Genomic DNA, 57671 nt, shown 5'->3' with positions numbered 1-57671 from the left:
CTGACCTCCCCGACCCGGCCGTGGTCAGCCACCCGCAAGCGCCTCGAGAGTGGCCCGCGCGCCGTTCTCGTGCAGGCTGGCGAGGAAGCGCCGGTAGGGCCCGGTGAAGCGCTCGTCCTCGGCCAACGCGCCGAAGAAGTCCCGGTCGCGCAGGAAGGCGAGGTCGTCCTGCGCCTGGGCACGGGCCGCGGCCATCACCTTGTCCTTGTGGCGGTCGACGACCTCGATCGGCTGGCCCTGCTCGTCGACGCCCTCGGCGTAGCGCGCCCACGCGGCGACGACGAGCGCCGACCGCTCGATCTGACCACCGTCGGCGAGGTTCTGGTCGATGACCGGGACCAGCCACTTCGGGATCCGGTCGGAACTCTCCGCGCACAGCCGGGCGAGGGTGTCGCGCACCTGCGGGTTGGCGAAGCGCTCGATGAGCTGGTGGCGGTAGGCATCCAGGTCGACCCCGGGCACCTCGGGCAACGTCGGGCTGCCCTCATCCTCCATATAGCCGAGCAGGAAGCGCACGAACAGCGGGTCCTGGCAGACCTCGTGCGCATAGCGATAGCCGCTCAGATAGCCGAGATAGCACAGCGCCTGGTGGGAGGCGTTGAGCAGCCGCAGCTTCATCAGCTCATACGGCCCGACATCGTCGACGATCTGGACACCGACGTCCTCGTATGCCGGCCGCCCGCTGGCGAAGTGATTCTCCAGCACCCACTGGGTGTAGGGCTCGCAGACCACCGGCCAGGCATCGGCAACGGCGAACCGCTCGGCGAGATCGGCGATGTCGACCTGTTGGGTCACCGGCGTGATCCGGTCGACCATGCAATTCGGGAACGGGATGTGCTCGCGCATGTAGGCCGCGAGCTCGGGGTCCTGCAGCTTCGCGAAGGCGAGGATCATCGTGCCGGCGACGTGGCCGTTGCCGGGCAGGTTGTCGCAGGACATCACGGTGAACGGTGGCGTGCCCGCGTCGCGGCGCATCCGGGCGACCGCGGTGATGAACCCGAAGACGCTGCGCGGCAAGCCATCCCCGGCCAGGTCCGCCTCCACATCGGCGCCGTGGGGATCGAACTCCCCGGTCACCTGGTTGACGTGGTAGCCGCCCTCCGTCACCGTCATCGACACGATCCGGGTGCCCGGGTCGGCCAGGCGATCCAGCACCGCCTGCGGGTCGTCGGGCGCAAACAGGTAATCGACGAGTGACCCGATGACTCGGGCCTCGCGCGAGCCGTCCGGGTGCTTCAAGACCAGCGTATAGAGGCAGTCCTGCGCGTGCAGGGCATCGCGCATCCGGACATCGCCGGGCATCGTGCCGACCCCGACGATCCCCCAGTCCAGCGCCGAACCCTGGTTCATCAGCTGGTCGAGATACATCGCCTGGTGGGCGCGGAAGAACCCACCGACACCGAAGTGGACCATGCCGGCAGTGACCCGGCCACGGTCGTATGCCGGCACGGCCACCTCGGCGGGCAGGTCGCCGAGGGTGGCCGTGCTCAACGTCAGGGGGGCTTGCGCCATCAGCGAACCGCACCCATCGACAGACCCTGCACGAGCTTGTCCTGCGCCGCGAAACCGGCGATGAGCACCGGCAGGGACACGATGAACGAGGCGGCGCACACCTTGGCGAGGAAGAGGCCCTGGCTGGTCACGAAGCCGGTGAGGAAGACCGGCGCCGTTCCCGCCTTGGTGCCGGTGAGCACGCGGGCGAGCAGCAGTTCGTTCCAGCTGAAGATGAAGCAGATCAACGCCGCCGAGGCGATCCCGGGCATGACGACCGGGGCAATGACCTTGCGCAGCGTCGTCGACAGGTTCGCCCCGTCGACCTGCGCGGCCTCGAGCATCTCGACCGGGACCTCGGCGAGGAAGCTGCGCAGCATCCATACGGCAATCGGCAGGTTCATCGAGGTGTAGAGGATGACCAGCAGCCAGATGTTGTCCAGCAGCTTGGTCTTTTGGGCGAACATATAGATCGGCAGGATGCCGGCGACGATCGGCAGCATCTTGGTCGACAGGAAGAAGAACAGCACGTCGGTCCACTTGCGCACGGGCCGGATCGACAGTGCGTATGCCGCGGGGAAGGCGAGCACCAACACCAACAGCGTGGACACCACGCTCGCGGTCAGGCTGTTGAGCAGCGGCGGCCACGGCCCGGCGTCGAAGAAGGTGCGGTAGCCGTCGAGGCTGAGCGGGGCGAAGAAGCTCGGCGGATTAGTCGCGGCGTCGGCCTCGCTGTGGAAGGAGGTCAGCACCATCCACACCACCGGGAAGGCGAACAGGATGCCGACCACCCAGGCCAGGACGCTGAGGACGACCCCCGATCGCGGAGGCTTTTGGTGGCGGATCTCGATCTGACCGCCGTGGGCGCTGGGTACGGTGCTCACTTGTTCTCCTCCTTGAACAGGCTGAAGGCGGTCCGCAACGCCAAGGTCGCGATGATCATCGTTCCGATGACCACGACGACGCCCGCGGCGGAGGCGCGACCGTAGTCCTGAGCGGTGTAGAAGGTCTGGTAGATGAAGTAGGGCAGGTTGGCCGTGCCCAGCCCGCCGGAGGTGATCGTGAACACGTGGTCGAAGTTCTGGACCACATAGATCGCTCCGAGCAGCCCGGATAGCTCGATGTACTGGCGCAGGTGCGGCAGCGTCATGTGGGTGAAGATCTGCCAACTGCTGGCGCCGTCGATCTTGGCCGCCTCGACGACGTCCATCGGCCGGCTGGTCAGCCCGGCGAGCAGGATAAGCATCATGAACGGCGTCCACTGCCACACCAGGGCGACGATGATCGCGATCAGCGGGTTGTTGCTGATCCAGTCCGGTTGCGGGGCGTTGTCCCCGAAGATCGCGGTGAGCATGCCGTTCAGCAGCCCGTATTCCGGGTTGTAGAGCGCGTGCTTCCACAGCAACGCCGCGGCGACCGGGACGACGAGGAAGGGGGTGATCATCAGCGTGCGGACGATCCCGCGGCCGCGGAACTTGCGGTCGAGCAGCAGGGCGATGAGCAGGCCAAGGACCAGGCTGATCAGCACGACCGACACCGTCAAAATGATCGTGACCAGAACCGCCTTGCGGGCGTTGACGTTGCTGAACACGCGAACGAAGTTGTCGACGCCGGCGAAGCCACGCTCGTCGGGGTAGTAGGCGTTCCAGTTCATGAACGAGACGATGATCGTCATCACGAACGGCAGCTGGGTCAAGGCGATCGTGAAGATCAGCGCGGGCAGCAGCGGGAGTCGGCGCGCCCAGTCCCCCGCCCCTTGGAGCCGTTGCGAGGGGGCGGGTGCCGCCTTGCCGGATGCGGCGAGCGCGGTGTTGGTTGCCATCACTTCTCCTCTCGCGCCTGGTAGCGCTCGGCGATGTCCTCGGCCAGCTGCTGGCCCTTGTCCAGTGCCTCATCGACCGTGGTCTGCCCCGCGATCGCCGCGCTGACGTCCTGGCTGACCTGGGTGCCGAGGTCGGGGAACTCGGGGATGTCGATGAATTGCACCCCGATCGCCGGCCGTTTCTGCACGCCCGCGTTCGCCGGGTCGGCCGAGGAGATCGCATCGAGCGTCGGCTTGGCGAAGGCGCTGGCGACCTGGAGGTAGTCGGCGTTCTCGTAGGTGGAGGCGCGTTTGCCGGCGGGCACTCGGGCCCAGCCGAGTTCCTTGCCGACCAGTTCCTCGTATTCCTTGGAGGAGGCCCAAGAGATGAACTTCCAGGCGTTCTCCTGCTTTGTGCTCGCCGCCTGAATACTCCAGGACCAGGCATACAGCCAGCCGGAGGACTTGGTCTCCTTCACCGGCGCGGCGACATAGGCCATCTTGCCCTTGACCTTCGAGCCGTCCGCCTCCAACGACCCGGCGGCAGAGGTGGCGTCATACCACATGGCGGTGTTGCCCTGCATGACGTTGTTGAGGCACTCGGTGAACCCGGCCTGGGGCGCGCCATTTTCGCCGTGGGCGCGCACGAGGTCGACATAGAAGTTCACCGCCGCCTTGAACTCCGGGGCGTTGACTCCCGGCGTCCAGTCCTGATTGAACCAAGTGCCGCCGAAGGTGTTGACGACCGTGGTGAGCGGGGCGAAGATCTGGCCCCAGCCCGGCTGGCCGCGCAGGCAGATGCCCCGCATGCCCGGCTCGGCGCCATCGGCGTCGGCCGCGATCTTGGCGACCTCGTCCCACGTCGGGTTGCTCGGCATCGTGATGCCCTTGGCGTCCAGGACGTCCTTGCGGTACATGAGGAACGACGACTCGCCATAGAAGGGCTGACCGTAGATCTTGCCGTCGGAGGAAAGCGAGACGGTCATCGGCTTCAGGATGTCGTCCTGATCGAAGGCGGCATCCTTGGCGATGAAGTCGTCCATCGGGGCGATCCACTTCGCCTTGGCATAGATCGGGATCTCGAAATTGGACAGCGAGGCGACGTCATACTGCCCGGCCTGGCTGGTGAACTCCTGGCTGATCTTGTCGCGGACGTCGTTCTCGGGCAGGACCGTGAAGTTGACCTTGATTCCGGTCTTGGCGGTGAAGTTGTCCGCGGTCAGCTGTTGCAGATCGACCATCTGCGGGTTGTTGACCATCAGGACGTTGATGCTGTCCGCGCCGCCTCCCCCAACCCCGCCGCCGCCCCAGCCGGCGCAGCCGGCGAGGGTGACCACGGTGACGACGGCGAACGCACCCGATCTCGGGCACCGTCTCGGCATCCTTGCCTCCAGTGATTGTCGGAATTCTCGATCGCGGACGTCAGCGCTCATCTGAGCGCAACAGCCGCGCAGATGAGTAAAGTGGTCACCGGCAGGTCTTGTCAACTGGTCAGGACACTCGATGGGACGGCGATCGTGACCCCGGAACTCGGCCCGAGCGAGCTGGTGATGATGGCCGCAGTCGCCCGGCGCCACTACCTGCGCGGTCAGTCCAAGGTCGAGATCGCGTCCGCACTCGGCATCAGCCGCTTCAAGGTCGCCCGGCTGCTCGACCTCGCGCGAGAAAGTGGGTTGGTGCGCATCGAGATTGCGCCGGTTGGCCGCATCGACGCCGACCTGGCGGGACGCTTGCAGGAGCGCTATGGGTTGGCCCATTGCGCGGTTGTCGTGACCGACGGGACTCCGGAGACCCGGGCTGAGGTTGGCGCCGTGGCCGGTCGGCTTCTTGGTGAAATCGTTATGGACGATGACGTCCTCGGTCTGCCCTGGGCCCGCTCCATCGCCGACATGCTCGCGACGATGACCCGCCTGCCGCCGGTGCCGATCGTCCAGCTCAGCGGCGCGCTGGTCATCCCCGGCGAGACGTCGAGCCCCGTCGACCTGGTCAGCCGGGCCGCCCGGCTGGCCGGGGGCGAGTCGCATCTGTTCTATGCGCCGATGCTCCTCGATGACGCCCACTCGGCCCGGGCGCTGCGGCGACAGCCCACCGTCGCCGACGCGCTGCGCCAGGTCCACCGGGTCACCAAGGCCGTCGTCGGGATCGGCGCCTGGACCGAGGGATCGTCGACGATCTACCGGGTCATCGGCGATGCCGATCGCCGGGCCGTTGCCGCCGCAGGCGTGATCGGCGAGGCCGCCGGGGTGTGTTTCGACCGCGGCGGCAACCCGGTGCCCACGATCCTCGACGACCGGCTGGTCACCGTGCGCGCCGACCAACTACGCGCCATCCCCGAAGTGATCGGCATCGCCTCCGGAGCAACCAAGGCGCCGGCCGTGCGTGCGAGCATCCTGGCCGGGCTGGTCAACTCCGTCGTCGTTGACACCGAGATCGCGATCGTGATGGCGGACGGCTAATTGATAACTTCGACGGTCATCGGGTCCACGACGCCGACGAGGTCGGCGCTCGGGGCCGGATCGAGCAGGTGGGGGCCGTTGTTGCGGTTGGAGCTGACCGCCCGCGAGACGGGATAGGCGACGAACCGGCCGGGATCGGCATACGCGAGCAGGTCGGCGACCGCCGTGGGGTCGGTGAGTTCAGGGTCGAGCCAGCGCGCCCAATCCGGACGCTCGAGCACGAGCGGCTGGCGGTCGTGGATGCGATCCAGGCCGGGCTCGGCGCTCGTCGTGAGGATCGTGAACGTCACCAGCCAGGCCTGCTGGTCCTCGGAATCGGCGATCGCCTTGTCCCGCCAGAACTCATAGAGCCCCGCCATCGCCAGGTCGGCGCCGTCGGCGCGGTGAATGAAGAACGGTTGCTTGCGCGGCTTGCCCTTGGCATCGGTCGCCGTCGGGGAGGCCTGCCACTCATACCACCCCTGGGCCGGGATCAGCGCGCGGCGGGCCGCCAGCGCCTTGCTGAAGGCCGGCTTGGTGGCGACCGTGTCGGCGCGCGCGTTGATCATCCGGGCACCGGCACCGGGCCCCTTTGCCCACGAGGGGACCAGGCCCCAGGAGAGCAGCCGCAGCTGCCGGGTGATCTCTGCGGTGTCGCGTTCGCGCCGGGACAGCACGACGGGGGCGGCCTTGGTCGGGGCCATATTCCAGTCCGGCGTGCCCGCTGGGGGGTGCTGCGGGGTCTTCAGCAGCGAGCGCGCCGGCTCCTCGTGCAGGTCGACGTCGACGTCGAACTCCTCGACCAGCTCGCTCAGGTCCGCGCTCGCGGCATATCGTCCGCACATCCTGCCGCCTTGTTGGTCGAGGTTGGGCGGCCTCTCGGGTGGGAAGGCCGCCGGGTTGCGTCTACCGTAGGTCATCGAATCGCTGTAAATCGAAGGAGTTGAACCCACCATGAGTGTCGTCCGCAAGATCGCCCGGCCGCTGCTGGCCGGCATCTTCGTCGTCGCCGGACTGGACACCCTGCGCCACCCGGGCACGCGTGCGGCCAAGGCCGAGCCGGTCGTGCGTGCCCTCGCGAGGCCGCTGGGGCTGCCCGATGACACCGAGCTGATGGTGCGCGCCAATGGGGCCACCATGGTCGCCGCCGGTGGGCTGCTCGCCGCCGGGCGCTTCCCCCGGCTGGCGTCACTGGCCCTGGCCACCTCGCTGGTCCCGACGACCGCGGCCGGGCACGCGTTCTGGAATGAGACCGACCCGAGCGCCCGCTCCCGCGAACGAGTGCAGTTCCTCAAGAACGTGGGCCTGTTGGGCGGGTTGCTGCTGGCCAGCGTCGACACCGAGGGCAAGCCCGGGCTGGCCTACCGCGCCAAGCTGCTCGGAGACAGCGCCCAACGCACGGCGGCGAGCGCCCGCAAGGACGCCCGGCACGCCGCGCGAGCCGCCAAACGCGAAGCGCGGCTGAAGGTGGCTGAAGCCCACAGTGCCATCCGCTGATCCCCCTGATCTGTGGTCCCCTCCCGGTGCCAAACGACCGATCAACGCGGTCGTCACGCTGCCGGGCAGCAAGTCGCTGACCAACCGCTACCTCGTGCTCGCGGCGCTGGCCGACGACACCTCCCGGCTGCGCGCGCCACTGCGCTCACGCGACACCGTCTTGATGGCCAAGGCCCTGCGGCGGCTCGGTGCGGACATCACCGACGGCCCCGACGGCGAGGGCGACTGGATCATCGATCCCGGGCCGATCCGCGGCGGCCGGACGATCGACTGCGGCCTGGCGGGCACCGTCATGCGGTTCGTCCCGGCCGTGGCAGCGCTGGCCGACTCACCGGTCGAATTCGACGGTGATGCCCAGGCGCGCACGCGGCCGATGGGACCCATTCTCCACGCGCTCGCCGCCCTCGGCGCACGCGTCGACGACGGCGGTCGTGGGGGCCTGCCCTTCCGGGTCGGAGGCGGCGCTTCGGTGACCGGGGGCCGGGTGGAGATGGACGCCTCGGCGTCCTCGCAGTTCATTTCCAGCCTGCTGCTCGCCGGATCGGCATACGACGACGGCGTGACGGTCGTGCACACGGGCAAGCCGGTCCCCAGCGAGCCGCACATCGCGATGACCGTCGAGACCATCCGCGACGCCGGCGGCATCGTCGACGACGGCGAGCCCAACACCTGGAGCGTCGAGCCCGGTCCGCTGTCCGGTCTCGATGTGGTCATCGAGCCCGACCTGTCCAATGCCGCGCCCTTCCTCGCCGCCGCGGTGGTCACCGGTGGGCGGGTGCGCGTGCCCGGCTGGCCGCAATACACGACCCAGGCCGGCGACGCGCTGCGCGACATCCTCGACATCATGGGCGCCGACGTCCGCCTCGACCGGGATGGCCTGACGGTCACCGGTGGCGCGGGGATCTCCGGTCTCGACATCGACCTGCACGACGCCAGCGAGCTCACGCCGGTCGTCGCCGCCTTGGCCGCGCTGGCTGACGGGCCGAGCATCATCCGCGGGGTGGCGCACATCCGCGGCCACGAAACCGACCGGATCACGGCCTTGGCCACCGAACTGAATCGCGTGGGAATCGGTGTCGAAGAGCGCGAGGACGGGCTGCGGATCACGCCCGCTCGGCCACGCGCGGCCCGGTGGCGCACCTATGCCGACCATCGGATGGTCATGGCCGGCGCGGTGATCGGGTTGGTCACCCGAGGGCTGGAGATCGCCGACCCGGGAACCGTCGCCAAAACCCTGCCCGAGTTCACGACACTCTGGGCGGACATGGCGGCCAAACGGTGAGCCCGGGGCGGCGCCGATACGACGAGGAGGACGTGCGGGTTCGCCCCAATCCCCGCGGCTCCCGGCCACGCTCGAAGGAACGGCCCCGCCACGAGGACGCCGTGCTCGGGCGCGTGACCGCGGTCGACCGGGGTCGCTACACCACACTCGTCCGAGCCGGTGACCAGCCGCGGACCGTCCTGGCGATGAAGGCTCGCGAGCTGGCCCGCAAGGGCGTCGTCGTCGGCGACCAGGTCGCGCTCGTGGGCGATACCAGTGGCGCGGTCGACACCCTGGCTCGGATCGTGCGCATCGAGGAGCGCGAGAGCGTGCTGCGCCGCACCGCCGACGACACCGACCCGGTCGAGCGGGTCATCGTCGCCAACGCCGACCAGTTGGTGGTCGTCACGGCGCTGATCAATCCGCAGCCGCGGCCCCGGTTGATCGACCGATGCCTGGTGGCGGCCTACGACGCCGGCCTGGACCCCCTGCTCGTGCTGACCAAGTCCGATCTGGCCGACCCCGAGGATTTCCTACGGGATTACACGCCGCTCGAAGTCCCCTATGTCGTGACGTCGAGCAAAACCCCGGGGGGCTTCACCGGCTTAGACCAGGTCCGCGCGCGCCTGCACGACCGGGTCAGCGTGTTCGTCGGTCACTCGGGAGTCGGCAAATCGACCCTGGTCAACGCCTTGGTCCCCTCGGCCGACCGTGCGACCGGGCAGGTCAACGACGTGACCGGGCGGGGGCGGCATACGTCGACGTCGGCGGTCGCGCTGGCGTTGCCCGATGGCGGTTGGGTGGTCGACACACCGGGGATCCGCTCCTTCGGCCTGGCCCACGTCGACCTGGCCCGGATCATCACCCACTTCCCCGACTTGGAGCCCGGCACCGCCGACTGCCCGCGCGGCTGCACCCACGACGAGGAGGAGTGCGCCCTCGATGCCTGGGTTGCCGCGGGGCGTGCCGGACCCGCCGGCGCCTCCCGCCTGGACAGCCTGCGCCGCCTGCTGCGCGCCCGGGGCCAACAGAGCGAAGACTAAACTTGGGGCGCGTCTGGCAATTGCCGTGGCCCGCGCAAAGTATCGGAGCGACTGGGTCCCCACGCTCTGCGCGGGCAGGAGCGGAGAACTTTGTGGGGTCTAAGACCGCTCAGCCGCGCCGGATGTCGCGGATCTGCGGGTCCTGGGACTCCTCGGGGTGCTCAAACGTGGGGTCGGGGGCCCGGTCGGCGCGCACATCCTCGGCGTCCAGCGATGCGTCCGGGAGCACCTGGTCGTGCGTTTCGTCCGCGACGAGGTCATCAACGAGCACGCCGTGGTCCTGAATCCCGGAGTCGAACAGCAGCCCCTCGTTGTCGGCGATCGAGGTGTCCACGATCACCCGCACCTCGGCGAAATGACACGCCGACAAGTGGCCCTCGTCGCCGTCGGGGCGCATCTCCAGGGCCGGAACCTCGCTCTTGCAGCGGTCCTGCACCTTCCAGCAGCGGGTATGGAAGCGGCACCCGGACGGCGGGTTCGCCGGGGAGGGGACATCGCCGGTCAGCACGATCTGCTCGCGGGTGCCGCGAGTGCTCGGGTCGGGCACCGGGACCGCGGACAGCAGCGCCTGAGTGTAGGGGTGGGTCGGCCGGTCGTAGACGTCGTCCTCCTCCCCCAGCTCGGCGATCTTGCCGAGATACATGACCGCGACCCGATCGGAGATGTGCCGCACCACCGACAGGTCGTGGGCGATGAAGACATACGACAGCCCGAGCTCGTTCTGCAGCTTCTCCATCAGGTTGATGACCTGCGCCTGCACCGAGACGTCCAGGGCCGAGACCGGCTCGTCGCAGATGAGCACCTTGGGGTTGAGCGCGATCCCGCGGGCGATGCCGATGCGCTGGCGCTGGCCGCCGGAGAACTGGTGCGGGAAGCGGTTGATGTGCTCGGGGTTGAGACCGACCTTCTCCAACAGCTCCTGGACGGCCTTGCGCCGGCCGGCCTTGGGAACGACGTCGGGGTGGATCTCGAACGGCTCGCCGATGATGTCGCCGACCGTCTTGCGGGGGTTGAGCGAGGTGTAGGGATCCTGGAAGACGATCTGGATGTCGCGGCGCAGCTTGCGCATATTGCTGCCGGACTGGGCGTGCATGTTGACGCCCTCGAACTCGACATTGCCCGAGGTCGGCTCCTCCAGGCGCATGAGCAGCCGGCCGAGCGTCGACTTGCCGCAGCCGGACTCACCGACGACGCCAAGGGTCTCGCCCTGCAGCAGCTCGAAGCTGACGCCGTCGACCGCTTTGACCCACCCGGTCGTGCGGCGCATGACGCCGGTCTTGATCGGATAATGCTTGACCAGATCGGTCGCCTTGAGGATGACCTCAGCCACCGAGCACCTCCTGGGAGAAGTGGCATGCCGACTTCCGGCGCGGACCGACCTCGAGAAGCGGCGGCAGGTCGCGGCGGCACACATCCTGCGCCATTCGGCACCGCGGGTTGAACGCACACCCGGGCGGGATCTTCATCAGGTTGGGCGGCAGGCCGCCGATCGCAGCCAGCTCCTTGCCCTTGAGGTCCAATCTCGGGATCGACTCGAGCAGGCCCTTGGTGTAGGGATGCGCGGGCCGGGTATAGATGTCCCCCACATCGGCCTCCTCGACGATCCGCCCGGCATACATGACGGCGATCCGGTCGGCGACATCGGCGACGACGCCGAGGTCGTGGGTGATCAGGATCAGGCCCATCTGCCGCTCCTGCTGCAACTCCTGCAGCAGCGACATGATCTGGGCTTGCACGGTGACATCGAGCGCGGTCGTCGGTTCGTCGGCGATGAGGATCGCCGGGTCGAGCGCGATCGCCATCGCGATCATGATGCGCTGGCGCATCCCGCCGGAGAACTGGTGCGGGTAGGCCTTGACCCGCTGCTTGGCCCCCGGGATGGAGACGCGCTCCATCAGCTTGACCGCCTGGGCATAGGCGTCGGACTTGTTCATCCCGCGGTGGGTGCGGAACATCTCGCCGATCTGCCAGCCGACCGGGAAGGTCGGGTTCAGCGCGCTGAGGGCATCCTGGAAGATCATCGAGATCTCCGGGCCACGGGTCTTGCGGCGCTGCTCCTCGGGCATCGTCAACAGGTCGTGCCCGCAATAGCTGACCCGGCCCTTGGGGATGCTGGCCGGCGGCATGTCGAGGATGCCGAGGACCGCCTGCGCCGTCACCGACTTCCCGGAACCGGACTCCCCGAGAATCGCCAGGCACTCGCCCTGGTCGAGGTGGAAGTCGACGCCGTTGATCGCCTTGGCCACGCCATAGCGGGTGTGAAACTCGACGTGCAGATCCTCGACATCGAGCAGACGCCCGTCCTGCGCATGATAGGGCGAGCTGCCGCCCTTGGTCTCGGCGATCGTCGCCGCGGTTGCACCAGCCATCGGTCACCGGCCTTTCGGGTCGAAGGCGTCGCGGACGGCGTCGCCGAGCATGATGAAGGCGAGCACCGCGAGGCTGAGGAAGATGCTGGGGAAGGCCAGCACCCACACCGCCTGGCGGATGATCACGAGGGAATCCGAGATCGCCACCCCCCAGGAGATGGCGGGGGCGACCAGGCCGATGCCGAGGAAGCTCAGCGAGGCCTCGGCCGAGATATAGGCGCCCAGGTTGATCATCGAGACCACGATCACCGGCGCCATCGCATTGGGCAGGATGTGCGATCGCACGATCCGCCACGGGCTGGCGCCGAGGGCGCGCGCCGCTTGGACGTAGTCGTTGGGTTTGACCTGCAAGACGGCGCTACGCATGAGTCGCGCGATGCCCGGCCAGCCGAGGATTGCCAGCGCGAGCACGACCTTGCCGACGACTGAGAAATAGCTGGAGTTGACGGTGTTGGGGAAGGTGGACATGAACAAGATGCCACCGAGCAGGAACGGGATGGCAAAGAAGATGTCGGTGATGCGCATGACGAGGGCGTCGAGGAAGCCCCCGTAGTAGCCGGCGAGCGTCCCGATCACCACGCCGAGGATGCCGGTCGCGATCGTCGCGAAGACACCGACGAGGATCGAGGCGCGGGCGCCATAAATCGTGCGCGCATAGACGTCGTAGCCCTGCAGGTCGCGGCCGAACCACGCCTTGCTCGACGGCGGCGCCAGACTCTCCCGGAGCACGGCGACCGTTGGGTCGGTTCGGGTGAACAGCTGCGGAAAGACCGCCATGATTACGAAGAACACGATCAACACGAGCGAGATCCAAAACAGCGGGTTGCGGCGCAGCTCGGCCCAGGCCTCGGCGGTCAGCGACTGGGCCTGGCCGACGGTCTCGGCCTCCTGCGCGGCGGTGCCCTCGAGCGCGAAGGCGGTCTGGTCAGTCATGGCTGATCCTCGGGTCGAGAACGCCGTAGAGCAAGTCGACGATCAGGTTCATCAGGAGATAGACGATGACGAGCACGGTGACCGCCCCGACGACGGCGACCCCGTCCTTGACGACGATGCTGCGGGCGATATAGCCACCGACGCCGCGGATATTGAAGATCCGCTCGGTGATGATTGCCCCGCCCAGCAGGCCGCCGAAGTCGGCGCCGATGAACGTGACCACCGGAATCAACGAGTTGCGCAGCGTGTGGACGCCGATCGTCCGGCCCCGGCTCAACCCCTTGGCAACCGCCGTGCGGACGTAGTCGGCGCGCAGGTTCTCGACGAGGTTGGTTCGGGTCAACCGCGCCACATAGGCCAGCGACAGCGAGCCGAGCACAATGCCGGGTAGCAGCAACTCAAACCACGTCCCTCGCGGCGAGACCGTCACCGGGAAGAGGCCCAATTTAAGGCCGAAGAAGGTCTGGGCGACCGAGCCGAGGACGAAGGTCGGGATGGCGATGACCACCAGCGTCGTCACCAGGACGAGATTGTCCATGAATCTGCCCTTGCGTATGCCCGCCAATACGCCGGCAATGATCCCGAGGACCATCTCAAAACAGATCGCGATCACCGCCAATCGAATGGTGATCGGATAACGTTTCTGCAACTCGGTCCGCACGTTCAGGCCCTGGAAGGTGGTGCCGAAATCACCCTGGGCGAGCTTGCCCATGTATTTGGCGTACTGGACGGGCAGCGGGTCATCGAGGTTGTGCTCCGCCCGGAACTTCGCGGCATACGCCGGCGAACAGGGGCGCTCGCCGCAGCGACCGGCCAGGGGGTCCCCGGGGAGTGCGAAGACCAGGGCGAAGATCAAAAACGTCGCCCCGATGATGACGGGGATCATTTGGAGCAGCCGCCGGATGATGTATTTGGTCATCGACCCTCACTGGCTTAGGAGACGAGGCTCACTCGGACGTGCCGACCCTACCCGGCAGAACGCGCTGCGGCGAGGTGATCGGTCAACAAAAAAAGGGGAAAGGTGCTGTCCGCGAGAGTTCTTGCCGGACGCAGCCGTGGCCCGCCGACGAATCGGCGGGCCACGACCGAGCTTCACTGATCCGAGCGGTGCCCGGAGAGGTGATCAGGACTTGACGGTGACGCTGGGCAGGTCGATGGTCCCAAAAGCGGTGACCTTGACGTTGTCCACGCGCTCGCCCCAGCCGGCGATGGTCTTGCCGTACCACATCGGGATGGCCGGCATGTCGTCCACGAGGGCCGCCTCGGCCTCCTGGTACTTCGCGTTGGCCGCCTTGACGGTGTCGGCCGCCGCGGCCTCCTTGAGCAGGTTGTCGAAGGTCGGGTTGGAGTAGAGGCCGTCATTCGAACCGGCGCCGGTGGCATACAGCGGGCCGAGGAAGTTCTCGATCGACGGGTAGTCCATCTGCCAGCCGGTGCGGATCAGGCCCTTCATCTTGTGCTCGGTGATCTGGGTCCGGAAGGCACCGAAGGTCGGGACGGCGACCGCCTTGCAGTCGACGCCGAGGGCTTCCTTGATCGTGTTGCAAGCCGCCTCGGTCCAGGCCTTGTGGTCACCATCGGCGTTGTAGGACAGCGTGATCGTGCCCTTGTAGCCGCCGGCCTTGTCGAGGTATTCCTTGGCCTTGGTCGGGTCGTACTTGCAGAACTCACCGCACACGTCGGGCTTGTAGCCGTCGACGACCGGGGAGACCCAGCCGGTGGCCGGCGTGCGGGTGTTGGCGAGGATCGTCTTGATGATCAGATCGCGGTCGATCGCCATCGAGATCGCCTTGCGCAGGTCGGGGCTCTTGTAGCTCGGGTCGGTCTTCTCCGGCGGGAAGGTGATCGTCGCGATCGTGCCGACGGCCTTCTCGACCCAGCGGTCGGGCAGATCCTGCTTGTACTTCTCACCCTGGTAGGAGCTGACCGGAAGCGCGTCGAGGATGTCGAGCTGGCCGGCCTGGACGTCCTTGTAGGCCGCCTCGGTGTCTTCGTAGATCTTGAAGGTGATCTTGTCGGCCTTGCCGCCGAAGGCACCCTTGTAGTCGGCGTTCTTGCTCAGCACCGCGCCGGTGGCCGGGTCCCAGGAGTCCATCTTGTAGGGGCCGGCGCCGATCGGCTTGGTCTCGAAGCTCTTGCCGTTGTCGGCGAAGAAGCTGTCGGGCAACGGCGAGAAGGCCGTGTAGCCCAGGCGGACCGGGAGGTTGGAGACCTTCTCGGTGGTCTTGATGGTGAAGGTGTGGTCGTCGACGACCTTCAGGCCGGTCATCGTGTCGGCCTTGGCCGGCTTCTTCTCGCAGTCCGGGACCTCTTCGTCCTCGCCGGTCTCCTTGTTCTTCTGCGTCACCAGGCCGCAGTCCATGTCGAGGGCGCCCTCGATCACGTCGAAGAAGTAGGCGTTCAGCTGGGCGTTCTTTCCGGCCCGGCTCCAGTTCCACGCGTCGACGAAGTTCTTGGCCTTGACCTCGGTGCCGTCGGAGAACATCATCCCCGGCTTGAGCTTGACCGTGAAGGTCTGGTTGTCGTCGGAATCGATCGCCTCGGCGAGATCCATCTCAGGGGCCGCGGTGTCGGCGTTGTAGTGGACGAGCTTTGCCAAGACCGCATCGAGGATGTTGCCGCCGCAGGTCTCGTTGGTGTTGGACGGGATGAAGGGGTTCTGCGGGGTGCAGCCGTGGATCGTGAGCTCGCCGCCCGTCGCGCCTTGGCCGGCGGAGCCGGTGCTCGAGCTCGGTTCGTCGCTGCCGCCGCTGCAGGCCGCTGTCAACAGCGCCAGGGCTGAGACACCCGCCAGGGCGGCAGTGCGAGTGGTTCCTCGCATGGATTTCCTCCTACATGGATAGTCGCCGGCCCCCGTGGGACGGCGCGGTCCGAAACCCTCCCCCGGTCGAGAGTGCGGCTTCGTACGGGGCCGCAGTTGGCGCGGCCACGGCAGTCACCTTATGTCCGACGGGCCCGCGGTTGGCGACCTTCCCGGGCGCTCGCAACGAAAATGTGACCCAAACGCGGCCATCCAGCAACCGATTACTCCGAGAACCGCCTCACGACTTGACAATTGTGGCGCTGTGCCCAACCTCCCCGCTCGGGCCGCCGACCGACGATACGTTGGGGCCATGCCCGGCTACGACGACGACCTCCGGTTGGCCCATGTCCTTGCAGATGCCGTCGAGCGGGTGACGATGACGCGCTTTCGCGCCGAGGACCTGCACGTCGAGACCAAGCCCGACCTGACCTGGGTCAGCGACGCCGACCGGGCCGCCGAGGAACTCATCCGCACTCAGCTCGGGCGCACCCGGCCCCGGGACGCCGTGCACGGCGAGGAGTTCCCCGACACCGGGCACGGCCCGCGCCGGTGGGTGATCGACCCGATCGACGGCACCAACAACTACGTGCGCGGTGTCCCGGTGTGGGCGACCTTGATCGGGCTGCTCGACGGCCCGGACGTCGTCATGGGCCTGGTCGCCGCCCCGGCCCTGGGCCGCCGCTGGTGGGCCGCCAAGGGCACCGGGGCGTGGACCGGCCGAGCGCTGACCTCGGCCCGGCCGATCAAGGTCTCGGGGATCGAGCGGCTGGCCGATGCCTCGATCTCGATCTCCGATGTCATCTCCTGGCGCGCCAGTGACCGGCTCGAGGCGATGCTCGGCCTGCTCGACTCCTGTTGGCGCAATCGGGCCTACGGCGACTTCTGGTCCTACATGCTGCTGGCCGAGGGGGCCCTCGACATCGCCGCCGAGCCGGAGCTGGCGTTGCACGACATGGCGGCGCTGGCGCCGATCGTCACCGAGGCCGGCGGCCGGTTCACCTCGCTGGATGGCCGCGACGGGCCCTTCGGCGCCAGCGCGGTAGCCACCAACGGGGCGCTGCACGACCGCGTGCTCCGCACCCTTACACCCGAGCCGTGAGCAGGTCCGTCCCGGCCGCGAGGAACTTCTGCTAGCAGCAGTTAGTCGAGGTCCCCATACCTTGCAACCTATTGGGGGGCAAGGAACTTCTGCTAGCAGAGGTTCCTCGCCGCTCAGTTCGCGACGACGTGGACTTCGCCGCGGCCGAGGGAACGCAACTGCTCGGCATACGTGCTGGCGTCACCGACGATCACAATCGTCCAGGTGCCGTCCACGAACCGGGTGTAGGCATCCCGCAGTGCCTCCGGGGTGACGGCGGCCATCGCGTCGAGGTTGTCCGTCGTGAAGCTCAGCGGCAGGCCCTCGAGGGCGATCGACGTCGCCTCGTCGGCGACCGCGTCGGCCGTCGCGAACCGCCCGGGCGCGGTGTTGCGCAAGAACTCCACGCCGGCGGCGCACTCGGTCGCGGTGAACCCATCCCGGGCGTCATCGAGGATCCCCAACAGCAGGGTGAGCGCCTCGACGGTCACCTCGGTGCGAACTGAGCCGGTGGTGAGGAACAACCCCCCGACTCGCCGCGGCCGGAAGGAGGAGCGCATGCCATAAGTGAACCCCTTCTCCTCGCGCAGCACCTGGTCGACGCGGGCGGTCGGCGACCCGCCGAGGACGAACGATAACACCGGGTATGCCGCCCACGCCGGTTGCACCCGGCGGTCGGGACCGGACCAGCCGACGGCCAGCTCACTTTGCACCGACCCGGGCCGATCGACCAGGACGATCCGCGCCGCGTCGCTCGCCCTGCTGGCCGGCGCGCCGGGGTCGGGTGTGGCCACCGGACCGGGACGCCACCGTCCCATGCTGGCCTCGACGAGGTCGCTGGCCGCAACCGCCGACAGGTCGCCCGCGAGGATGAGCGATGCGGCGTTGGGCACGACATGGGTGGCGTGGAAGGCCGTCACGTGCTCTCGGGTCAACCCGCGAACCGTCTCGGGCGAGCCGGCGGTCGGCCGGCTGGAGCGCTCGGTCGGCGCGAAGTAGGTCGCCTGGAATTCCCGGATCGCCCGGTGGGGCGCCGAGGCTCGCTCCTGCTCGATCTCGGCCAGCCGGGTCCGCACCAGCCGAGTGACCTCGCGCTCGGGGAAGGCGGGCCGGGAGACGGCGTCCAGCAGCAGCTCGAGCGCGGTGGCCAGCCGGCTGCCGGCGACCTCGAGGTGCACGGTCATCCCGGCCTCGGTCAAGGTGGCTCCGAAGTCGATGCCATTGCGCTCGAGCAGCTCGGTGAACTCCTCGCTGGAATGCTCCTCGGTGCCCTCGTCCAGCAATCGGCTCATCAGCGCGGCGACGCCCTCCGCCTCTCGCGGCTCGGCGCGCGTGGAGACGGGCACGACCAGGCGGATGCTGACGACATACTGGCCCGGGATATCGTAGGCGTGGACGGTCAGCCCGTTGTCGAGCCGCCGGGTCTGCGGCAGCGGGAACTCCCACCGCCCGGGCGGGGTGACCTCGGGCCGAGTTGCCGGCTGCGCGCTCACGCCGCCTCCTCCGCACCGGTCAGATAGGACACGACCGCGCGCGAGCCGGGCGCCAACCACTGCGCCGCAGCGGCTTGCACCTCGGCCGCGTCGATGGCGCCCAGCTCGTCGAGGAAGCGGTTGACATAGTCGGGGTCGTGATAAAGCAGGGCGTGATGGCTCAGGGCGTCGGCGCGCTCGTCCTGGCCGGCCAGATCACCCAGCCAACTACGTTCCGCCCCGGCGTGGGCGGCCTCCATCTCGGCTTCGGTGGGCCCCTGCTCGATGAAGCCGCGCAGTTCTTCCAGCAGGCTCTCCTCGACGGCGTTGGGGTCGGCGTCCTCGGCGACGTCGACGGCGATCAGCCCGAGCGAGACCCCGTCCACGAAGCCCATCGGGTGACCCTGGACGCTGGTGGCCACCTGCTCGGTGCGCACCAGCCGCCGCACGGCTCGGCTCATCGACAGCCCGGCGACCGCCTCGATCGCCAGGGCGCTGGCGAGATAGCCGCGGTCGCGCTCGACCGGCAACCGGAAGCCGACATAGAGCCGGTCGTTGGGCACCTCGCCGGTGACCGTATGCCGCTGCGGCTCGGCCAGCGGCGGTAACTGTTCCCGGGCAGCGGGATGCGCCCGGGGGGCCGGCTCGAGCGCGCCGAAGTAGCGCTCGATCTTGGCGATCCCCTCCTCGGCGGTGATATCACCGACGAGGGTCAGCAGTGTGTTGTCCGGGCCGTAGTGGGCGCGGAAGAACGCGTGCACATCCTCGACGGTTGCGGCGTCGAGATCGTCCATCGACCCGATCGTCGGGTGGTGATAGGGGTGATCCTCGGGGAAGACGGTTGCGTAGAGGTCACGCAGCGCGTGACCGTAGGGCACATTGTCGTAGCGCTGGCGCTTTTCCTCCTTGACCACATCGCGCTGGTTGTCCAGATTGGTCTGGTTCACGGCATCCAGCAGGTGCCCGTGCCGGTCGGCCTCGAGCCACAGCGCCAAGTCGAGCGCACCGGTGGGCACGGTCTCGAAGTAGTTGGTCCGGTCGAACCAGGTGGTGGCGTTCAGCCGGCCGCCCGCGGCCATGAGCAGCGAGAAGTGTTCCCCGCTGGCGACATTGCGCGACCCCTGGAACATCAGGTGCTCGAAGAGGTGGGCGAAGCCGGTCCGGCCGACGACCTCATGGCGCGAGCCGACGTTGACCCACAGGTTCACCGACACGCTGGGGACGCTGTGGTCGGGAGAGATCACGATGCGCAGGCCGTTGGCCAGCGTGTGCTCGACGATCGGATAGTCCAGGGACATAGCCCACACCCTAGGCTGCCTCGGATCGAGGTCCGAACACCCACATCGAGTCCGGGGCGAGCCCAGGGCCGGCCAGGACGAGAGGAACTTCCAGCTACGCAGATTGGCCGAAACCGTGCCGAGAGGCTCCTCGAGGCACGACCAGCGCGGATTCAGGCCCGGAATCGGCTGATTCCGGGCCTGAATGCTGGTAGCGGGGGCAGGATTTGAACCTGCGACCTCCGGGTTATGAGCCCGGCGAGCTACCGAGCTGCTCCACCCCGCGTCGGTGAATACACCATACGTTGCGGCGCGGCTGGCGCCAAATCGAGCGAACGGCTCACTTGGTCACCCTGGCGTTGCCGGTGGGGCGGGCGGCCACGGCGCGGGCGATGGCGTCCTCGAGCTGCTTTTGGGCCGTGCCGTAGGCGTCCCAGTCGCCCTCGGCGAGCGCCTTCTTGCCGGCGTCGTAGGCCGCCTGGATGTCGGCGACGGCCTTCGCCAGCACGTCGGAGTCACCCTTGTCCGGGGTCGTGGGCGTGGTCGGGGTGCTCGGGCCTTGGCCGCCCTGGTTGTCGCCCGCATTCGCGCCGGAGTCCCCGCCGAACAACTCGTCCAGCGCCCCGTCGAGAGTCCCTGCCCAGCCGAGTTTGTCGCCGAAAGCCGCCACCGTGACCCGGGAGAGCGGATAAGCAGCAGCGGAGTTAGCACTGACATAGATCGGCTGGACGTAGAGCAGCCCGCCGCCGACCGGAAGCGTCAGCAGGTTGCCCAAGGTGACCTTGGAGCCCTGCGACCTGCTGGTGTTGAGGAACTGGCTCAACGTCAGCGAGAAGCCGGGCGAGTTGTCGTTGGATGAGTTGATGTCGTTTTGGACCTGCCCCGGCCCGCGGACGCTCGAGTCGCGCGGCAGCACGAGCAGCCGCATCTTGCCGTAGCCGTCGGCTTTGACCCCATCCTGGGCGCCGGCGTTGGAGTCGACCGACAAGAAACCGGACAACACCTCGCGGTCACCGGTCGGCATGAAGGTCGTCGTCAAGGAGAAGGCCGGGGTCTGCTGGGCCGGCATCGCCAGCGTGAGGTAGTAGGGCGGTTGGTAGACGTGCTGGCTCTCCTGGGCCGGGTCGTCCGGAACGCGCCAGTAGTCGTTGCCGCCGAAGAAGGAATCGGCCGCAGTGACGTGGTAGCGGCTGAGGATGAGCCGCTGGATCTTGAACAGGTCCTCCGGGTAGCGCAGATGCGACATCAGCTCGCCGTTGATCGCGCTGGTCGGCTCGACCGTGCCCGGGTAGGCCCGGCTCCACGTCTGCATCACCGGGTCGGATTCATCCCACGCATACAGGTGGACGGTGCCGTCGAATGCGTCGACGGTGGCCTTGACCGAGTTCCGCAGGTAGTTGACATTGCCGGAGGTCAGCGCGGCCACGCTGCGCGCCCGCACGGTGGTCGAATCCGAGGTGGCGTCGCTGAGGTTCTGCACCGACGAATACGGGTAATGGTCGGATGTCGTATAGCCGTCGACGACCCACTGCACGCGCCCGCCGACCACGGTGGGATAGGGATTGCCGTCCAGGGTCAGCCAGGGGGCAACCCGCTGGACCCGCTCCAGGGGGGTGCGGTGGTCGAGGATCTTGGAGTGCCCGCCAACGGTGTTGGACAGCAGGAAGTTGATCTCGCGGTATTTGATCGCATAAGCCGCCTGCCGGAAGAAGTTGCCGATGGCGACTCCGCCGGACCCGGCGTAGGTGTTGTTCTTTTGACCCTCGGCGTCCTGATAGTCGAACTCGCGCGGCCGCTCCCCCTCGGCCGCACCAACGATGGAGTAGGCAGGCGACTGCTCCCCGAAGTAGATCCGGGGCTCGAACTTCGGCAGCTTCCCGGTCGGCGGGATATTGCGCTGGGCAAAGACCGGCTCCCCGTTCGGTCCGCGCTGGTTGCCGTATGCCGCGACCAACCCGAAGCCGTGCGTGTAGACCGTGTGGTCGTTCAGCCAGTTGCGCTGGGCCGCCGGAACACCGAGCAGGTTGAGTTCGCGGACGGCGACGACGACATCGGCCTCCTTGCCGTCGATCTGGTAGCGGTCGACGTCGAGCGCGTCCGGGAAGGCGTAGTAGTCCCGCAGGGCCTGCAGCTGCCGGAAGGTGGGCGCGACGACGATCGGGTCGACCAGGCGGATGCCGGGAATCGTGTCGGCGTCATCGCGCAACTGACCCGCTGTCGCCGTCGTCCTGGCGTCATAGCGCGGGGTGACCTCGATACCGTCCAGCCCGTATGCCGCACGGGTGGCGTTGATGTTCTTTTGCAAGTAGGGCGATTCGAGGGATTTCTGCGACGGGTTGACCTTGACCGACTGGACGATCGCGGGATAGATCGAGCCGACGACCACGGTGAGCACACCGAGCAAGGCGGCACCGATCAGCGGCAGCCGCCAGGACCGGGTGACGATGACCGAAAGGAAGAGCGCCGCGCAGATCACCGCTGCCACCGCCAAGATCGTGCGGGTGGGCAGCACCGCCTTGTCGTCGGTGAAGCCAATGCCGGTCATCAGCTTCGACTGTTTGACGGCCAGGCCGTAGCGGCTGTACCAAAAGGCGGCCGCCCGCACGAGCGTCAGGGCCGCGGCAAGCAACCCGAGGTGGATGAACGCGGCCCGCGTTGTGGTCCCGCGTCCGGGCAGGCGCAGACCGGCATACACATAGTGGGTGAAACCCGCCGCCAGCAGCGCGGCCACGAGGACCATCGTCAGGAAGGAGATCAGGGCGTTCAGCCACGGCAAGGAGAAGATGAAGAAGCCGATGTCCTTGTGGAAGTGCGGGTCTTTCGTGCCGAACGGCACCTGGTTGCGCCAGGCGAGGAAGAGCCGCCATTGGCTCGACAGCGCCGCACCGGCGAGCGCGCCGACGATCACCGGAACGGCGATGGTCAGCACCCGACGCATCGGCTCGATTGCCTCGCGATACTGCTCCAGGGTGTCGTTGCCGTCTCCGGCGGGCACATAGAACGGCCGGTGCCGGTAGGCGAGGATCAGGCTCAAGCCGAGGAGCAGGGCGGCGACGGCGAAGCCGACGGCGAACAGCCCGATCCGGGTGAACAGCGTGGTGGTGAAGACCTTCTGGAAACCCACCGAGCGGAACCAAAGGACATCGGTCCACACCCCGGATAAGGCGCTGGCCGCAGCGGCCAGCACCGCCAAGACGATGATCGTGGGCGCGAGCGGGCCGCGGCGGCGCGGCGGACGCGGCCCTCGGGGCGCCGCCCGGCGACCTCGCGGGGGCCGCGGCGGCGGCCCCTCGGGCTCGTTGTCCTTAGACCAGTCGGACGAACTCACGAGGGCAACTTAACCTGCCAGCCTGAACGCGCGCTCGGCCGGCCCGCTCAGGAACAGGAGGGCAGGCCCGATCCCTTGCCCGCGGCGATCGCCTCCACGCCGGCGAGCGCCTCGGCGAAGGTGGCCACCTTGACCACGGTGACATCCGGGTCGGCGTCGACGAGTTCCGGGCAGTTTGCCGCCGGGGCGAGGAAATACTGCGCACCCGCGGCGCGCGCTCCGACGAGCTTTTGCCGGATCCCGCCGATCGGCCCGACGACACCCTCGGCGTCGATGGTTCCGGTCCCGGCGATGCGCTTGCCGCCGGTGAGGTCGCCGGGAGTGAGGACGTCGCGGACGGCGAGCGAGAACATCAGGCCGGCCGAGGGCCCGCCCACATTCCCGGCGTGGATTGTCACCTGGTAGGGAAACTGGAAGTCGGTCCCCACAGTGATTCCCAAGACCGTGCGCCCGGACGCGCTCGTCGTCACGGCGCTGACCGCGGTCCGGGCGCCCGAGCGGATGAGGTCGAGGGCGAGCCGGTCGCCCGGTTGGTGAGCGCGGACGATCCGTTGGATGTCGGCGAGGGTCGCCACCTCGGTGCCGTCGATGGCGACGATGCGATCCCCCACCTTGAGGACATCCTTGGCCGGGGCGTCGCCGGCGACGCTGGCGACCACATAGCGCTCGGTGACCTCGGCCCCGATGCTGCGCAGCGCGACGGCAATCGCCTCCTGCTGCGAGCCGGTCATCTCGGCGGTGTTCTCCTGTTTGACCTCGTCCTTGGTCACGCCCTTCGGGAAGAAGACGACCTCGTCAAAGACCTCGGTTGCCGGTCGCAACCAGGCGTCGAGGACGTCCCACACGTTGACCCGGTTGCCGGGCCCGCCGCGAACCGAGACGGTCGTGAAGTCAAGGGCGCCACCGGCGGCATACCGGCGCGCACCCGAGACCTCGATCAGCGGCTTGCCGTCGGAGCCGTCGCCGAGGACGTTGATGGCCGGTCCGGGGCTGAGGATCGCATAGGGCAGCGGGATGAGCGCGAGCACGGCGGCCGTCGCCACCCCGAGGAATGCGGCGACCAGCAGCGTGCGGACCTTGCGGCTGATCCGGAAGGTCTCGCCGCGGCCGGCACCGGGCTCGACGCTCACGGCAGGCCGACCCACTCGTCGGAGCCGTCGGTGAAGCGCTGCTGCTTCCAGATCGGCACGGTGGCCTTGAGGGAGTCGATCAAATCCCGGGCCGCGGCGAAGGCAGCATCGCGATGGGCGCTTGCGGCGCCGACGATGACTGCGATCTCGCCGACGGCCAATTCCCCGGTCCGGTGGACCGCAGCCAAGACCACCTCGGGATGCCGGGCGCCGACAGCGCGGCATACCGACTCCAGCCGGGCGTCGGCGCTGGGGTGAGCCTGATAGCCCAAGCCGCGGACCGGCTGGCCGTGGTCGTGATCGCGCACCCGGCCGAGGAAGATGACCTGGCCGCCGCTGCCGGGATCGCTCAGCGCCTGCAGCACCTCGTCGGCCGACAACGGGTCCGCTCGCAGGGCGCACAGGCGCAGCTGGTCGTTCATCGGCCCTTTCTTGGGAACTAGGGATGATCAGCCGTGGTTATTGTGAAGGACACATTCTCACAGGCGCCTTAGGAGCCGCTGTGCCTGAGCACGATTTGCCCGTGCCCCCCGATCCCGACGACGCCGAGCCCAGCCCGCAGGACTCGACCGGTGGGCTTCCCCCCGAGATGGCCGAGGCGCTGCGGCGGATGACGGGCGGGGCGCAGTTGCCGCCGGAACTGCTGCAGCACCTCGGTGAGATGGGGTTGGGCGCGATTCCGGTGGCTCAGTTCGAGTCGATGATGGGCCAGTTCCGGGCGATGTTCAGCGGCCCGGACGAGGGTCCGATCGCGGCCTCGGTCGTCACCGAGGTGGCCCGCAAGAGCGTGCTCGCCGACGGCGACGGCACGATGAGCGAACGCGAGCAACGACTGGCCGCCGAAGCGGGACACGTCGCCGATCTCTGGCTCGGCCAGGTCACCGAGCTGGAGGCCCCCGGCCTGGCCGGGAGGGCCTGGTCGCGGGCCGAGTGGATCGAGGGCACCTTGGCGGTATGGCGCGAGCTGGTGTCCCCGGTGGCCGATGGGGTCACCAGGGCCCTCGGTGACGCCGTCACGGCCCAGTTCGCCGAGACCGGGTTTGACCAGCTCCCTGCGGGTCTGTTGCCGCCGGGAACCAATCCGGCGGCCGTCCTTGGGCAGATCGGCCCGCTGCTGCGGCGCGCCGGAGCCTCGATGTTCTCCATGCAGCTCGGGGAGGGCCTGGCCGCGCTCGCCGGCGAGACGCTCACTGGCACCGAGGTTTCGCTCCCGCTGACCCCCGAGGGCGCGTTGGTGCTCGTGCCCGCGAATATCGCCGCCTTCGCCGAGGGCCTGGAGGTCGACCTCGACGAGGTGTGGCTCTATCTCGCCGTGCGGGAGGCGGCCCGGCTGCGTCTCTTCGAGGGGGCGCCCTGGCTCGGGCCGCAACTGCTCACCGCCGTTCAGGACTATGCCCGCGGCATCGAGATCGACACTGCCGGGATCGAGTCCGCCATGGCGGGCGTCGATCCCACCAACCCGGAGGCGCTGCAGGAGCAGCTGTCGGACAAGCTCTTCGCACCCAAGCCGTCGGCTGCCCAGCAGGCCGCGCTGGCCCGGTTGGAGACCTGGCTGGCGTTGATCGAGGGCTGGGTCGATGTCGTGGCCGACCGGGCGGCGGCGGCACATCTGCCGCATGCCGCCGCGCTGGCCGAGACCGTCCGGCGGCGGCGGGCGCTCGGCGGGCCGGCCGAAAAGACCTTCGCCGGGCTCGTCGGCTTGGAGTTGCGGCCGCGGCGCCTGCGGGACGCCGCCAATCTGTTCGCGGCGCTGGAGGCCGCTGGCGGCGCCTCCCTCAGAGATGCCGCGTGGGGGCACCCGGACATCGCCCCGACAACCGCAGACCTCGACGATGTCCTCGGATATGTCGAGCGGCGCACGGCGCCGGCGCAGGAGGACGAGTTGGACGCCGCGCTGGAGCGGATGCTGTCCGTGGCGGACGATCACGCTGGCGGGGCGGACGATCACGCTGGCGCGGACGGGGACCCGGCGCGCGCCGACGACCAGCGGCACGCTGATGACCACCGGCACCCGGGCGAGGCGTGAGCGGACACGCGCCGCCCGCGGTGCGGCACCTCTATGACGACGCGCTGGCCACGCTGCTGGCATGGCGCGCACCCGACCCGACTCAGGAGCACCTGCGCCGCAGCTTCTTGACGGTGTTGGGCAACGACCCGAGCGCGGTCTCCAAGGCAGGGCCCCCGGCACACCTGACGGCGTCGTGCCTGGTGATGAGCCGGGACGGCGAGCGCGTGCTGCTGCACCGGCACCGCAAGGCCGGCCTGTGGCTCCAGTTCGGCGGGCATCTCGAGGCCGAGGACGCCGGGCTGTGGGAGGCTGCGGCCCGGGAGGCGCGGGAGGAGTCCGGGCTGGACGGCCTGGACCCGCTGCCTGGGCCGATCGACCTCGACCGGCATCTGCTCGGTGCCCGATTCGGCTCCTGCACCGAGCATCTCGACGTCCGTTATCTGGCGCTGGCCGACGCCGAGGAGGTGCCGGTGGCCAGCGCGGAGTCCGAGGAGGTCGCGTGGTGGCCGGCCGAGGACCTGCCGCCCGGGGCGGGGGCCGACCTACCCCGCTTGATCGGCGTCGCTCGCCACACGCTCGGCTGAGCGGTCACTCGTGCTCGTCGAGCACCAGGCCAGCCGCGGCGGCATACCCGTCCAGGAAGCCCCGGGCCCGCTCGGCGCGGGGAAAGCGCCCGACGAGCGCCCAGAACCGGGGGCCGTGGTCGGCGTGCAGCAGGTGGGCCAGCTCGTGAATGAGGACATAGTCGACGACATAGCCGGGCATCCCGCGCACGCGCTCGGACAGACGGATTTCACCGGTGGCCGGGGTGCACGAGCCCCAGCGGCGCTGCTGGTTGCCGACCCAGACCACGCTGGTCGCCCGGGCCCGGCCCTCGAGGAAGTCACGCGAGAGCCGTTCTGCTCGCCGGGCAAGCTCGGATTGCCCCGCCGACGGCTCGGCGCCGTCGTGGCCGTGGGCGCGCCGCTGGCGGGCCCCGCGGCGCTCAAGTTTGCCGATCATCACCTCGACCCAGCGGGCCTCCTCGGCCACGCTCAGGCCCTCGGGAACCAGCACGATCGTGCGGCCGTCCTCGCGACGCGCCGAAACCGTGCGGCGGCGGCGCGCGCTGCGGCGGATCTCCACATCCGCGGCGGAGTGCTCAACGCTGCCCACACCGCCGAGCGTAGTCACCCGCGATTTGACGGCCGAGCCGAGGTAACTCGCGACCTGGCGGGTGGGCCGGGTGGCCCGACGTGCCCAGACACGCTCGCAGTTGAACAGGCGACGTTGGCGGTTACCCGTTCGTCGTCGTCTAGGGTTGAGTTCAGCGACGGGCCCGCCCGTGGTCCGGTCCCCTTCGACGAGGAGAAAAGCCAGATGGCTGACGAGACATACACCGGCGAGTTCTACTGCGTGAAGTGCAAGGAGAAGCGCGAGGCCGAGGGCAGGGTGGTCACGACCGAGAACGGTCGCCGGATGGCCAAGGGGGTCTGCCCGGTCTGCGGCACCAACCTCAACCGGATCCTCGCCAAGGCCTGACCCCGCAAGCCCACACAGGCGGCGCTCCCCGGCCGGGGAGCGCCGCCTGTGTGGTTGTGGATAACTTCGCCGAGCTGTGGATGACTGCCGGCGGGCACGGGCGTGGTCTGCCAGAGTGGCATCCGAGGATGCCGGCCCGGGGGCGCCGGTGACATTGGCACGGCAAAGGGGGCAAGGTGCACGGCTGGCCACGGATCCGCGGGCAGAACCGGCCGCTGGTGCGCGCCGACGGCAGCGTCCAGTTCGGCATCGACCCACGCGACGGGATCCGCCTCGTGGGCATGAGCGCCGAGGAGGTGGCCTGGGTCAGCCGGTTGGACGGCAGCACCGATGTCGCGGCCGCCGCCGCCGACGCAGGCGTCGACCCGCGACGCAGGGAGGAGATCCTCGCCGTGCTGCGGGCCAGCGGGATCCTGGTGAGCCCGGGCAGCGCCCGGGCCCGCTGGGGGTTTGCGGGGGGCAACTTCGAGCAGGAGGTTGCCGCCGCGGGGGCCGCGGCCCACGACGTCGTCCTGGACCGCCAAAGCGCGTGCGTCTGGGTGCATGGCCGCGGCCAGATCGCCGCCAGCATCGCGGCCACCCTGCTCCAGGCGGGCGTGGGGCGGATCGAGCGCGACGCCCCGAGCGGTGACTCGATGAGATACCGGCGCCGACCCGACCTGGTCGTCCTGACGGCCGCCGAGCCCGTGCCGGAGGAGGCGGGCAGCACCTGGGTGAAGCGCGGCATACCGCATCTGCCGGTGGCCCTGACCGCGGGCGGGGTGAGCGTCGGGCCATTGGTGTTGCCCGGGATCGGTCCCTGCCTGGGCTGCATGGAGCGGGTCCGCACCGATCTGGACCCGTCGTGGCGGTGGCTGCGCGCCCAACTGGCCGCGCCACCCGATCCGGCGAGCGTCCTCGCGGTCGGTGAATGCGCTCTGACGACGATCGGCGCCGGGTTGGCCGCCCGCGTCGTCGTCAGTCACCTTGACGGCACCGACACCCCGGTCGGGGTGGCGTTGGAGGTCGCGGCCCCCTGGCCCGAAATGGTCCAGCGACGCTGGCCGCGACACCCCGACTGCGGGTGCGTCGGCGAGCCGTCCCCGGCAGCGGTCACAATGTTGGCGTGAGCGAACTGCCGAAGCGGACGGCGCAGCGGACGGCCAAGCTCGTCGGCCTGCCGCTGGGAGTCGCCGGCCGCACGGCGATCGGTCTCGGCAAGCGCGTCGGCGGCAAGCCCGCCGAGGCCGTCGCCGCCGAGATCCAGGCACGGACCGCCGAGCAGTTGTTCACCGTCCTCGGCGAGCTCAAGGGCGGGGCGATGAAGGTCGGGCAGGCGTTGTCCATCATGGAAGCCGCGATGCCGGAGGAGTGGGCCGGCCCCTACCGGGCGACGTTGACCAAGCTGCAGGAGGCAGCCCCACCGCTGCCGCCCGAGGCGGTGCACCAGGTTCTCGCCCGTGAGCTCGGGCCCCGGTGGCGGACGGCGAAGTTCCGCGAGTTCGACGACATCCCCGCGGCCGCGGCCTCGATCGGTCAGGTGCACAAGGCCGTTGCCCGCGACGGCCGGGAGGTAGCCGTGAAGATCCAATACCCCGGAGCGCGGGAAGCGCTGCTCAGCGACCTGCGCCAGCTCTCCCGGGTCGCCCGGGTGTCCGCGGGCTGGGTCCCCGGGCTCGACATCAAACCGATCATGGCCGAGCTGACCTCCCGGATGAGCGAAGAGCTGGACTACCACCTCGAGGCCAGCCACCAGCGGGCCTTCGCCCGGGCCTTCCGCGACGACCCGGACTACGCGATTCCGGACGTCGTCCACTCATCCAGCGAGGTCATCGTCTCCGAGTGGCTGCCCGGGGTGCCGCTGTCGCGGATCATTGCCGAGGGGGACCCGGATACCCGGAATGTCGCCGCCCAGCTCTATCTGGAGTTCTTGCTCGCCGGACCCCAGCGCGCCGGCCAACTGCACGCCGACCCGCACCCGGGGAACTTCCGCATCACCCCGGACGGGCGGCTCGGCGTGCTCGACTTCGGCGCGGTCAACCGGCTTCCCGGTGGCCTGCCCCCGGTGATGGGTCGGCTGGTCACCCACGCCCTGGCCGGCGACGCCGACGCCCTGGTCGGCGGGCTGCGCGCCGAGGGCTTCATCAAGCCCTCGATCGAGGTCGACCCCCAGGCGGTGTTGTCCTACCTGTCGATCTTCCTGGAGCCGATGCAGTATGCCCGCTTCCGGTTCGACCGCGCCTGGCTGCGCGCCATTGCCCTGAAGATCAACGACGTGCGCCGCCCGGAATGGACGGTCGGGATCAAGCTGAACCTGCCGCCGGAATACCTGTTGATCCACCGCGTCTGGCTGGGCGGTGTCGGCGTGCTCTGCCAGATCGGCGGCGAGGTGTCGCTCCGCGACGCGATGACCCACTACCTGCCCGAATTCGACGCCACCCGGTTGCCACCGCCACGCTGAGCGCCGGCCGCCGAGCCGGAACCCATCGCCACCTCGTGCGAGAGCCCCTGGATGGGTTTTGCTAGCGTCTCGATCAGGGGGTTTGCCCGGAGTCGACGGGAAGGTAACCGACATGAGACCGCACCTGGTGATGGCCGGGGCGCTGGCCGCGGCCGCAGTGGCTGGGAGCGCGACGACGGTGGCCTCGGCGGACGGCCCGACGGCGAGTATCGGGGTCCGCCTGGTCGGCGGGCAACAAGTCCCCGGGCCGGACACGGGCATGATCGCGGTCGACGTCGTCGTGACCACCACGGCGGACTGTCGGCGCGGCTGCGATCTGGAGGCAGCAGCGATCTACCAAGGGGATTACGCGTGGCGAGTCATCGACCGCCGGACCTTCCCCGGGGGCACGACGCACCGCTACACCGTCCGGACGGGAGCCCAGCTCACGGAAAGCATCTCCACCGCCTTCCGGCTGACGCAGCACACGGCATCGGGCCCGCGGCCCTTGGCCCAGGTCGACAACGGCGCCGAAAACGTGCCAGAGCCCAGCGTCACCGCCGGTTCGGGCGGCTGGCACGCCGATCTGGACCTGACGGCAACCCAGACGATGACGCTGCGCTCCACCCGCCCTGGGTCCGCGATCTCCTTCCGCTCCCCGACGATCGGAGTCGGCCAACTGGGCGTGATCGCCGCGACCGGCCCGACGGCAGGCGTCCTGGGCGTGTATGTCGGCACCACCCTGGCCGCAAAGGTCGACCTGAGGTCAGCCACAGCTGTGCCGCGGAAGGTCGTCGCAGTCTTGAAGGCCCCGCCCTGGCCGACCACGATCCGCGTGGTCAACCTCACGCCGACGGCCCGGGCCGGCGCGGCCGCCAACTTCGACGGCTTGGTGCGCATCGCCCACTTCAACAACGGACCGCGCTCGACGCCGAACCGGGATGTCTTGCCCCCTTCCACGTCACGGTGCTGGACCAACACCTGCGGCAATCGGAGGGTCGCGCCCGGGTGCGGGTGAGCATCACGGTTGCCGGCTGCGCCGCCGGCTGCCGCATCATGTGGGGCGAGCGGACCGTCGCCTCATCGAACGCCACCGGCACCACGACGCTCACCGGGGTCGTCGCACCCACGATCAACGAGACCCCCAGCGAACCCGCCCAGGAGTAGCTGTTCCGCGGGAGCCACTATGTCGGGGCCGCCTACGTCCGCCCCGACCTGATGAGCCTGGACCCGCACAATGTCCCCTACAGCCACGGCTGGACGGACTCGGCGGCAGCCAGCGCCATCGGCGGCACGGTCCGCGTGACCACAACGCCCGGCACGGGCCTGACCAACCGGTGGCCGTTCAGCGACCATACGGCCCAGCGCACCGTCGCGCTAGTCAGTGCCCGTGGACCACAGATGGGCGTCCTAGGCATCTACAAGGACGCCCGGCTAGTCCAGAGGATCGACCTGCGGTCGGCGACCGCGCAGCCGCGCTCTGTCGTTGGCTCCGTCGAACTCGGCTACGACGGCCGCATCACCGTCGCCAATCTCACGCCGGCGACCCGCAAAGCGCGAGCGATCACCATCGACGAGATCATCACGATCGGCTTCGATGAAGACTGATTCCACTCACTGCCGTCGAGAGTTACTTTCCGACACACCTGAAGGCGAAAACCGTGCCGATAGGCTCCTCTCGATGGCAGCGCGCGGTGGTGGGGCGCGCGCGGCCGCTGGCGCTACGGCGCCTGCGCCTGCTGCTTCGCCGCGCGCTTGACGGCCTGCTTGAACTCGCGGACCCGCTGCAGAGAGTCGGGGTCGCGGACGTCCGCGACCGAGCGGAAGCTGCCGTCCTCGGCATACGGGCCAATCGTCTCGCGCCACCCCGGTGGAGTCACGCCCAGCTGTTTGCCGAGCAGGGCGGCGAAGATGCGGGCCTTTTGGTCGCCGAAGCCGGGGAGTTTCCGCAGCCGCACGAGCAAGTCCGCGGTGTCGGCTGCCTGCTCCCAGATCGCCGCCGCGTCGCCGGCGTAGTCATCGCGCACGACGGCGGCAAGGGCCTGCACGCGGGCGGCCATCGAGCGGCCGTAACGGTGGATGGCCGGCGGGGTCGCGCACAGGTCCGCGAACGCCTGCGGATCGGCCGCCGCGAGCGCTGCCGGGTCCAGTGTGCCGAAGCGATCGAGGATCTTGGCCGGCCCAGCGAACGCCCGCTCCATCGGGAACTGCTGATCGAGCAGCATCCCGACGATCAGCGCAACCGGATCGCCGCTAAGAACCTGGTCGGCGTGCTCGTCCTGGGCAATCCGCAGCTGGGGCATGAGAGCAAGGCTAGAAGAGGTAGACGAAGCCGGGGCCCTCGTCGCGATAGGGAACGCCGAGGTTCGCGAGCGCGGGACCCCAACTGCCGGTGACCGGCGGATCCGCGGCTTCGAAGCCGTGGTCGGCGGTGAGGAGGAAACTCACCTGGTCGGTGGCGCCGGCGCGATCGAGCAGGTCGAGGAAAGCGCACAGCCGGGCATCGGATTGGCGCAGCGCCGCGCGGGCGATCTCGCTGCGTGGACCGCCGGCGTGATGGCCGGCGTCGGTGACGACATTGGCCCACCAGGTCAACCGGGGAGCGTGCGCCGGGTCGGCCCACAGCCGGCGGATTTGCTGCCAGCCGAGATCGTCGACCTGGACCCCCCAGGAGAAGTAGCCGTCGTCGAGATGGTCGGGGTCGGCGAGGAAGGGCGAGGCGTGCGAATCGGGGAGCTGATCGCCCAGGCCGCCGGCACCGGTGGTGCTGCCCGAGGCACGGATCAGCTGCATCGTGGAGTAGTCGGCGCCGCGGTCGATCGCCTCATCGACGCTCGCGGTGCGTGGTGTCGAGCCCGGCGGAAGGTGATCGGCGACCATCTCGAAGACGGTCCGGACGGCCGGGTCGAGCCATTCGCCGCTGCGATGCCAGGTGCTCTCGTCGTTGGGGACGACCCGCTCCTGGGTGGCGCGGTCGTAGTAGACATTGCCGAGCACGCCGTGCCGGCCCGGGCCGACCCCGGTCAGGATCGAGGTGTGGTTGGTGAGCGTGACGCTCGGGAATTGGGCGAGCGCGCCGCCCTGGTAGGCCACCCCGGTCTCGATCAGCCGGGCCACGCCGGGCAGCTCACCGGACGCGGCGAGATCGAGCAGATCTCCGCAGTGGGCGCCGTCCCAGAGGATGCCGACGACCGGGCCCGGCTCCCCGTCGTCGAGAACGTCGCTGCGGACCTGACCGTCCAGCGGTTCGCCGTGCCGGTCGCGCAGGTCGCTCGCCGGGACCCCCGCCAGGTGGGCCAGTGTGGGGCCGACGTCGACGAGCCGAGCGTGGGTGTCGAGGTGGCCGAGGCGCCGGACCCGCCGCCCGCTGAGGATGAGCGGCGCCCGGGACTGGATGACATCGAGCGAACCGTGCTCCCCGCGGTGCCCGCCCTCGTCGGGGAAGTAGTGCCGGGGCGTGTGCACGATCGCCAAGTCCGGACTGCGGTCGGGGTGGCCGAAGAAGGACCGCAGCCGGGCCGCGGCGTCCGGATAGGCGTTGTCGGTGGAGACGCGAGGGCTGGGATTGGCCAGCTCCGCGGCATACGGCAGAAAGGCCAGTGGATCCTCGCTGCCGATCGGGTCGATGCCCGAAACGAGTTCGCGGCGACCGCTCACGCCCCAACGGACGGTCCCGAGATGATTAGCCGCGTATGCCGCGAGCTCGCCGCCCTCGTCGGTGGTCACCCACACGACGAGGTCGACGATGCTCGCGAGGTCGGGGGTCGTCAAGGCTTCGACGACCCGGTGATGGTCGGGGTGGAGTGCTCGCACGGGCGAAGCCTATTCAGGCCGCGACGGCATCCTTGCGGGGGCGGCCGCGGGGCCGCTTGCGGGGAACCACGACACCGCTGACGATGAGCTGACCGCCCCAGACTCCGGCGGACTCGGAGCGCTCGAGCGCGCCGGCGAGGCAGGCAGCCACCATTGGGCAGGTGCCGCACAGGGCCTTGGCGAACTCGACGCCCTCGGGCGTCTCGGCGAACCACAGCTCGGGGTCGTTGGCGTGGCACGGAATCTCTCCGGTTGCCAGCGTGGCGCGCGCGCCGTGGTCGAGCAGCTGGGTGAGCTGCATCGAGTCGTTCACCTCCCAGGTCGAGCCCACCGGGTCTGGCGGGCTGGCGGTGTGCGCCGGATGTGGCGCGGTCGTGCTGGTTGTGCGATGTGGTGTGGCGGACATGACAAAGGCCGCGGATCCGGTGGGGATCCGCGGCCTGGAGGTCGAGCCGGTCTGAGGTTCAGCTCATCCGGGACTTCCAGGCGAGGTGGCGGACTTCCCCCATGCGGACGGGACGACGCCTTCGGCGAAGGCGCAGCCCACGTAGGCGTGGGCGGCCCGCACGCGGGCAGGCGTCAACGCAGCGAGGGCCTGGGTGGGGATCATCGAGATGATGCTCACGGTCGGTGCCTCCTTTGCTGCTGTCGGGCGCTCGGCACGGGGTGCGCGGCGGGCGTGGGCTTCAGACTAAGGGGTTGCCGGCGGGCTCGCCAGCGAATTAACGAGAAAGCGCCGGAAAAGTTGAAAAAAGTTCAGGGCGCGGGTTCACGAACGGCGACTTCGGCGGGGTCCTCGCCCGCCAGCACGGCGCGCACATGCGCGCCATACATCGCCAATTTGCGTTGTCCCACACCGGGAATGGCGATCATCTCGGCGTCGGTCGAGGGGGTTTGCTCGGCGATGGCGGTCAGCGTGGCGTCGGTGAAGACGACATAGGCGGGCACGCCACTCGCCTTGGCGATCGCGGCCCGCCAGCTACGCAGCGCGGCGAAGGTCGCCTCGTCATAGGTCGCCGGGCAGTTCCCGCACCGCCGCGTGGTCCGCTCGGCGGCGCTCAGCAGCGGCGCAGCACACGTGCGGCACCGGGCGACCTTGGGCTGGCGGGAGCGCGCGGTCTTGCCGGCCGCGGCCCCGCCGGCGGCCGGCGTGGCCGGCCCCCTCCCGCCCACGGTGGCGTCGAGGAAGCGGGATGGTCGCCGCGTGGGCCGCCCGCCGGGGCTCCTGGCCTGCGCCCAGGTCAGGTGGAGCTGACGGCGCGCCCGGGTCAGCCCGACATAGAACAGGCGGCGTTCCTCCTCGATCTGGGCGCCTAGTTCAGCCATCGCGATCGGGAGGTAGCCGTCGGACACGCCGGCGATGACCACCGCATCCCATTCCAAGCCCTTGGCGGCGTGCAGCGAGGCGAGCGTGACCCCCTCGACGCTGGGCGCGTGCTGCGCCGCGGCCCGTTCGTCCAGCTCGCGGATCAACTCGGGCAGCCGGGCCGCCGGCGTGGCGGCAGCGAACTGGTCGGCGAGCACGGCCAGGGCGTCCAGGGACTCCCAGCGCTCCCGCGCGGCCCCGGATGTGGCGGGCGGCTCGCGGCTCCAGCCGGCGCTGGTCAGCACATCGCGCACCAGCTCCGGGAGCGCGCTCGAGCCGTCGTCGGCGCGGGCGCTGCCGCGCAGCAAGGCGATCGCCTGCTTGACCTCGCGGCGCGCAAAGAACCGCTCGCCGCCGCGGACCAGATAGGGGATGCCCCGCTCGGCCAGCGCCGCCTCGATCGCCTCGCTTTGGGCGTTGGTGCGGAAGAGCACGGCGATCTGGCTGGCCGGTGTCCCCGAATCGCGCAGACGCTCGATGAGTTCGGCGATCCCCGCCGCCTCGGCGGGGTCGTCGGGGAAGACGTGGGTGGCCGGGTCGGGACCGGGCTCGCTCTGGGCGATCAGCGGTTGCCCACCCCAGCGACGGGCCCCGCCGGGCATGCTCGCGACCGCATTGGCGAGGGCGAGAATCTGCGGGCTGGAGCGGTAGTTGCGCGCGAGCGTGACCTGCCGGCAGCCCGGGTGCGCCCGGGCGAATCCGCGCAGGTGCTCGGCCGAGGCGCCGGCGAAGGAATAGATCGTCTGAGCGGGGTCACCGACGACGCACACCTCCTCCCGGTCGCCGAGCCAGGCCGCCAGCAACGCCTGCTGGAGACCGTTGACGTCCTGGTACTCATCGACGACAAAATGCCGGTACTGCTCGCGCACCGCGGCCGCGATGTCGCCTCGGTCGCGCAGGATTCCCAGGGTCAGCAACAGCACATCCTCGAAGTCGATCACCCCACGGGCGGCTTTGACCTCCTCGTATGCCGCCATCAGGCGCGCCATCGCGGTCGCGTCCACCCCGGGCGGAATCCGCTGAGCCCGGGCTGCGGCCTGCGGGTAGGCCTCGGCGGTGACAAGGCTGACCTTGGCCCACTCGATCTCGGCGGCGAGATCACGCAGCTCCGGCCGCTCGAAGCGCAGCCGCAGCCGGGCGGCCGCCTCGGCGACGGCGGCAATCTTGTGCGGCATGACGTCGGGGGCTGCTCCGCCGATGGCCCGCGGCCAGAAGTAGTGCAGTTGACGCAACGCGGCGGCATGGAAGGTGCGCGCCTGAACGCCGACGACGCCCAGCTCGCGCAGCCTGGTCCGCATCTCACCCGCCGCCCTGGCCGTGAAGGTGAGCGCCAGCACTCGCGGCGCGGCGTAGGCGCCCGAGCGCACGCCGAACGCGATCCGGTGGGTGATCGCCCGGGTCTTGCCGGTGCCCGCGCCGGCGAGGATGCACATCGGCCCGAGCGGGTGCGCAGCTACCTCGCGCTGCTCCGGGTCCAGGCGCGCGAGGATGGCGTCCGGGTCCTCGGGGGGCGCGCTGGTCATACCGGGAAGGTACGCGCTGCCACCGACGTTCACCTCCCCGAGTCCCCTGCTCGCCCGGAACCGCCGAACCAAGGAGCCCGCCCCATGCCCGCACCCACCGCCCCCGAGGCCGGAAGCGTGACGATGTTCTCGACCACCTGGTGCGGCTACTGCCGGCGGTTGAAGGCGCAGCTGGAGCGCGAGGGCGTCGGCTACACCGAGGTCAACATCGAGGAAGACCCCGACGCCGCCGACTTCGTGATGTCGGCAAATGGAGGCGATCAGACGGTCCCGACGGTGCTCTTCCCCGATGGGACGACGGCGACCAACCCCGCTCTCGGGGAGGTTCTGGCCCGGCTGGCGTCGTGAGCGGCGCGCGGTGACCCTCGGGTCGTGCCCGGCGAGGCGGGATGCACGCGGGTGGGCACGCAGCATACGGTGAGATCCGTGACGCGAAGCCCCCTCCAGCTTGCGGCCCTCGCGAGCGCGGCCGTGCCCGGACTCGACCCGGTGGCGGTCGCCGTGATGGGCACCGCGAATGCCGCCCCCTATGACGCGGCCGTTGTCGAGGACAGCCAACAGCGGCGCTGGGTCGTTCGCGCGCCGACGTCCCCGGCCGGCGCCGCGGAACTCGATGCCGCGGCCGCGGTCGTCACCGTGCTCAGCCGGCGACTGCCGATCGGCATGCCCGTGGTGCGCGGCACCGTCCCCCTGCCCGAGGGCGGGCGGGCGCTGGTCCACCAGGAGATCCCCGGCAGCGGGATCAACCTCGAGGAATTGGGCGCCGACGATGAGCTGACGGTCGCGACCGGCAAGACCCTGGCGATGATCCACAACCTCGACCCCGGCCTGTTCGACAGCGCCGGGCTGGAGTCCTATACCGCCGATGAGTATCGCCAGCGGCACCTGTCGGATCTCGACCGGGCCGCCGCGAGTGGTCGGGTCCCGGCGACCTTGCTCTCGCGGTGGGAGCAGGCGCTGGAGAATGTCGCGATCTGGCAGTTCGCGCCGACCCCCGTGCACGGCGCCATTGACGGGCGGCACCTGCTCGTTGAGGTGGTTGACGAGCAGCCGGTGATCCGCGGGATCACCGGCTGGCGCCGGGCCAAGGTCGCCGATCCGGCCGACGACTTCGCGGCGATCGTGCGCGACTGTGTCCCCGACACGGCGACCGAGCTGGCGCGCGCCTATGCTCATGCCCGCGCCAGCCGCCCCGATCGGCATCTGTTGACGCGGGCGCAGCTGGTCGGGGAGTTGGGCTATGTCACCAATCTCTTCGATGCCCTGGCCGCCGGCTATCCCGATCGGGTCAGGCAGGCCATGCGCTGGCTGGAGATGCTCGCCGACGATGTCGGCGGCCAGGATCTGGTGCCGAGCCGGTCGGCTCCACCCCGGCCCGCGGGCGCGACGGCGGCGGACGTGCCGGCGGCGGGGGCCGGTGTGCCGGCAGCGACTGCCTCCTCAGCACCGTCACCGGACGTCACCCGAGATTCTGACCCAGGCGGATGAGACCGGCGAGGTCGGCTTCATCGGCGAGGACCGGATAGACCGTCTCGCCGGTGCTCGCATAGTAGAAGGCGGCGTCGACATCGCGGTGTGGGTCCAGGCCCCGCAGCCGGGCGTAGGCGAGGCGGTAGGCGGCCAGCTGGACCGCCCGGGAACGGGCCTGATCGGCGCGGGCCGGTGGACGGCCGCTCTTCCAGTCCACGATGACCACTCCCCCGTCGCCGCGCGGGAAGACCGCGTCGATCCGGCCCCGGACCGCGGTCGCGTCGATGACGGTCTCGAGGCTCAGCTCGACCTCGAGCGGTTCGCGGTCGGCCCACGGACTGGTCGTGAAGCGCTTGATCATCTCGTCCAATTCGGCCTGCCCACCTCGAGCGGGATCGGCGCTGCCCGGCAGATCGTCGGGCTCGAGCAGGGCGGCCCGCCGGAAGTGGCGCTCCACCCAGGCGTGGAAGTCGCTCCCCCGCCGGGTCGCGGGCGACGGGGCGCGTGGCATCGGGCGACGCACGGTGTCGACGAAAGCGCGGGCGTCGCTGGCCAACGCAACCAGGTCGGCCGCCGACCGGTGCAGGGCCGGTGAGAGCGGGACTTGCCCGGCTGCAGCGCGCGCGTGCCGCTCGGCCAGCAGCACGCGGATCGCGGGGTCCAACGCGCCCTCGGCCGCGCCTGGGTCCTCCGCGAGCGATCGCCGGGCCACCTCGACTGTGGCGGCCGCCCGAGCAACACCCGCAGGCACTTCGTGCACGATCGGCCAGAGGGCACTCAGGGGCGTGGCCAACCGGGGGTTGGTGCTGCCGGGCTTAGGGTCGTCGCACCAGCTGCGCACGTGGACCCCCGCCTGGCAGGCAGCGAGGACCTCGGTGAGGAATCGCGAGACCACCCGTGGCGAACTCTGCGTGCCCCACACCGGGGCGGTCAACAGCATCCGGTGGCGAGCCCGGGTGAAGGCGACGTAGGCGAGCCGGCGCTCCTCCTCGATCGCCCGCCGGCCCGCGGCCGCGCGGAATGCCTTGCGGCGCTGATCGAGTTCCTTGGCATCGGGCGCCGAGCGCCAGTCGAAGGTGGGCAGCGAGTCCCGATCGCCACGCAGGTCGTACGGCAGCGCGGCCACCCCCTTGGTCCAGGCGCCATCGTTGGGCTCGCCGACCCGCCAGGCCCCGAGTTGCTCGGGCCCCGACCGCTCGGCCTCGGGCTGCTCGGCCTCGGGCTGCTCGGCCTCGGGCTGCTCGGCCCAGGTCGAAATCGTGCTCGTGTGCGCCGGGAAACTCGCCTCGACCAGCCCGGGAATCGCCACGGCGTCCCACTCCAAGCCCTTGGCGGCGTGGACGGTCAGGACGTGGACCGCGTCGGGCGCGATCTCGACCTGGCCGCGGTCGAGCCCACGCTCTTCCTCCAGCGCGGCATCGAGCCAGGCGAGGAAGCCACCGAGCGTGGGCCGGTCGCTCGAGTTGGCAAAGCTCGCGGCCACATCGGCGAAGGCGTCCAGGTGCGCGCGGGCGGCGGCGGGCTGGAAGTGCGGCCGGGAGAGGATCTCGATGTCCAGGCCGAGCGCGCGCTCGGCCTCGTCGACGACCTCGGGCAGGCTAAGCCCGCTGTGTCGACGCAAGTGAGCGAGCGCGGCGGCCAACTCACGCAGCCGCGCCAGGCCGGTGTCGCTCACGCCGCTCGCTGCGCGTTCCCCGTCATCGAGGCCGTCGAGCATCACGAGCGCCTCCACCAGGCTGACCCGGTCGGCCGCCGCGTCGGACAGATCGCTGTCGCGTGACCCCGGGCCGCGACGGTCGGCGGGTGTTTGGGTGCGCCGCGCCCACGCGTGGAAGCGGTCGAGATCGGCGACGCCGAGGCGGACCAGCGGCCCGGTGAGCAGCCGCATCAGCCGGTCTCCACGCGCCGCGTCGTGGGCGACGCTGAGTAGCGCCACAATGTCTTGCACCTCCGGGGTCATCAGCAGCCCGCCGAGCCCGACGACTTCGTAGGGCAGCCCGGCCGCGGCGAGCGCCTCGATAATCGGCCCGAACTGGCTACGCTTGCGGCACAGCACCGCGGCGCTGGCGGCGCCGCCGGCGCGGGCCGCCGCGATCCAGGTGGCGACCGCCGTCGCCTCCTCTTCCACGGTGAGCAGTCGCGCGGCCTCGACCCGCCCCTCGGGCGCCCCGGGTGCGGGCGTCAGCGGGGCAACCGGCACCTGCGCCGCCGCCCGCAGCGGACTTGCCACCGCGTTGGCGACCCGAAGCACGTCGGCGGCATTGCGCCACGACGTCGACAGCGGACACACATCCTCCGGTCGGGCGCCGAAGGCCCCCGGAAACCGCGCGAGCGTCGCCGCGCTGGCGCCCCGCCAGGCATAGATCGACTGGTGGGGGTCGCCGACCGCGGTGACGCAGTGTCTGACGCAGGGCCCATTGTCGCCCTGCCCACCGTCGGCGAAGAGGGCGCTCAGCAACTCCAGCTGCGCATGCGAGGTGTCCTGGAACTCATCGAGCAGCACCGCTCCATAACGCTCCCGCTCGATCTGGCCGATGACGGGGAAGCGCCCTGCCAGCCCGGCGGCCAACGACATTTGGTCGGCGAAGTCCATCGCCCCGCGGCCTTGTTTGAGGCGGTCGTAGGCCTGCAACACCGGCACGAGCAGGCGCCGCCCGCGCAGGTCGGCCCGCATTGCCGCGCTGTCGGCGAGCAGCCGGCGCCCGCGGGATTCGATCTCGGCGAGGCGGTCCTCGATCGCATCGAGCCACTCGGCGAGCATCGCGGGCGTCACCAGGTGTTCGGCCATTTCGGCCGCCAGGTCGACGATCGCGTTGGTGATCGTGGATTCGGCCCGGCCGGCCTCCTCCAGCGGCCCGTCGTATGCCGCTACCACCTCATTGGCGAACTGCCAGGCGGCCGCCTCGGACAGCAGCCGGGTCTCCGGTTCGCGCCCGGCGCGGAGGGCGTGCTCGCGAACGAGGCGCGCGGCATACGCGTGGTAGGTGCTCACGGTCGGGGTCAGCGTCAGCGGGTCACCATCGGGGTCCGCTGGGAGTAGACCGGCGCCCCGCAGGGCCGCCAGCCGCGCCGACACGCGCGCCGAGAGCTCGGCCGCGGCCTTGCGGGTGAAGGTCAGCCCGAGCACGCGATCGGGGGCGATGTGCCCATTGGCGACCAGCCAGACCACCCGGGCAGCCATCGTCTCGGTCTTGCCGGAGCCGGCGCCGGCCACGACGAGCAGCGGCTGGGGCGGATGCTCGATGATCCGGGCCTGCTCATCGGTGGGTGGCGGGCTGCCCACGGCCGCCGCGATCTGGCGTGCGGTCACCGGTGCGTGCGGGTCAGTGCTCACGCGAGCATCACCCCTTCGGGCACGACCGGACAGCTCGTGCGCACCACGCAGGTGCGACACCAGTCGCCGGCGCACGCCGTGACGCGGGAGCCGGCCATCGCCGAGGCCGCCGCGGCCACCATCTGCCCGGCCCACTCGGGATCCTCGTCACGCTCGAGCGGCGGCTGCACCTGGACCGAGCTGCGCCCGGTTCCCGTGCCACCCGCCTTGCCCACATGGACGAGGGCGGCGCCAGCGCTCGGGGCCGGGCCGAAGGCGCCGGCCGACACCGCCGCCTGGTAGCAGCCCAGCTGCGGATGGCGTGCCACCTCGGCTCCCTTGGGTTTGGAGCGGCCGGTCTTGAAGTCGACCACGCGCACCGCGCCCTGGGCATCGGTCTCGAGCCGATCAACGGTGCCGATGATCTCGGCACGCCCGAGAGCCAGGCGCAGCTGCAGCTCGGCACCGACCCGCCGCCACCCGTCGCGCTCGGCGGCGGCGAAGTAGGCCGCCGCGCGCCGCACCATGGCGTCGGCGTCGGCGCGCCGGGCGCGCCCGGTCCAGGCCTGGCCGAGACCCAGGCGAGACCACTGCCCGTCGAGTCGGGCGCTCAGCTCGTCGGCGTCGGCATCGCCCCCCGCGATCACCTCGTGAATGAGCGTCCCCAGCGCCGCCGAGCCCACGCTTGGGCCCTCACCGCCGAGACGGCTCAACAACCAGCGCAGCTGGCAGCGTTCGAAGTCGACCAGCCCGGACGGGGATACGCGCACGGTTTGGCCCTCGGGGACCCGATCGGCCGTGCCGCTGGCCGCCCGCATCGCCCACCACGCCCCGGGGTCGGCGCCCCGGACTCCGGCGTTGGCGAGCACGGCGAGGGTCGCGGCCGGGCCGGCGAACTCGGCGCCCGGTGTGGCCGCGGCGCGGCGCAGCCCGGCGACCGTGCCGACGAGGGTCAGCGGGCGGTCGACCTCGGTGAATGGGCGGGGCTGTCCCTCGGGGCGCGGGTCGATGATCTCCAGATAGGGGGACGGCTGCTCGTCCTCGCTGCGGACGGCGCTGACCAGCAGCCGCTCGCTCGCCCGGGTGACCGCGACATGGAAGAGCCTGGCCTCATCGTGCCGCACGGCGGCCTGGGCCGCCGGAATCGAGCGCTCCCGGCCGTGCAGCACATCGACGAGATGCTCCGAACCCAGCAGGGACCCGCGCAGCCGCAGGTCCGGCCAACTGCCTTCCTGAACACCCGCCACCGCAACCAGGCGCCATTCGCGACCGGCGGCGGCGTGCGGCGTCAGGACCTGGACGCGCTGGTCGGCGGGGCTGCGGGCGGCGATGGAGTCGGCCGCGAGATCCTGGGCGGCGAGATGCTCCCAGAAGGCCTTGGCACCAATACCGGGCAGCCGGTCAGTGAAGTCGGCAGCGGCGGCAAAGAGGCCGATCACCGCGTCGAGGTCACGGTCGGCGCGGGCCCCGGCGCGTCCGCCCGTCAGAGCCCGCGCGCGCCAGGTCTCGGCGAGCCCGGCGCTGGACCACAACTCCCACAACACGTCCTCGGGCCCGGCATCGGGATGCTGCTCGACCAGCGTCGTGGCCGCCTCGAGCATCCGCCCGAGCCGGCGAGCACCGTCGGCCTCCGCCCCCAACGGGAGCAACCGGCCGGGCTGGGCGATGGCGGCGGCCAGCAGGTGGTCGGCGGGCGGGGCGGCGCCGGCCGTGAGCGCGTCGCGCCGCAACCCGCGGCGTAGGCGCCGCAGCGTCACCGCGTCGCAGCCGGCATACGGCGAGGTGAGCAGGTCCACCGTGGTGGGGGGGTCGAGCACCCAGCCGGCGTCGGGATCGGCGGCAAGCGCGCCCTGGCCCGCCCCCGCGCGTGCCGCGACACGCTCGAAGGCGGCCCGAAGCAGGGTCAACAGCGGCCGCACCGCCTCTTCCCCGGCCACGGGCAGCTCGGCCGCATCGTCGGCGACCGGCACGTGGGCGCAGGTGAGCACTCGGCGCACGGCCGCGGCTCGGCCACGCCCGCGCACGATGACCGCCATCTCGTTCCAGGGTTGGCCCTTGAGCAGGTGGGCGCGGCGGAACGCGTCGGCGATGAAGCCGGCTTCGGCGGCAGCGGACCGGAACAGGTGCACGCCGACAGCGCCTCCGGGCCGGGTCGCGGGCGCGCCCCGGTGGGCGATGCCCGCGGCGGCGCCAATGAGGGGAACCACCCGCGCGGCCACGCCGGCGAGCACGGCCGGCAGTCGGTGGCCGCTGGTCAGGCGCACGGTCGCGCCGTCGCCGAGGGTCCGCCACCCGTCCCCCAGGAAACGGGGGTCGGCGCCGCGGAAGGTCTGCACCGCGCAGTCGGGGTCGCCGAGCAGGACCATCTCGATGCCCGCCTGGGCCAGCAGCCGGAGCAACCGGGCTCCGGCCGCGCCGACCTCTTGGGCGTCGTCGACGACGACCAGCCGGACCTCGGCTCGCAGCCCGTCGATCAGGCCGGGTTCGTCCTCGAGCGCGTCGGCCGCACCCGTGACGATCCACGCGGGGTCGAAGGCACCCGGTCGCGACAAGGCGGTGACCTGGTCATACTCCTCGAAGACGTGGGCTGCGGCCAGCCACTCCGGGCGCCGCTGCGCACTGCCGAGCGCGGCCAGGGCGGCTGGATCCACGCCATGCTCGACCGCCCGCATGAGCAGGTCGCGCAACTCGGCACGAAAGCCGCGTGTGGTCAGCGCCGCGGCCATGTCGTCGGGCCAGCGCGGGGCCCCGGCGGGCTCCTCGAGGTGCCCGGCGAGCAGCTCCCGGAGCACGACATCCTGCTCCGGCCCGGTCAGCAGGCGAGGGGTCGGCCGGTCGGCGGCGACCGCGGCGCGCCGCACGAGGCCGAAACCGAAGGACGCGAGCGTGCGCGCCAGCGGCTCTCGGGTCGTGGCGCCGACTCGCGCGGTCACGGCGTCGCGCAGCCGCGCCGCCGAGCGCCGGCTGGCAGCGAGCAGCAGGCACTGCTCGGCGCTAAGGCTCCCATCGGCCACCCGCTGGGCGACGAACTCGACCGCCAGCCGGGTCTTGCCCGTCCCCGGCCCGCCGAGGACGCGCAGCAGCGGCCCGCGGTGGGCGAGGGCGGCGGCTTGAGCGGCATCCACAGTCACCGGACGATTCCATCACCGCGCACCGACAACCGCTGCCGCGGCTCTTCCCCGCCAGTGCGCCTGGGCGACCTGCACGAGGTGCCGCATACCTCACCAATTGCAGGACACCCCCGCTGGCAAACGATCGCCTCCCCGCACGCAGCGGCTTTGGCTATGCCACCGGTCTGCCCGCGGACCGCCAGGCGGCCATCCCGCCGGCGAGGTCGGTGACGTCGGCGAAGCCGCGCTCCACCAAGGTCTCGACACCGGCTGCGGAGCGGACACCGCCCGCGCAATACAGGACGATCCGTTGCTCGGTCGGCAGATCGGCTACCGCAGCCAACTGCCCCAGGGGTATGCCGCGGGCCCCCGGGATCATCCCGGTGGCCCACTCGTGGGGCTCGCGCACGTCGATGAGCACGACCGCACGTTCGCCGTCCAATTCGCGGGTCAGCCCGGCTGGGTCGAGCCGGCCCGCGGGGACGGCGAGCGGTGCCACATCCTGACCGGGCGAGGAGATCGTCGCCGCCGGACCGCAGAGCGCGCACGCCGGGTTGCGGCGGACCGGGAGTTCGGCATACGAACCCTCGAGCGCGTCGTGGAGCAGCAGCCGACCCAGCAGGGGCCGTCCGATCCCGGCGATCAGCTTGAGCGCCTCGGTCGAGCAGGCCGCGCCGACGGTCGCGCACAGCGACGGCAGCACGCCCGCCTCGGCGCAGGACAACACGCTCCCGGCCGCGGGCGGCGCCGGGAAGACGCACCGATAGCACGGTCCGTGCGGCGGCCACCACACGCTGACCTGGCCGTCAAACCGCAGGATCGAGCCCCACACGTGCGGCCGCCCGGCCAGGACGCACGCATCGGCGACGACATAGCGGGTCGCAAAATTGTCGGCGCCGTCGACGACGAGGTCGTATGCCGTGACCAGCCGCAGCGCGTTATCCGGCCCGATTCGCTCGGCGTGCCTCTCGACCCGAACGAGCGGGTTGATCGCATCTAGCCGCTCGGCGGCCGAGTCGACCTTGCGCCGACCCAAATCGCCGGTCGCGTGAATCACCTGCCGGTGCAGATTGGATTCGTCGACGACGTCGTCATCGACCAGGCCGATCGTCCCGACACCGGCGGCCGCCAGATAGGTCGCCGTGACCGAGCCGAGCCCGCCGGCCCCGATGACCAGAGCACGCGCACCCGCGAGGCGACGTTGGCCCTCCTCCCCGAACCCCACGAGCATAATCTGACGGGCATACCGGCGTCGCTCGGCAGCCTCCAGGCACAGCGCGGGCTCCCCGATCGGCGGCACGTCCATGCCCGCCAGGCTACCCACGCGTAGGATGTGGGGACACGAGAAGGAGTCCAGGACATGCCGACGAGCGCGCCAGTGCGCGAGCCCGGTCGCGGGCAGCGGCTGCCACGGTTGCAGCGCCGGGCGCAGTTGTTGCGGGCCGCGCAGGAGGTCTTCGTCGAGAAGGGCTATCACGCATCCGGCATGGAGGACATTGCCGAGCGCGCCGGGGTCTCCAAACCCGTTCTCTATCAGCACTTCCCGGGCAAGCTGGAGCTCTATCTCGCGCTGGTGGATCAGCATACGGCCACCCTGGTCGACTTGGTCCGTGCCGCCCTGGACAGCACCGAAGACCACCGCGAGCGCACCTTTGCCAGCATCACCGCCTACTTCGACTTCGTCGACCGGGACGACGCGGCCTACCGGCTGGTCTTCGAGTCCGACTTGAGCGAGGTTGCCGCCGTCCGCGAACGGCTGCAGTGGTGCCAGGCGGAGTGCGCCAACGCCATCGCCCAGCGCATCGTGATCGACACCGGCATGCCGCTGCCCGTCGCCCGGATGGCCGCTCAGGGGCTGACTGGCCTGTCCCAGATCTCGGCGCGTGCCTGGCTGAGTGATCCTGCGCTGTCCCGGGCCGATGCCATCCGCGTGATCGGCCAACTCGCGTGGAAGGGCGTGGGCGGCTACCCCGCTAGGCCCGCCACGCCGCCCGAGTGAACCCAACGCCGGAATGCGCGCTGCCCGCACCTTGTTGCCCGCGCTGTATGCCGCCCACGCGCGGCCACCGCATCCCACCACCCGAAAGGCAGAGAAGGCATGGAACTGAAAATCGGCATCGCCAATGTCGCCCGCGAGGTCAGTATCGATTCCGAGCAGACCAGCCTGCAGGTCGAAGAGGCGGTGACCAAAGCCATCGCGGAGAACACCCCGCTGCGCTTGGAGGACGCCAAGGGCCGGGTTGTTATCATCCCCGCGGGCGCGCTCGGTTATGTCGATATCGGGGAGAGCGCCAAGGCGCGCGTCGGTTTCGGGGCCTGATCGCGACACGCTGGGATTAGCGGGCGGCTATCGCCCGGAAATAGCGCGGAACGTGTCAAGGTTTAACCCGTAGCAAGCGACCGAAACCCGGCCGACCTGCACACCTGCCGACTTGGCACCCAAGCCCGCATCGGGCTCGAGAAAGGAACCCACCAACGTGCTTACCGCCATCATCGGCGCCATCGTCGTCGGCCTCATCGTCGGCGCGCTCGGGCGCCTCCTCCTTCCCGGCAAGCAGGGCATCAGCATCCCGATGACGATTGTGATCGGCATCGTCGCCTCGGTCCTGACGACCCTCGTCACCGTCAACCTGTTCAACTACGACAACGACGGCGGCCCCGCCTGGATCCAGTGGATCCTCAGCATCATCGTCGCCGCCGGCCTGATCGTGCTCTACGGCAACATGGTCGGCGGGCGCAAGCAAATCCGCTGATCCGGCGCGCTTTACCGAAACGGCCGGCCCGGTGAGGGCCGGCCGTTTCGCGTCCCGTGGGCTTGCCTTGGGACTATGCCGAGAGGCCGAGGCGAGCCATCCGGGCAATGTGCGCGTCGGTCAGCCGCTGGAACATCCGGGCAAGCTCGGCGAGGTCGGCACCCGGGCCGCCATACCTGCCGGCCAACAGCTCGGCGAGAGAGTCGCGCTCCACGGCAACCGTCTGGGCCTGGGTCAGCGCCTCACCGACCAGCCGGCGCGCCCACAGCGCCAGCCGCCCGCTCACCCCGGGATCGGTCACCATCGCCTCCCGGGCAACCTGGACGAGGAAGTCGGAACGGCCCTCGTCGGCCAGGGTTTGTTCGATCAGCGCGCGAATCGGTGGGTCCACATACCCGGCGACCTCGCGGTAGAAGTCGGTGGCGATCGCGTCGCCGACATAGGCCTTGATAACGCCTTCAAGCCAGGTGCTCGGCCGGGTTCGTGCGTGGAAAAGCTCGAAGGTGCTCCGGAAGGGCGCCATCGCGCACTCGGGCTCGGCGTCCAGGCCGGTGAGCGCGCTCTCGAGCCGCCGGTAGTGGCCGAACTCGGTGACCGCCAACCCCGCCATCCGCGCCTGCAGCACCACGCACGGAGCCAGCTCCGCGTCGGCGGCCAACCGGGTGAACCCAGACAATTGCCCCAGCGCGAGCAGGCCGAGCAGGTCGACAATCGCGGCCCGATATCCGGGAAGGGCAAGGCGCTCGGTCACGATGAGTCAGCCTAACCGGCGCGATCACTGTAGACTGTGCCCGACCACGGTGCCCGGTCGGCACGACGTCGCTGCGCTGCGCAGCATTCCTCACAAGGCACGCCCCGCGTGCCGGGCGCGGGATCACCCGCACCCCGCTCATCTCCGATCGGCTCCGCCACAGCACGGCCGCGGCGCACGCGCCTGCGGCCACCGATCGAGAGACGCTATGACCGACCCTGCCACCTTCGCCGACTTCGGCGTGCATCCCGATATCGTCGCCGCCCTCGCGGACGGCGGCATCACGACCCCCTTCCCGATCCAGGCGATGACCTTGCCGGTCGCCCTGTCCGGGCACGACATCATCGGCCAGGCCAAGACCGGAACCGGCAAGACGCTCGGCTTCGGCATCCCCATTCTGCAGCGCGTTGCCGCCCCCGCCGATCCCGCGTATGCCGCCTTGCCCGCCCCCGGCGCCCCCCAAGCCCTGGCCGTGGCCCCGACCCGCGAGCTGGCCGTCCAGGTCACCGCCGATCTCGAGCGCGCCGGACGCCGCCGCGGCGTGCGGATCCTCACCGTCTATGGCGGGCGGGCCTACGAGCCGCAGATCGAGGCGCTGCGCCGAGGGGTCGAGATCGTCGTCGGCACCCCGGGCCGGCTGCTCGACCTGTCCGCCCAGGGCCATCTCCGCCTCGCGCACGCGCGCACCGTCGTCCTCGACGAGGCCGACGAGATGCTCGACCTCGGCTTCTTGCCCGACGTCGAGAAGCTGCTGGCGCTCACGCCCGCTGGTCGCCAGACCATGCTCTTCTCCGCAACGATGCCCGGCGCCGTCGTCACGCTCGCGCGGCGCTATATGACCCAGCCGACACACATCCGGGCGATGCACGAGGAGGGTGACAGCGGCTCGACGGTCAAGGCCATCGAACAGTTCGTCTACCGGGCACACGCGCTCGACAAGACCGAGATGCTTTCCCGCATCCTGCAGGCCCGCGAGCGTGGGCTGACGATCGTGTTCAGCCGCACCAAGCGGACCGCCGCCAAGGTCGCCGACGAACTGTCCGCGCGCGGCTTCGCCGCCGCCGCGATCCACGGCGACCTCGGTCAGGGCGCGCGCGAGCAGGCGCTGCGGGCCTTCCGCAATGGCAAGGTCGACGTCTTGGTCGCCACCGACGTCGCGGCGCGCGGCATCGACGTCGAGCATGTCACCCACGTGGTGAACTTCCAGTGCCCAGAGGACGAGAAGGTCTACCTACACCGCACCGGCCGCACCGGCCGGGCGGGCAACACCGGAATCGCGGTCACCTTCGTCGACTGGGACGACCTGCCCCGGTGGGCACTGATCAACAAGGCCCTCGACCTGGGCATTCCCGAGCCGGAGGAGACCTATTCCTCCTCCGAGCATTTGTATGCCGAACTCGACATCCCGCGCGAAGCCACCGGCCGGCTGCCCCGCGCCGCGCGCACGCGAGCCGGGCTGGACGCCGAGGAGATCGAGGACCTCGAGGGAGCGAGCGGCCGCACCCGCTCCCGCTCCCGCGGCGGCCGGGGCGCGAGCCGCCCGGTGGCCGGCACCCGCCGTGGAGGCGGCGATCAGCCGGGCGAGGCGGAGGCGGCCCGGGCGCCGCGCCGATCCCGCACCCGCCGACGCACCCGCCGCGGCGAACCGGTTTCCGGCGGCGAACCGGTGGCTGGGACCGACTGAGTTCGACGAGTCGCGCAGTTCACGGCGACTCGCGCAGTTCACGGCGACTCGCGCTGGTCTCACTGCGGCGGGGGCTCGGCACTGGCCGAAGTTGGGGTGTCCCTCCGAGATCACCCGATTAATCAGGTGATCTCGGAGGAATCGGGTGATCTCGGCGAAACCGCGTGACTTCGACGAGGGCGCCGCTGAGGGGGCCATCCCAACTCACCCACAGGCGCAATGACGCGCTGGGCGGGCATCGCGTCACGACTCCATTCACCCCCGCCCAGCCGCCAAACCACGCCACTCACCGAACTCTTCGAATCAGGGTTTGATCGTTGCGGAGTCGATGACGAAGCGGTAGCGGACCTTCGAGGCCACCACCTTGTCGTAGGCGGCGCCCACCTCGTCGGCGCCGATCCGCTCGACGGTCGCGCCGATCTGGTGCTCGGCGCAGAAGTCGAGCATCTCCTGAGTGCCGGGGATCCCGCCGATATTGGAGCCGGTCAGCACCTTGTCACCGAGGATGAGGGAGAACGCCTCCACCGTTTGCGGCTTCTCCGGCAGCCCGACGAGCACCAGCGACCCGAACGGCTTGACCATGCCCAGGTAGGCGTCCAGCGGGAGATCGGCGCTGACCGTGCACAAGACGAGGTCGAAGGCGTGCCGCAACTCCTCGAACACCTGCGGGTTCTCGGTGGCGCGGTAGTCGATCGCACCGTAGGCCCGGCCGTCGGCCTCTTTGGACATCGTCTGGGAGATCACCGTGACATCGGCGCCCATGGCCGCGGCGATCTTGACGCCCATGTGCCCCAACCCACCCATCCCGACGACGGCAACGGATCGGCCCGGACCGGCGCCCCACCGCTTGAGCGGCGTATAGGTCGTGATCCCGGCGCACAGCAGCGGCGCGGCGACATCCAACGGGATCGCCTGCGGGATGCGGACCACGAAACGCTCCGAGACGACGATCTGCTGGCTATAGCCGCCCTGGGCAATCTCGCCGTCATAGTTGACCGAGGCGTAGGTGCCGACGGCACCCTTGGTGCAGAAGTTCTCGTTGCCCTTGACGCAGTATTCGCATTCGCCGCAGGAGTCGACGAGGCAGCCGACCCCGACCCGGTCCCCGACCTGGTAGTTGACGACCTCGGAGCCGACCTCGCTGACCACTCCCGCGATCTCGTGGCCGGTGACGATCGGGAACTGGCACGGCCCCCATTCCTCCCGCACCGTGTGGATATCGCTGTGGCAGATCCCCGCGAAGGCAATGTCGATGCGAACATCGTCGGGGCGCAGGTCGCGCCGCTCGATCGTGCCTTGACGGAAGGGGGCACCGGCGGAATCGAGGATCAATGCGGGCGTCGTGGTCGGCATACGGCCCAGCCTATGTCGCGGGCTGCCGCGTCAGGTGCGGGCCAGGATCTCCTTCGCGACGGCGCGGTAGGCCGCCGCGCCTTTGCTCCGCCGCGCGGTCTCCAGGATCGAGCGGCCCACCGCCGGCGCCTCGGCGAAGCGGACCGTCCGTGGGATCGGCGGGGCGAGCACGGGCAACCCGTAGCGCTGCCCGACGTCGGCGAGCACTTCTTGCTGATGGGCGCTACGCCCGTCATACATCGTCGGGAGCACGCCGATGATCTTTAGCTTCTTGTTCAACAGCTTCTTGACATCGCGGACGGTGTCGAGCAGCTGTCCGACCCCGCGGTGGCCGAGCATTTCACACGGCATCGGGATGATCAGCCCGGATGCCGCGGTCAAGGCTCCGAGCGTCAGCACACCCAGGCTCGGCGAGCAGTCGAGCAGGATGATGTCGTAGTCCGCCGCGTGGTCGGCGAACAGCCCGGCGAGGATGAACTCCCGGCCCGGACGGGCGAGCAACACCGCCTCGGTGCCGGCGAGCTCGATCGAACTCGGTGCCAGATCGACGCCGTCGGCGCACTCCAGCAGGATGTCGCCGAATTCGGCCGCGCCGGTCAACACATCGTGCATCGAGGCCTCGACGCTCTCTGGGTCGACGCCGAGGCTGAACGTCAGACACGCCTGCGGGTCGAGGTCGACGAGCAGGACACGTTTGCCCAGCTCGGCAAAGGCGGCGCCGAGAGAGGCGACGGTCGTCGTCTTGGCGACCCCGCCCTTTTGATTGGCGACGGCGAGGACGACGGCGCCCTTGGTGCGCGAGCGTGGGGGCACGGGCGGTTGCCTTTCGGGAGCGCCGCTCGACGCGAGCCGGGCGGAGGGGGTGATCAACCCCCAGTCTGCCAAGCCAGGCCCGGGCGCGCCCGCCAGACACGCAGGCCAGCGCGCGGTCGGCGCTCCCCGGCGGAAAGCCCGCGGGTGCCTCAGCGAAATCGGCTCGTGTCGAGCACGAAGTCGCGGAAGGCGGCCGCCGCCGGCAGCAGTCGCCGGTCGGCGAGCCAGGCCAACCCGATGTCCCGTTGGGCTCCCGGGTCGGTCAGCGGGATCAGGCGGACCGGCCCGAGCACGATCGGCGCGGAGCGCCCGAGCGCGGGTACGACGGCAACGCCGAGGCCGGCGCCGACAAATCCACGCACGGTGGGCTGGTCTTCGACCTCGTAGGCGATTTCGGGCTCGAACCCGGCGGCTTGACACAGCCGGAGCACGAGATCGCGCATCCCCGAGGGTGGCCGGCGGATGACGAACGGATCGCTGTAGACCTCGGCCAGCGCGACCTGCTCGCGCGCGGCGAGGGGGTGGTCGAGCGGGACGGCCAGCAGCAGCGGCTCGACGGCCACGCGGCGCCAGTTCACCCCCTGTCCGGCGAGCAGGTGCGTGGTCACCTCGAGGTCGACCGCCTGGCGCTCCAGCAAGCGGGAGGCGATGCCCGGCTCACCGGGAGGTGTGCGCGACAGCGTGAACTGGACTCGGGGACGGTGGCGCCGGAAGGCGCGGATCTGTTCCGGGACAAACCACGTGCCCAGGCTGAGCGGGAAGACCAGGTTGACCAGCCCGCCTTCGGGGTCGAGCAACTGCTCGATCGCGAACAGCCCGTCGTCGAGGTCGTTGACCAGGGCGTCGACGTGCCGTTTGAAGACGACGCCGGCGTGGGTCAGGCGCAGCACGCGGCCGGACCGGTGCAGGAGCGGGGTCCCCACGTCGTGCTCGAGCCGGGCGAGGGCTCGCGAGACGCCCGGCTGACTGACGGCATACGTCTCGGCGACCTCGGTCACGGTGACGCCGTCGGCGACGAGCTGGAACCAGCGCAACACATCCGTCTCCACGGGATCCATGATAGGAACTAATGGGTAACATGCAATAGCGATATTGGACGCATTGGTTGAACTCCGAGGATACTTGTGGCTATGAGGACGAAGCACACCTGGAATGGCCTGCTCGACGAGCTGCGCGAGCGCCGCCAGGTGCGGGCCCACCGCCGGGAGATCGAACGCGAGCTCGCCCCATACATCCATCCCGCTGAGATCGAAGACCTGCTGGCGGTGCTGGAGCATGAGGACGGCCCGGACGCCGAGCTGGTGCGCGCGGTCCTCGGCTCCCACTTGGTCGACACCTACCGCCAGACCGCGCTCAGCGCCTAGGCACCCCACGAAGTTCTCCGCTCCTACGTCGCTCCGATACTTCGCGAGGACCCCGCCTAGGCACCCCACTGGCTCGGTGTGGCTAGGCTTCAGGCATGGCCAGCCGCGTCTACATCGCTGCCTGCGAGCAGCAAACCGGCAGATCCGCAATCGCCCTCGGTATGGTGGGTGCGCTCGCTCGCCAAGCCGGCCGGGTCGGCGTCTTCCGGCCCGTCGTCGCCGACCTCGATGAACCCGACCCCGTGCTGGCGCTGCTTAACTCGCGCCTCGCGCCGCCGATGGCGCAGCCCGTTGCCCTCGGGGTGAGCGAGGCTGCCGTGCACCGCGATCCGGCGGCAGCCCTGGAAGAGATCGTCGCTCGGTTCCACGCGGCCAGCGCCGAACGGGACACGATGGTGATCGTCGGCTCGGACTTCGGCGGCGTGCCGTCACCGACGGAGTTCAGTTTCAACGCCGAGATCGCTGCCAACCTCGATGCGCCCATGGTGCTCGTCATCTCCGGTGACGGAAAAGCACCGGACGAGATCACCACCGCTGCCCGGGTGTCGATCGCCGATGCCCGGGCTCATCATGCCCGCGTGCTGGCCGTCATCGCCAACCGCGTGACGGGCGACCTCCCGAGCGCGTCCGCTGCCATCGCGGCGGCCGATCCGCAGCTGCCGGCGTATGCCGTGCCGGACATCCCGTTCGTTCGCGCCCCCACCGTGGGCGAACTCCTCGACGCGGTCGACGGCCGGCTGCTCTTCGGCGACCGTTCTCGCCTGGCCGACACCTGCCTCGGGCTGGTCGTCGCGGCGATGACCATGCCCCACGTCCTGGATCGACTGATCGGGGGCGGAGCGGTCATCACTCCGGGCGACCGCGAGGACATCGTGCTGGCCGTGCTGCTCGCCCATGCCTCGATGACCTTTCCCAGCCCGGCCGCGCTCTTCCTCAACGGCGGGTTCGAGTTGCCGGAGCAGATCAGGCGCCTTATCGAGGGCATCCGCCCCGAGTTGCCGGTGATCGGTTGCGCCGGCGGGACGATGGCCACCGCCTCGGCCCTGGTCGGCGTCCGCGGCGACCTGCGCCCCGACCAGACCCGCAAGATCGAGGCGGTGGAGCAGTCCTTCGCCGAGCACGTCGACGCCCCGGCACTGCTGGAGCGGTTGGGCGCATCGACGCCCGGTGCCGTCACTCCGCTGATGTTCGAGCAGCAGCTATTCACCGAGGCGCGCGCAGTCGGCGCCCATATTGTCCTTCCCGAGGGCAGCGACGACCGGATCCTCGATGCGGCCGACCGCATCCTGCACCGGGACGCGGCCCGGCTGACGATTCTCGGCGACCCCGACGCGATCCGCCAACGCGCGGGAACCTTGGGGCTCGACCTCGAGCGGGCCCAGCTGATCTCACCGAGCGATCCCGAGCACGTCGAGCGCTTCGCCGCCGAATATGCCCGGCTGCGCGCGGCCAAGGGCGTCACGATGGACATGGCCCGCGACCGAGTGCAGGACGTCTCCTACTTCGGGACGATGATGGTCCTGCTCGGCGAGGCCGACGGGATGGTCTCCGGCGCGGCGCATACGACCGCGCACACGATCCGGCCGGCATTGGAAGTCATCAAGACGATGCCCGATGTCTCGATCGTCAGCAGTGTCTTCCTGATGTGCCTGGCCGATCGCGTACTCGTCTATGGCGACTGCGCGGTCAACCCCGAGCCGACCGCGCCGCAACTGGCCGATATCGCGATCTCGTCCGCGCTCACCGCCCGCCAATTCGGGGTCGAGCCCCGCGTGGCGATGCTGTCCTATTCGACGGGCAGTTCCGGATCCGGCGCCGACGTCGAAAAGGTCCGGGCCGCAACCGAACTCGTGCGCCAGCGCGCACCGGAGCTGCCCGTCGAGGGACCGATTCAGTATGACGCCGCGGTCGACCCCGATGTCGCCGCCTCGAAGCTGAAGGGCTCTCCCGTCGCCGGCCGGGCGACCGTCCTCGTCTTCCCCGATCTGAACACCGGAAACAACACCTACAAGGCCGTCCAACGCTCCGCCGGGGCGCTGGCGATCGGACCGGTGCTGCAGGGTCTGCGCCGGCCGGTCAACGACCTCTCCCGCGGCGCGCTCGTGCGCGACATCGTCAACACGATCGCGATCACCGCGATCCAGGCAGGAGCTGCCCGATGAGCATGGTTCTGGTCGTCAACGCCGGGTCGTCCTCGCTGAAGTACCAGTTCGTCGACGCCGACAGCGGAGCGGTCGCGGCCAAGGGCCTGATCGAGCAGATCGGCGAGCCGAACGGGCGGCTGCGGCATACCGTCGGGGAGTCGAGCTTCGACCTCGAAAAGCCGATCCCGGATGCGAGCGCCGCATTTGCCGAGCTCGACGCCGCCTTCGCCGAGCACGGCCCCGACCTCGCCGCCAACCCGCCGGTGGCGGTCGGGCATCGGGTGGTCCACGGCGGCACGCGCTTTCGCGAAGCCACGCGCATCGACGACGAGGTGCTGGCGACCCTGGAGGAGCTGACTCCGCTGGCGCCGCTGCACAATCCGGCCAATATCGTCGGGATCCGCGCCGCGATGGCGCACTTCCCGGACATTCCCCACGTCGCGATCTTCGACACCGCCTTCCACCGCACGCTGCCGCCGGCGGCCTATACGTACGCCGTTCCCCGGGAGTGGCAGGAGCGCTACGACGTGCGCCGCTACGGCTTCCACGGCACCTCCCACGAATACGTCTCCGGCCGGGTTGCCGACCTGGTCGGGCGCAGCGACATCGCGATCGTCGTCCTGCACCTCGGCAACGGCTGCAGCGCCTGCGCGGTCCTGGACGGGCAGAGCGTCGAGACCTCGATGGGGATGACGCCGCTGGAGGGCCTGGTCATGGGCACCCGCTGCGGTGACCTCGACCCGGCCATCCCCTTCCATCTGGCCCGCACCACGGGAATGGCGGCCGCGGACCTCGACCGGACTCTGAACAAGGACAGCGGCCTCAAGGGCCTGACCGGGGTCAACGACTTCCGCACCGTCGCCGAGCGGGCGGAAGCCGGTGACGCCGCCGCCGCTGCCGCGATCGATGTGGTCACCCACCGGCTGATCAAATACGTTGGGGCGTATGCCGCGGTCATGGGCCGGCTGGACGCGATCGCCTTCACCGGGGGGATCGGCGAGCACAGCCCGCTGTTGCGCGCCCGGGTCCTCGGCTCGCTCGGGGTGCTCGGCGTTGTCCTCGACGAGTCGGCCAACGCCGCAGCGCGGGGCGAAGGCCTGCTCAGTGCCCCGCAGTCGCGCGTGGCGGCATACGTCGTCCCGACCAACGAGGAGTTGCAGATCGCCCGCGAGTCGGTCGCGCTCGTCGGGCGCTGACCGGGCGGGTCACGCGGACGGGGCTGCCGCCAGCGCTCGCTGGGCGAGCGGCGGGGCGAGCAAGGTGTGTGGCTCGGCTTGCAGGTGAGCCACGCGGGAGAACGCCAACCCGAGCACGGGGTCATGCTCGGCCGCCGCCAACACCTGGCGCACGTGGCGATCGATGACGACGCCGTCCCCCGTCGCCGGGACATGCCGGCTGAGCGCACCCCGCCAGGCCAGGTCGAGTGTCCCGGCGCTGCGCCGGTAGGCCTCCCGGGGGACCTTCCGGAGCGGCACCGCTTCCAGGGCCTCCCGGAGAGCAAGCGCCTGCACGGCGGCCAGCGACATCCCGATGCCACCTGCCGCGTCGACGGTGCAGACGGCATCACCGACGACCACGAGGCCTGCCGGAGGATCGTCGAGCCGATCGAAGCGGCGACGCACGAGGTTGGGCAGGCGGAAGACGACCGGGTCTCCGTCCGGGACCAGGTCGGCGAGCACGGGCACGATCGGCCCCGACAGCTCCTGCGCGAAGTCGCGAAACCCGGGGAGTTCGGCCGGCGCCCGCTCGCCGCCGTCAGCCGGCCATCGACACCGACCAGGTGCGGGAATCGACCCGGCACAGCACCGCCGTCCGCCGCAGGACGCCGGGAGTGGTCTGGATGATCGTTGCCAACTCCCCCAGCGCTTCCGGCCTCGCCCGCCCGGGCGAGAGGGTGAAGCGGCGGGTGACATACCACCCGTCGACGCGGACCCGGTCGACGGGTGGCGCGGGGATGCCGTAGCCCGCCAGTGTGTCGACGATATGCGAGGTCCGCCCGGAGGCGTCCACGACGAGATCGGCCTCGAGATCGGCGATCTGCCCGTCATCGAGCGAGGTTGCCCGCACCCCCACGACGCGCCGCCCACCGTCGAGGCGGACATCGAGCACCGACGTGCGCCAGTGGAAGGTGATCCCCGGGAGCGTCTGCGTCTGGCGGCGCAGCTCACCCTCCAGCGCTTCCCGTCCGAGGGCGAGCACGGCGAGGTCGGTGGTGCGCAGGTCGATCGGGCCGCCGCCGAGGTGGATGACGAGCCGCGAGGAGGCCGGTCCGTATGCCGCTCCGGCGGCCTGCAGTCCGGCCATGGCGCCGGGCAGGAGGGCCTCGACGGCCACGCAGCCGGGATGCA

General features: G+C 70.2%; 53 protein-coding genes and 1 tRNA gene. 23 read left to right on the top strand and 31 right to left on the bottom strand.

Annotated features, from left to right (window positions below; all coding sequences use genetic code 11):
- Positions 1-24: 24 nt before the first annotated feature.
- The 4 genes from V9G19_RS25440 to V9G19_RS25425 are packed head-to-tail and all read right to left on the bottom strand — an operon-like array spanning position 25 to position 4674.
- On the bottom strand, positions 25-1512 hold the full coding sequence (locus V9G19_RS25440) for a mannitol dehydrogenase family protein (protein WP_462288183.1): 1488 nt from the start codon (positions 1510-1512) through the stop codon (positions 25-27).
- On the bottom strand, positions 1512-2336 hold the full coding sequence (locus tag V9G19_RS25435) for a carbohydrate ABC transporter permease (protein WP_462288487.1): 825 nt from the start codon (positions 2334-2336) through the stop codon (positions 1512-1514). Before V9G19_RS25435 ends, V9G19_RS25440 begins: the two co-directional genes overlap by 1 nt.
- Positions 2337-2371: 35 nt before the next feature.
- Complete coding sequence (locus V9G19_RS25430; protein ID WP_462288182.1) at positions 2372-3313, bottom strand: carbohydrate ABC transporter permease; 942 nt, start codon at positions 3311-3313, stop codon at positions 2372-2374.
- Positions 3313-4674: an ABC transporter substrate-binding protein gene (locus V9G19_RS25425; RefSeq protein WP_462288181.1), complete on the bottom strand. Its 1362-nt coding sequence runs from the start codon at positions 4672-4674 to the stop codon at positions 3313-3315. The genes V9G19_RS25430 and V9G19_RS25425 overlap by 1 nt, the downstream gene beginning before the upstream one ends.
- Before the next feature lie 72 nt (positions 4675-4746).
- Here V9G19_RS25425 and V9G19_RS25420 point away from each other — a divergent pair, with 72 nt between their 5' ends.
- Positions 4747-5748, top strand: coding sequence for a sugar-binding transcriptional regulator (locus V9G19_RS25420; RefSeq protein WP_462288180.1), 1002 nt, complete (start codon positions 4747-4749; stop codon positions 5746-5748).
- Here the strand turns inward: V9G19_RS25420 and V9G19_RS25415 are convergent.
- Positions 5745-6572: an SOS response-associated peptidase gene (locus V9G19_RS25415; RefSeq protein ID WP_462288179.1), complete on the bottom strand. Its 828-nt coding sequence runs from the start codon at positions 6570-6572 to the stop codon at positions 5745-5747. The two genes, V9G19_RS25420 and V9G19_RS25415, sit on opposite strands and share 4 nt — an antisense overlap.
- A gap of 109 nt (positions 6573-6681) precedes the next feature.
- Here V9G19_RS25415 and V9G19_RS25410 point away from each other — a divergent pair, with 109 nt between their 5' ends.
- From V9G19_RS25410 to rsgA, 3 genes are read left to right on the top strand one after another with little or no spacing between them, the layout of a single operon-like run.
- On the top strand, positions 6682-7224 hold the full coding sequence (locus V9G19_RS25410) for a DoxX family protein (RefSeq protein ID WP_462288178.1): 543 nt from the start codon (positions 6682-6684) through the stop codon (positions 7222-7224).
- On the top strand, positions 7211-8506 hold the full coding sequence (aroA, locus tag V9G19_RS25405; protein ID WP_462288177.1) for a 3-phosphoshikimate 1-carboxyvinyltransferase: 1296 nt from the start codon (positions 7211-7213) through the stop codon (positions 8504-8506). The genes V9G19_RS25410 and aroA overlap by 14 nt, the downstream gene beginning before the upstream one ends.
- Entirely contained in the window at positions 8503-9528 is a 1026-nt protein-coding gene (rsgA, locus tag V9G19_RS25400; RefSeq protein ID WP_462288176.1) for a ribosome small subunit-dependent GTPase A, read from the top strand. Before aroA ends, rsgA begins: the two co-directional genes overlap by 4 nt.
- A 109-nt stretch (positions 9529-9637) precedes the next feature.
- Here rsgA and V9G19_RS25395 read toward each other — a convergent pair whose 3' ends face one another.
- The 5 genes from V9G19_RS25395 to V9G19_RS25375 form a co-directional block, all read right to left on the bottom strand.
- A complete protein-coding gene (locus V9G19_RS25395; RefSeq protein ID WP_462288175.1) occupies positions 9638-10858 on the bottom strand; it encodes an ABC transporter ATP-binding protein in 1221 nt (406 codons plus the stop codon).
- Complete coding sequence (locus V9G19_RS25390) at positions 10851-11897, bottom strand: ABC transporter ATP-binding protein (RefSeq protein ID WP_462288174.1); 1047 nt, start codon at positions 11895-11897, stop codon at positions 10851-10853. Before V9G19_RS25390 ends, V9G19_RS25395 begins: the two co-directional genes overlap by 8 nt.
- Before the next feature lie 3 nt (positions 11898-11900).
- Positions 11901-12830 (bottom strand): ABC transporter permease, encoded by a 930-nt coding sequence (locus V9G19_RS25385; protein ID WP_462288173.1) that lies wholly within the window; start codon positions 12828-12830, stop codon positions 11901-11903.
- Complete coding sequence (locus V9G19_RS25380) at positions 12823-13749, bottom strand: ABC transporter permease (protein ID WP_462288172.1); 927 nt, start codon at positions 13747-13749, stop codon at positions 12823-12825. The genes V9G19_RS25385 and V9G19_RS25380 overlap by 8 nt, the downstream gene beginning before the upstream one ends.
- A gap of 204 nt (positions 13750-13953) precedes the next feature.
- The gene (locus V9G19_RS25375) at positions 13954-15651 is read right to left on the bottom strand and encodes a peptide ABC transporter substrate-binding protein (RefSeq protein WP_462288171.1); all 1698 of its coding nucleotides are present in this window, start codon (positions 15649-15651) and stop codon (positions 13954-13956) included.
- A 292-nt stretch (positions 15652-15943) separates the two neighbouring features.
- Here V9G19_RS25375 and V9G19_RS25370 point away from each other — a divergent pair, with 292 nt between their 5' ends.
- Complete coding sequence (locus V9G19_RS25370) at positions 15944-16732, top strand: inositol monophosphatase family protein (RefSeq protein WP_462288170.1); 789 nt, start codon at positions 15944-15946, stop codon at positions 16730-16732.
- A 113-nt stretch (positions 16733-16845) separates the two neighbouring features.
- On the opposite strand, the gene V9G19_RS25365 is transcribed toward V9G19_RS25370, so the two are convergent.
- From V9G19_RS25365 to V9G19_RS25340, 6 genes are all read right to left on the bottom strand, one after another.
- On the bottom strand, positions 16846-18204 hold the full coding sequence (locus tag V9G19_RS25365) for a M16 family metallopeptidase (protein WP_462288169.1): 1359 nt from the start codon (positions 18202-18204) through the stop codon (positions 16846-16848).
- A complete protein-coding gene (locus V9G19_RS25360; RefSeq protein ID WP_462288168.1) occupies positions 18201-19481 on the bottom strand; it encodes a M16 family metallopeptidase in 1281 nt (426 codons plus the stop codon). The genes V9G19_RS25365 and V9G19_RS25360 overlap by 4 nt, the downstream gene beginning before the upstream one ends.
- 188 nt (positions 19482-19669) lie before the next feature.
- A tRNA-Met gene (locus tag V9G19_RS25355) sits at positions 19670-19746 on the bottom strand.
- A 54-nt stretch (positions 19747-19800) separates the two neighbouring features.
- Positions 19801-22788 (bottom strand): UPF0182 family membrane protein, encoded by a 2988-nt coding sequence (locus tag V9G19_RS25350; protein WP_462288167.1) that lies wholly within the window; start codon positions 22786-22788, stop codon positions 19801-19803.
- 47 nt (positions 22789-22835) lie between these two features.
- Positions 22836-23918 carry a YlbL family protein gene (locus V9G19_RS25345; RefSeq protein ID WP_462288166.1) on the bottom strand — a complete coding sequence of 361 codons (1083 nt, stop codon included), beginning with the start codon at positions 23916-23918 and terminating at the stop codon, positions 22836-22838.
- Positions 23915-24340 (bottom strand): molybdenum cofactor biosynthesis protein MoaE, encoded by a 426-nt coding sequence (locus V9G19_RS25340; protein WP_462288165.1) that lies wholly within the window; start codon positions 24338-24340, stop codon positions 23915-23917. Before V9G19_RS25340 ends, V9G19_RS25345 begins: the two co-directional genes overlap by 4 nt.
- Before the next feature lie 80 nt (positions 24341-24420).
- On the opposite strand from V9G19_RS25340, the gene V9G19_RS25335 reads away from it, so the two are divergent.
- Positions 24421-25944 (top strand): zinc-dependent metalloprotease, encoded by a 1524-nt coding sequence (locus V9G19_RS25335; RefSeq protein ID WP_462288164.1) that lies wholly within the window; start codon positions 24421-24423, stop codon positions 25942-25944.
- Positions 25941-26510, top strand: coding sequence for an NUDIX hydrolase (locus V9G19_RS25330; protein ID WP_462288163.1), 570 nt, complete (start codon positions 25941-25943; stop codon positions 26508-26510). The genes V9G19_RS25335 and V9G19_RS25330 overlap by 4 nt, the downstream gene beginning before the upstream one ends.
- 4 nt (positions 26511-26514) lie before the next feature.
- On the opposite strand, the gene V9G19_RS25325 is transcribed toward V9G19_RS25330, so the two are convergent.
- A complete protein-coding gene (locus tag V9G19_RS25325) occupies positions 26515-27081 on the bottom strand; it encodes a M48 metallopeptidase family protein (RefSeq protein WP_462288162.1) in 567 nt (188 codons plus the stop codon).
- Positions 27082-27285: 204 nt separating this feature from the next.
- On the opposite strand from V9G19_RS25325, the gene V9G19_RS25320 reads away from it, so the two are divergent.
- The 6 genes from V9G19_RS25320 (at position 27286) to V9G19_RS25295 (ending at position 31474) form a co-directional block, all read left to right on the top strand.
- Entirely contained in the window at positions 27286-27447 is a 162-nt protein-coding gene (locus V9G19_RS25320) for a DUF5679 domain-containing protein (protein ID WP_462288161.1), read from the top strand.
- A gap of 176 nt (positions 27448-27623) precedes the next feature.
- Positions 27624-28556 (top strand): hypothetical protein, encoded by a 933-nt coding sequence (locus V9G19_RS25315; RefSeq protein WP_462288160.1) that lies wholly within the window; start codon positions 27624-27626, stop codon positions 28554-28556.
- Positions 28553-29887: an ABC1 kinase family protein gene (locus tag V9G19_RS25310; protein WP_462288159.1), complete on the top strand. Its 1335-nt coding sequence runs from the start codon at positions 28553-28555 to the stop codon at positions 29885-29887. The genes V9G19_RS25315 and V9G19_RS25310 overlap by 4 nt, the downstream gene beginning before the upstream one ends.
- A 112-nt stretch (positions 29888-29999) precedes the next feature.
- Positions 30000-30884 (top strand): hypothetical protein, encoded by an 885-nt coding sequence (locus V9G19_RS25305; protein WP_462288158.1) that lies wholly within the window; start codon positions 30000-30002, stop codon positions 30882-30884.
- Entirely contained in the window at positions 30881-31033 is a 153-nt protein-coding gene (locus tag V9G19_RS25300) for a hypothetical protein (protein WP_462288157.1), read from the top strand. Before V9G19_RS25305 ends, V9G19_RS25300 begins: the two co-directional genes overlap by 4 nt.
- A 51-nt stretch (positions 31034-31084) precedes the next feature.
- Positions 31085-31474, top strand: coding sequence for a hypothetical protein (locus V9G19_RS25295; protein WP_462288156.1), 390 nt, complete (start codon positions 31085-31087; stop codon positions 31472-31474).
- 113 nt (positions 31475-31587) lie between these two features.
- On the opposite strand, the gene V9G19_RS25290 is transcribed toward V9G19_RS25295, so the two are convergent.
- The 3 genes from V9G19_RS25290 to V9G19_RS25280 are packed head-to-tail and all read right to left on the bottom strand — an operon-like array spanning position 31588 to position 33980.
- Positions 31588-32169, bottom strand: coding sequence for an HhH-GPD-type base excision DNA repair protein (locus V9G19_RS25290; RefSeq protein WP_462288155.1), 582 nt, complete (start codon positions 32167-32169; stop codon positions 31588-31590).
- 10 nt (positions 32170-32179) lie between these two features.
- Entirely contained in the window at positions 32180-33679 is a 1500-nt protein-coding gene (locus tag V9G19_RS25285; protein WP_462288154.1) for an alkaline phosphatase family protein, read from the bottom strand.
- A 13-nt stretch (positions 33680-33692) separates the two neighbouring features.
- The gene (locus V9G19_RS25280; protein ID WP_462288153.1) at positions 33693-33980 is read right to left on the bottom strand and encodes a WhiB family transcriptional regulator; all 288 of its coding nucleotides are present in this window, start codon (positions 33978-33980) and stop codon (positions 33693-33695) included.
- Here V9G19_RS25280 and V9G19_RS25275 point away from each other — a divergent pair.
- On the top strand, positions 33970-34140 hold the full coding sequence (locus V9G19_RS25275) for a hypothetical protein (protein ID WP_462288152.1): 171 nt from the start codon (positions 33970-33972) through the stop codon (positions 34138-34140). The genes V9G19_RS25280 and V9G19_RS25275 overlap by 11 nt on opposite strands.
- Positions 34141-34148: 8 nt before the next feature.
- On the opposite strand, the gene V9G19_RS25270 is transcribed toward V9G19_RS25275, so the two are convergent.
- Entirely contained in the window at positions 34149-34304 is a 156-nt protein-coding gene (locus V9G19_RS25270) for a hypothetical protein (protein ID WP_462288151.1), read from the bottom strand.
- 131 nt (positions 34305-34435) lie between these two features.
- A complete protein-coding gene (locus tag V9G19_RS25265; RefSeq protein WP_462288150.1) occupies positions 34436-36568 on the bottom strand; it encodes an ATP-dependent DNA helicase UvrD2 in 2133 nt (710 codons plus the stop codon).
- An 84-nt stretch (positions 36569-36652) separates the two neighbouring features.
- On the opposite strand from V9G19_RS25265, the gene V9G19_RS25260 reads away from it, so the two are divergent.
- Both V9G19_RS25260 and V9G19_RS25255 read left to right on the top strand, forming a co-directional pair.
- Positions 36653-36916, top strand: a complete 264-nt coding sequence (locus V9G19_RS25260) for a mycoredoxin (RefSeq protein ID WP_462288149.1) — start codon at positions 36653-36655, stop codon at positions 36914-36916.
- Positions 36917-36994: 78 nt separating this feature from the next.
- Positions 36995-38056 (top strand): phosphotransferase, encoded by a 1062-nt coding sequence (locus V9G19_RS25255; RefSeq protein WP_462288148.1) that lies wholly within the window; start codon positions 36995-36997, stop codon positions 38054-38056.
- Here the strand turns inward: V9G19_RS25255 and V9G19_RS25250 are convergent.
- The 3 genes from V9G19_RS25250 to moeB all read right to left on the bottom strand — a co-directional run bounded on the left by V9G19_RS25250 (position 38028) and on the right by moeB (position 45767).
- On the bottom strand, positions 38028-41372 hold the full coding sequence (locus V9G19_RS25250) for an ATP-dependent helicase (protein ID WP_462288147.1): 3345 nt from the start codon (positions 41370-41372) through the stop codon (positions 38028-38030). The genes V9G19_RS25255 and V9G19_RS25250 overlap by 29 nt on opposite strands.
- Complete coding sequence (locus V9G19_RS25245; protein WP_462288146.1) at positions 41369-44482, bottom strand: ATP-dependent helicase; 3114 nt, start codon at positions 44480-44482, stop codon at positions 41369-41371. The genes V9G19_RS25250 and V9G19_RS25245 overlap by 4 nt, the downstream gene beginning before the upstream one ends.
- Before the next feature lie 151 nt (positions 44483-44633).
- Complete coding sequence (gene moeB / locus V9G19_RS25240) at positions 44634-45767, bottom strand: molybdopterin-synthase adenylyltransferase MoeB (protein ID WP_462288145.1); 1134 nt, start codon at positions 45765-45767, stop codon at positions 44634-44636.
- 54 nt (positions 45768-45821) lie between these two features.
- On the opposite strand from moeB, the gene V9G19_RS25235 reads away from it, so the two are divergent.
- The 3 genes from V9G19_RS25235 (at position 45822) to V9G19_RS25225 (ending at position 47214) form a co-directional block, all read left to right on the top strand.
- Entirely contained in the window at positions 45822-46460 is a 639-nt protein-coding gene (locus V9G19_RS25235; protein ID WP_462288144.1) for a TetR/AcrR family transcriptional regulator, read from the top strand.
- A 99-nt stretch (positions 46461-46559) separates the two neighbouring features.
- Positions 46560-46781 carry a DUF3107 domain-containing protein gene (locus V9G19_RS25230; RefSeq protein WP_462288143.1) on the top strand — a complete coding sequence of 74 codons (222 nt, stop codon included), beginning with the start codon at positions 46560-46562 and terminating at the stop codon, positions 46779-46781.
- Between the two features lie 157 nt (positions 46782-46938).
- Complete coding sequence (locus V9G19_RS25225) at positions 46939-47214, top strand: GlsB/YeaQ/YmgE family stress response membrane protein (protein WP_462288142.1); 276 nt, start codon at positions 46939-46941, stop codon at positions 47212-47214.
- Positions 47215-47287: 73 nt separating this feature from the next.
- Here V9G19_RS25225 and V9G19_RS25220 read toward each other — a convergent pair whose 3' ends face one another.
- Positions 47288-47965 (bottom strand): ferritin-like fold-containing protein, encoded by a 678-nt coding sequence (locus V9G19_RS25220; protein WP_462288141.1) that lies wholly within the window; start codon positions 47963-47965, stop codon positions 47288-47290.
- A 208-nt stretch (positions 47966-48173) separates the two neighbouring features.
- Between V9G19_RS25220 and V9G19_RS25215 the strand changes: the two genes are divergently transcribed.
- Positions 48174-49649, top strand: coding sequence for a DEAD/DEAH box helicase (locus V9G19_RS25215; RefSeq protein WP_462288140.1), 1476 nt, complete (start codon positions 48174-48176; stop codon positions 49647-49649).
- A gap of 303 nt (positions 49650-49952) precedes the next feature.
- Here the strand turns inward: V9G19_RS25215 and V9G19_RS25210 are convergent, their stop codons facing one another.
- From V9G19_RS25210 to V9G19_RS25200, 3 genes are all read right to left on the bottom strand, one after another.
- Positions 49953-51002: an NAD(P)-dependent alcohol dehydrogenase gene (locus tag V9G19_RS25210; protein WP_462288139.1), complete on the bottom strand. Its 1050-nt coding sequence runs from the start codon at positions 51000-51002 to the stop codon at positions 49953-49955.
- Positions 51003-51032: 30 nt separating this feature from the next.
- A complete protein-coding gene (locus V9G19_RS25205) occupies positions 51033-51815 on the bottom strand; it encodes a ParA family protein (RefSeq protein ID WP_462288138.1) in 783 nt (260 codons plus the stop codon).
- 149 nt (positions 51816-51964) lie between these two features.
- The gene (locus V9G19_RS25200; protein ID WP_462288137.1) at positions 51965-52864 is read right to left on the bottom strand and encodes a LysR family transcriptional regulator; all 900 of its coding nucleotides are present in this window, start codon (positions 52862-52864) and stop codon (positions 51965-51967) included.
- Positions 52865-52945: 81 nt separating this feature from the next.
- On the opposite strand from V9G19_RS25200, the gene V9G19_RS25195 reads away from it, so the two are divergent.
- From V9G19_RS25195 to V9G19_RS25185, 3 genes are all read left to right on the top strand, one after another.
- Complete coding sequence (locus tag V9G19_RS25195; RefSeq protein WP_462288136.1) at positions 52946-53179, top strand: hypothetical protein; 234 nt, start codon at positions 52946-52948, stop codon at positions 53177-53179.
- Positions 53180-53274: 95 nt separating this feature from the next.
- Positions 53275-55341: a phosphate acetyltransferase gene (gene pta, locus V9G19_RS25190; RefSeq protein ID WP_462288135.1), complete on the top strand. Its 2067-nt coding sequence runs from the start codon at positions 53275-53277 to the stop codon at positions 55339-55341.
- Positions 55338-56519 (top strand): acetate/propionate family kinase, encoded by a 1182-nt coding sequence (locus tag V9G19_RS25185; protein ID WP_462288134.1) that lies wholly within the window; start codon positions 55338-55340, stop codon positions 56517-56519. The genes pta and V9G19_RS25185 overlap by 4 nt, the downstream gene beginning before the upstream one ends.
- Positions 56520-56528: 9 nt before the next feature.
- Here V9G19_RS25185 and V9G19_RS25180 read toward each other — a convergent pair whose 3' ends face one another.
- Positions 56529-57002, bottom strand: coding sequence for a hypothetical protein (locus V9G19_RS25180; protein WP_462288133.1), 474 nt, complete (start codon positions 57000-57002; stop codon positions 56529-56531).
- A gap of 76 nt (positions 57003-57078) precedes the next feature.
- A partial coding sequence (locus V9G19_RS25175; protein WP_462288132.1) for an NAD(P)/FAD-dependent oxidoreductase occupies positions 57079-57671 on the bottom strand: 593 nt, incomplete at its 5' end.

It is taken from the genome of Nostocoides sp., assembly GCF_037045025.1.
GTDB lineage: Bacteria > Actinomycetota > Actinomycetes > Actinomycetales > Dermatophilaceae > Nostocoides_A.
Note: the sequence above shows the minus strand (reverse complement) of the source record. Positions and strands in the feature narration are given on the sequence as shown.

Bases quoted from the DNA above. Each gene is read 5' to 3' on its own strand.
- V9G19_RS25410 (WP_462288178.1), top strand. From the start codon at position 6,682: ATGAGTGTCGTCCGCAAGATCGCCCGGCCGCTGCTGGCCGGCATCTTC.
- V9G19_RS25425 (WP_462288181.1), bottom strand. From the start codon at position 4,674: ATGCCGAGACGGTGCCCGAGATCGGGTGCGTTCGCCGTCGTCACCGTG.
- V9G19_RS25385 (WP_462288173.1), bottom strand. From the start codon at position 12,830: ATGACTGACCAGACCGCCTTCGCGCTCGAGGGCACCGCCGCGCAGGAG.
- V9G19_RS25390 (WP_462288174.1), bottom strand. From the start codon at position 11,897: ATGGCTGGTGCAACCGCGGCGACGATCGCCGAGACCAAGGGCGGCAGC.
- V9G19_RS25195 (WP_462288136.1), top strand. From the start codon at position 52,946: ATGAGGACGAAGCACACCTGGAATGGCCTGCTCGACGAGCTGCGCGAG.
- V9G19_RS25370 (WP_462288170.1), top strand. From the start codon at position 15,944: ATGCCCGGCTACGACGACGACCTCCGGTTGGCCCATGTCCTTGCAGAT.
- V9G19_RS25430 (WP_462288182.1), bottom strand. From the start codon at position 3,313: ATGGCAACCAACACCGCGCTCGCCGCATCCGGCAAGGCGGCACCCGCC.
- V9G19_RS25440 (WP_462288183.1), bottom strand. From the start codon at position 1,512: ATGGCGCAAGCCCCCCTGACGTTGAGCACGGCCACCCTCGGCGACCTG.
- V9G19_RS25305 (WP_462288158.1), top strand. From the start codon at position 30,000: ATGAGACCGCACCTGGTGATGGCCGGGGCGCTGGCCGCGGCCGCAGTG.
- V9G19_RS25290 (WP_462288155.1), bottom strand. From the start codon at position 32,169: ATGCCCCAGCTGCGGATTGCCCAGGACGAGCACGCCGACCAGGTTCTT.
- V9G19_RS25185 (WP_462288134.1), top strand. From the start codon at position 55,338: ATGAGCATGGTTCTGGTCGTCAACGCCGGGTCGTCCTCGCTGAAGTAC.
- V9G19_RS25380 (WP_462288172.1), bottom strand. From the start codon at position 13,749: ATGACCAAATACATCATCCGGCGGCTGCTCCAAATGATCCCCGTCATC.
- moeB (WP_462288145.1), bottom strand. From the start codon at position 45,767: ATGGACGTGCCGCCGATCGGGGAGCCCGCGCTGTGCCTGGAGGCTGCC.
- V9G19_RS25420 (WP_462288180.1), top strand. From the start codon at position 4,747: ATGAGTAAAGTGGTCACCGGCAGGTCTTGTCAACTGGTCAGGACACTC.
- V9G19_RS25415 (WP_462288179.1), bottom strand. From the start codon at position 6,572: ATGTGCGGACGATATGCCGCGAGCGCGGACCTGAGCGAGCTGGTCGAG.
- V9G19_RS25320 (WP_462288161.1), top strand. From the start codon at position 27,286: ATGGCTGACGAGACATACACCGGCGAGTTCTACTGCGTGAAGTGCAAG.
- V9G19_RS25215 (WP_462288140.1), top strand. From the start codon at position 48,174: ATGACCGACCCTGCCACCTTCGCCGACTTCGGCGTGCATCCCGATATC.
- V9G19_RS25265 (WP_462288150.1), bottom strand. From the start codon at position 36,568: ATGACCAGCGCGCCCCCCGAGGACCCGGACGCCATCCTCGCGCGCCTG.
- pta (WP_462288135.1), top strand. From the start codon at position 53,275: ATGGCCAGCCGCGTCTACATCGCTGCCTGCGAGCAGCAAACCGGCAGA.
- V9G19_RS25340 (WP_462288165.1), bottom strand. From the start codon at position 24,340: ATGAACGACCAGCTGCGCCTGTGCGCCCTGCGAGCGGACCCGTTGTCG.
- V9G19_RS25230 (WP_462288143.1), top strand. From the start codon at position 46,560: ATGGAACTGAAAATCGGCATCGCCAATGTCGCCCGCGAGGTCAGTATC.
- V9G19_RS25295 (WP_462288156.1), top strand. From the start codon at position 31,085: ATGAGCCTGGACCCGCACAATGTCCCCTACAGCCACGGCTGGACGGAC.
- V9G19_RS25280 (WP_462288153.1), bottom strand. From the start codon at position 33,980: ATGCAGCTCACCCAGCTGCTCGACCACGGCGCGCGCGCCACGCTGGCA.
- V9G19_RS25235 (WP_462288144.1), top strand. From the start codon at position 45,822: ATGCCGACGAGCGCGCCAGTGCGCGAGCCCGGTCGCGGGCAGCGGCTG.
- V9G19_RS25260 (WP_462288149.1), top strand. From the start codon at position 36,653: ATGCCCGCACCCACCGCCCCCGAGGCCGGAAGCGTGACGATGTTCTCG.
- V9G19_RS25210 (WP_462288139.1), bottom strand. From the start codon at position 51,002: ATGCCGACCACGACGCCCGCATTGATCCTCGATTCCGCCGGTGCCCCC.
- V9G19_RS25375 (WP_462288171.1), bottom strand. From the start codon at position 15,651: ATGCGAGGAACCACTCGCACTGCCGCCCTGGCGGGTGTCTCAGCCCTG.
- V9G19_RS25360 (WP_462288168.1), bottom strand. From the start codon at position 19,481: ATGTCCCTGGACTATCCGATCGTCGAGCACACGCTGGCCAACGGCCTG.